Below are 57,671 nucleotides of genomic sequence, written 5' to 3' on the forward strand. Positions count from 1 at the left end.
TCGCCGCCAGGCACCGGCCTCAGAGCCAGAGCGATCCCGAAATAGATCGCTCCCGTGGCGATGGTCGCGACGATCGGCTGGAGGCGGCCATAGATGACGATGAGGCCGTTCACGATTCCACACAGCAGTCCGGCTATGAGAACGGCGGCGACCCCGGATGCCGTTGCGGCGGGCGAACCCACGACCAGAGTCGATGCCAGGCAATTGGTGAGCACGAACACCATGCCCACGGACAGATCGATCCCGGACGTCAGTACGACGACGGTCTGCGCCATGGCGACGAGAGCGAGGAGGACGCCCTTGTTGGCGGCCGTCGTCACCACGTTCGCCGTAAATCCGGCCGGGTGGTTGCTGGCGTAAATCGCGAACATGAGGACGAAGACCAGGAACGCCAGCAGCGTTCCTCTCTGCTCGCGAATGCGATATCCCCAGTCCCTCACGCGTCGACAGCCGGCATGGCGCCAACCTCCCCGGTTTCCGCCGTGATGTTGAGCGCGCTCCCGACCAGGGCACGCTCCGTGATCTCGGACCCGGCGAGTTCCCTTTTTACGGCACCGTCATAGAGGACCAGAACGCGGTCGCAGCACCCGATCAACTCGGCATAATCCGTCGAATAGAAGATGATGGCGGCGCCCTCGTCAGCGAGCCTGCGCAGGAGATGATAGAATTCCTGCTTGGTGCCGACATCGATGCCCCGCGTCGGATCGTTGAGAAGGATGATCCGTGGCGACACCATCAGCCATTTGGCGATCAGCACCTTCTGCTGGTTGCCTCCCGAAAGGGCGCCGACGGGGACCGCAGTGCCGTCCGTGCGGATCATCAGGAGGCCGATCATGCGGTCGATGGCGGCGCTCTCCGCCGCCTGGTCGATGACGCCGAGGTGGGACAGGCGGTCGAGAGCCGCGAAGGAGAGATTGTCCTTGACGGACATCGGCAGCATCAGCCCTTCCGTCTTGCGATCCTCCGGGATGAGAGCCATTCCCACGGCCGCGCTCTTGGCACGGCTCGGACTCATGGCCGGAGCGGGCCTTCCGTCGATCAGCACCTGACCGGAGACGCCGCGCAGCACTCCGAACAGGGCCAGCAGCAGCTCGCGCTGACCCTGCCCGTCAAGTCCGCCGAGCCCCACGATCTCGCCGGGCCGCACATCGATCGATACGTTCTTGAGCCGGTGCGTCCAGGACAGGTTCCGTGCTTCAAGAAGTGGTGGCCGGCTCTCGCCTGGCCCATTTGGGGGCTTGGGCGGGAACACATGGGTGTATTCGCGCCCGATCATCAGTTCGACGACTTCGCTGTCGGATTTCGTACCGGCCGCATACGTGGCGACGTTCCGCCCGTTGCGGAAGACGGTGCACTCGTCCGCGAGTTCGGCGATCTCCTGCATCCGGTGCGAGATGTAGAGGAGCGCGAGCCCCTCCGAACGCAGGCGCTTCAGGACCCTGTAGATCGTGACGACGTCTGCCGCCGTCAGGGCCGATGTCGCCTCGTCAAGGATGAGGATGCGCGGATTTCGCGACAAGGCCTTCGCGATCTCGACGATCTGGCGTCGCGACAGCGGCAGCTCCTTCACCGGTGTCAGCGGGTGGATATCCTCTCCCCCGGCGCGGGCGAGCGCCTCCTCGGCAAGCCTGCGCTGGGCACGCCGGTCGATCATGCCGAAGCGCTTGGGGGGATGACGGATCGCGATGTTGTCCGCCACCGTCAGGTCCGGCATCAGCGACAATTCCTGGAAGATGCAGACGATGCCGGCGTCGTTGGCGGCGGAGGGCGAGGCAAAGCGCACCTCGCGGCCATCCATCATCATCCGTCCTTCATCGGGCTGGATCACCCCAGCCATAATCTTGATCAGGGTCGACTTGCCGGCGCCGTTCTCGCCGAGGATCGCATGGATTTGGCCGGACTCGACTCGAAGATCAGCGCCTCGGAGCGCGTGAACGCCACCGAAGCGCTTGGAAACACCCTCAATCTGGAAGAAGGCCATCTCAGTCCTGTTTCGTCCCGGGTCATGAGAAGTGCCGCGCCATCCGCGGCACTGGCTCCTTCCGCCAACCTACTGGTTGGCTTCCGACTGCCCCATGATCTCCTGGGCGGTGAAATTGATCCCGCAGGTCGGGAAGGCATTGCCGACGAAGAAATTGTCGGACTGCTCGGGATAGTAATCCTTGCCCTCCTTGAAATTCGGGTCCTCCACCTGCGCCAGCGGAAGCTTGATCGATTGCGGCACGACCTTTCCCTCGAGCGCCGCGAGCGCGGTCTTGATGGCAACGGCCACCTGCGCCGGCCCGGTGCCGCCGGAGGCGCATTTCAATCCTTCGCCCGCATATTTGGCGCAGAACTTGCGAAAGCCGTTTTCAGTCTCGCCGCCGAATGGCACGAAGGGATGCTTGGCATCGATCATCGCCTGGACCACGCCGGTATCACCACCCTGGGCCGTGAAGCCATCGAAGTGCTTGTGCACGGCAATGGCGTCGGCAGCGACCTTCTGAGCCGTCGGATCGTCCCATTTGCCGAACACTTCGACGGTGTCCCACTTCTTGCCGGATGTCTTGAAGGCCTCCTGGATGCCCTCGTGCCGGTCGCGATCCACCGACGTGCCCGAGACGCCGCGCACTTCGAGAATCTTGCCGCCGTTGGGAATGTTCTTGATGAGCCAGTCGGCCCAGTACTTTCCGAGGCCCTTCTGATCGACATTGACGTTGATGGCGTCCTCGGAATCCAGCGTATTGTCGAAGGCAACGAGAACGACGCCGGCATCGTTGGCGCGCTTGATCACAGGCCTGAAGGCGGTCGGGTTCTGCGCGTTCACCACGATGGCGTCATAGCCGGAATCGATGAAGTTGTTGACCGCCGCGATCTGGGCGGCGACGTCTTCGCCAGTCGAGACGACCTTGAACTCTTTGAGCTTGGCCGCGACGTCGGGCTGGGAGGCATAGGCCTTGGCCGTCTTGATCATCTGGATGCGCCATGTATTGGCAACGAATCCATTCGCGAGGGCGATCCGGTACGGTCCCTTCTTCTGCGGGTACTGGAACATCTTCACTTTTTCGGACCACGGAACGAAGCATTCCGGATCCGAACTCGCCGCAGTCACGATCTTGGGCCCGGCGGCCTGAGCATCCAAAGTGAAGCCACTGGAAAGAAGCAAGGCACCGCCGACACCTACGATGCAACGCATATAGGAACGCGATTTCATGTCAGTTCCTCCCTTGGAACTTCTCATTATTTCCGACTTATCGCCACCGAGCCGAGTTGCCGGACGCTTGCTGATGCCTTGATTTATTTGTGCGTTGTTTTGACCTGCAAGAAACCTGCCACCGTCGGCCGAGCTATCGTAAGCTCAGGCAGGATCAGCGTCAATTATTCGGCCTTTCGAAGCTTGGCCTTACTCCAGAATAGTCGCCGAATATTACAAGTACTTGCGAAGCCGCGATGATCGCGAAGGAAAAGGTGGCCGGGCAAGTCGGCTCGGATGCTCGGCGATGTCTGACATGAGCGGTCCACTCCCACTTATGCTCGAACGGGGGCGCTGAGCCCGACATGCGGCGACGCGTTCAGCGACAGTGCATCCGCACCATCGTTTCCGCCCCTCGCTCCATGACAGGCGCGTAATGTTCCCTGTTCGTTCTTGACGCCGCGCTCAAGCTAGGCTATATCATGACCTGTCCCGCCGCAGCGAGGGGCGCGCGCGCGAGGCGTCGCTGGTGTGGCGGTGGGAACGGTCCCGCAGGCAAGGTCACGCCGCCTTTGCCGGGCGGGGGGCCCAGGCTGTGCCCGGGGCTGCCGGTTGGTCCGCCGCCGCCCGCTGTCGCGAACAGCGGTGTCCGCGCCGGGCAGCAGGCCCGCCCTGCGCCGCCTGTCCGCCGCAACAAACCGTGCGCGATGACGCTTCGGCTCTTCGCTTCACTCCCATCCCACCCGAGCCGGAGCCGACACCGCGCCCCCCTCGAGCCTGCCTCCCCTCCGGGCCCACAGCCCGGAGGCGGAAGCGGCGTGCCTGTTCTTTGTCAAGGCGCAGATCAATTCGGGCTTTGGCCATCGACACGGTCTGCCGGTAAGTGCCGTCGCAGAAGAAGTGGTAAGCAATCGTGCTTCTCGGGCCGTGCCCGAAGGTTCGCGGCGCGGCAACGATGGCGCCGCGCCATGCACGTCATCAAACGTGCCGGTTGCCACGAGGCAACCGAGCGGCCTCAGGCCGCGCGGGCCGTCTGCTCCCGTCGCAGCAGGCTGTCGAGATGGCGGGCAATGCTCCGCATGCCGAACAGCCCGGCGCGGGCTTCCGCATCAGGGTTGTAGTTCGTGTTGGTGTTGACATCGTAGGTGAAGCTTCTTCCGTCCTTGTCGACGATCACCTCGATCCCCGCGATGCCGATCCCATTGGCCGCCAGGAACCGCTCGTAAGTCGGGATCAGCGGGTTGCGATAGTCCTCGATGATCCGGAACTTTTCCGATGGCGCCACGGCCGGGCAGGCCGCCGCGCCGATGGCGGCGGCATCGACCTGGCAGACATCCGCCGGGCACAATTCGAATCCCTGGCTGGTATCGACGCGAACTGCGTAGAGAAAACGCCCTCCGACGAACTCAAGCCGCGTCACGAATGGCTCGGGCGCCTGGATGTAGCGCTGCACAAGAGTAACGCCGTCGACCGGATCCTCGAACTCGGGAGAGGCGAGATGCTCCTCCAGTGCGGCACGGCTCAGGAACAGGCGGACACCCAGCCCCTTTCCTCCCCTGTTGTGCTTGAGGATGAGAGGGAAGCCCAGCTTTTCCGCAGCCGAGAGAATATGGTCCCGTCCGACGACGGCCAGGGTCTCCGGCGTCGGAATACCGAAAGCGGCAAGGGCCTCGTACTGGGCCACCTTGCTGATTTCGAGTCGAAGCGCGCGGCTGTCGTTGACCACCATACGCCCGTGCCGTTCCAGCCACGCGAGGACTGCGCCCGTATATTCCGCCGCATAGCGATGGTCGCGGGTGTGCGACGAGGCACTCATGCGGTTGTAGAACACGCCCTCCGGAGGCGGCGAACGCAGGTCGAGGACGCCCTGGTCCAGGAACCACTCCTCGAACGGGGTCCCCAAGTCCCCAAAGGCCGCGCGGAGCGGTTCGACCCAGACGCTGTTTTCATGAATGACGTAGACGCTCGACATGGAGTCGCTCTCCCGATGACAATTTCCGGGAATGTAATGCATTTCAAATAATTTTACATACTGCTCAGAATCTTTATTTAAATCACATTCTATTTTTGTAAATTGATATTGCCTGTTTGCCTTGCGCAGCGTCGTTTGGCACCATCCTGCCATCAGGAGACCGGCCATGGACATGCAGCATTTCCGACTGAGCCATCTGTCCCATGGAGGCGGCTGCGGCTGCAAACTGGCGCCGGGCGTCCTGCAGCAACTCCTCTCCGAACAGCCGGCGGTGGGACCGTTTCGAGAGCTCCTTGTCGGCACCGAGACGGCAGACGATGCCGCCGTCTGGCAACTGAACGATGACACCTGCATCATCGCGACCACGGATTTCTTCATGCCGATGGTCGACGATCCGGTCGATTTCGGCCGCATTGCAGCGACAAATGCGATCTCCGACGTCTATGCCATGGGCGGGCAGCCGATCATGGCGCTGGCCATCCTCGGGATGCCGCTCGGCAAGATCGCGGTAGAGACGGTCCGGGCGATCCTGAAGGGCGGGGCCTCGATCTGTGCAGAGGCAGGAATCCCTGTGGCAGGCGGACATTCCATCGACTGCCCGGAGCCGGTTTATGGGCTTGCCGTCATCGGCACGGCGAAGCCCAGCGACATTCGCCGCAATGGCGGCGCGAAGGCCGGGGACGTACTGCTCCTGACGAAGGCGCTCGGCGTCGGCATCTATTCGGCCGCCTTCAAGAAGGATGCTCTCTCCCCCGAGGCTTACGCGGAAATGATCGCCTCGGTCACACGGCTGAACAAGATCGGAGCCGTGCTCGCGCAGGATCCAGACATCCATGCCATGACGGACGTCACCGGTTTCGGGATTCTCGGCCATGGTCTTGAAATGGCGCGCGGCTCCGACCTTGCGCTGACGATCGACTATGCCCGCCTGCCTCTCTTCGAGGATGCGAAGGTCCTGGCCCAGAAGGGCTACGTCACGGGCGCATCGAACCGGAACTGGGACAGCTATGGAGACCATATCGTTCTGCCCAATGCGCTCGAACTCTGGCAAAGGCAGCTTCTGACCGACCCGCAGACCTCCGGCGGCCTCCTTGTCGCCTGTGCACCGGAGCGGGCCGACGACTTTCTCGGGGTCATTGTCGGGGCAGGCTACGCGTCGGCCCGCATCATCGGTCATGCGGAAGCTGGACCCGCGCAGATCAAGGTCATTTGACGGCGTTCAGGAACCCGCAGAGCCTCACAACGTTGCTCAGGCACCTTTGCCAGAAGGACGAGACACGATGCGCCCATCCCTGATCCTCGCCGTCGCCTTCGGGCTCTCGACGCCCTGCTGGGCGCAGCCGGCGACGCAGGGCTGCGACAACGAGCCCTCGACCACGGCGGCAACACCTCCGGATCCTGGCCACCAGGCCTCCGGAACCTCGCCGGGAACGGCGGGATCCACGGGCTGGACGGGCGGAACGGGCGGCTCCTACATCGGCACGGCCCCCAAGGGTCCGACGCCGAACTCGCAATCGGACCATCCGGCCACGGCGAGCGGGCTCGATCCCATGCAATCCGGCCATGCCGGGAAGAAATGCGACTAGAATTCGCGCCGTCCCGCGCCCGGCGTGGGACGTGGCGGAAGAGAGTGGGAGTCGAACCCACCTAGGACCGGCTCGCAGCCCCACCCGGATTTGAAGTCCGGACGCTCCACCGGGAGCGCTTCTCCTCCTTGACCCTCTCCCAGCGTCTCCATCCTCTGAAAAAGGTCGAGACGGTGGGGATTGATGCGACGAAGATCGCCGCGCCGCAAGGTGACGCCATGGTGATCGAAGAACTCAAGAATTTGAATCGCCACCTTGCGTCCGTTCAACACGCAATCCCGGAATTGCGCAGCCGTGAATCGCCCCTCGGGCGAAACCGTTGCCAGGCCTCGGACAATGTCCACCATCTCGGCGACCGTATTGCGCAGAAAGAAATGATCATGCGCAATCTCGTCGAGTTGACCAAGCCGGGACAGAAGCTTGCAGAGGTCACGAATGGTCTCCTCCGGCGCGCCGAGCATGTCTGCCACGTCGCGAACGCGTGGCGGACGAAAGCGCTCCTCGCCGGAAAGGAGCGGCCCGATGGCGTGCCACAGACGCTCTTCCTCGGCGTCGAGATGGACCTCATGGTCGGGCAGGCGGATCCATGAGCCCTCGACCCTGATCCGTCCTGCTGAGACAAGGGCCTGAAGCGCAGCCCGGAATCCTGCTGCAGGGAGGCGTGGCTCGCTCTGGAGGCGCAGCCTCTCGAAACCCATTCCTTGCAGATCCGGATGTTCGCAGTGGAACTTGCCGAGGGTGTCGACGATCCCATCCTCGAATTTCCTCCAGGCATCGCCATCGAGGGCAAGAATGGCCGGACCGGCGACCAGACGGATCAGGCCTAGCCTCTCGGCGATATCCGCTGCTGCAACGGAGGATAGCGCCCGATCCCGGGCGAAAGCGGAGAGATCGAAGAAGAAAGGACGTGTGGAGGTCAAGGCCATCATCGCGGCCGCCGGATCGGCGTGTTCCAAGGCATGGAGTTGCGCAAGACGTTCGCGCCCCCGCCGATGGCGGGCGGGCGCACGCAGATCGAGGAAAACCCCGCCTCCGATCGTCCGCTGCGCGGACGTATCGCGCAGAATGAACGCGTCGTGAGCGGCGGCGGCAATGGGCCGGTCGAGGACGAGCTGGACGACGGACTCGGCACCTGGCGGGAGTTGCTCATCGCTCAGAAGAACCACCCGGGCGCCCACGTCCGCAGCCGCATGATGGAGCCTGACGGGATGCCATTGTCCGATAGACCTTTTCTCGTTCGGAAGAAGACGGAGCCGGGCATCGATCCGGTCGGTCGGCGCATGAAGTGCAGGCGCGACGACGACATCGCCGCGGGTGATCGCATCCTTTGCGACGCCTTCTCCCGCGAGGTTCAGCGCGCAACGCTGGCCCGCCCTGCCCTGCTCGGACGGACGGTTCTGCGCGTGAATCGAGCGCACCCGCGCAAGTCGCCCTGATGGACTGATGGCGACCTGGTCACCAACCGACACCGCGCCGGACAGGACGGTCCCGGTGACGATGGTGCCCGCTCCAGAAAGGCTGAAACTGCGATCCACGGACAGCCGAAAAAGGCCATCCGACCGCCGCTGTGCCAGGAGCCGTGCAGCCTCCTGCAAATGCTCTTTCAGAGCCTCGATCCCCTCCCCGGTCACCGCAGACACGGGGACGATCGGGCAATCCGCAAGAGACGTTCCCGCCAGGATCGAACGAATCTGCGCCGATGCCACAGTGCGGCGCTCATGGTCCGCCAGATCGGCCTTGCTGAGGGCAACGATGCCCCGGTCGATGCCAAGAAGGTCGATGATGGCCAGATGTTCGGCAGTCTGCGGCATGACGGCATCGTCCGCGGCCACGACGAGCAGAACGAAGTCGATGCCGCCCGCGCCGGCGATCATCGTATGCACGAAACGCTCGTGACCCGGCACATCGACGAAGCCGATCACATCGCCATTGGCCTGAGGCCAATAGGCAAAGCCGAGATCGATGGTGATACCCCGCGCCTTTTCCTCCTTGAGACGATCCGCATCGGTGCCCGTCAGGGCTTTGACGAGCGCGGTTTTGCCGTGGTCGATATGCCCGGCCGTCCCGACGATCATGGCAATGCACCGCTCCTCAGTGATGAGAGGTTTTCGCGAAACAGGGGCTCGTCCTCGAGACATCTGAGGTCGAAGACGAGGGCACCTTCCGTCACCCGGCCTATGACGGGCCGGGGTAGATGCCTGAATGCGGCTGCCAGATGCTCCAGCGCCTTTCCCCCACCCTTCGGCTTCAAGGCGAGCCCTGCGCTCGGAAGGGTCTCCAGGGGCAAGGCTCCGGACCCGATCTGGCTGCGGCACGGTATGGGATCGACCGTGACCTCATCCAGCATATCGGCGAGACAAGGCGCAAGTCGGGTTGCCTGCTGGACGATGTCCTCCACTGGGCGCGCCAGGAGGCGGAACGTGGGCAGACGGTCGGCAAGTCGCTCCGGGTTGCGATAGAGCCTCAGGGTCGCCTCGCACGCCGCAAGCCTGACCTTGTCGACCCGCAAGGCACGTTTCATCGGGTTGCGGTTGATCGCGGCGATGAGGTCCTTTCGTCCGACGATGAAACCCGCTTGCGGACCGCCCAGGAGCTTGTCGCCAGAAAAAGTGACGACATCCGCCCCCTCCAGCACAGCCTCGCGGACGGTCGGTTCTTTTGAAAGGCCGTACCGGGAGAGATCGATCAGGGTGCCCGAACCGAGATCGTTCACGAGGGGCACGTTATGTTCCCGTGCGATCCTGGCAAGGACAGGCGCCGCGACCTCGGCGGTGAAGCCCTCGATCCGGTAATTCGAGGTGTGGACCTTCAGGACGAGCCCCGTTTCCGACCCCATCGCATCGATATAATCGCGCGCATAAGTCCGGTTCGTCGTCCCGACCTCATGGAGCTGGGCGCCGGCGCGCGCCATGATCTCGGGCATGCGGAATGCACCCCCGATTTCGATGAGCTCGCCGCGGGACACGATCGCCTCCCTCCCCTGCGCAAACGTGTTGAGCACCAGAAGGACAGCCGCCGCGTTGTTGTTGACGAGTGTCGCATCCTCCGCCCCCGTGAGCTCGCAGATGAGAGCACGCACGTGATCATCGCGCTCGCCGCGCTTGCCGGTATCGAGGTCGAATTCAAGGGATACGGCGTGTCGCATCGCGGCTGTCGCCGCATCAATGGCCTCATCCGCGATGATCGCGCGACCCAAATTGGTATGAAGCACTGTTCCGGTGAGATTGAAGAGAGGCTTCAGCCGCGTCCGTGCCCTGATGCCGAGACGGGACAGGATGGACGCGACGACGGCGGCTTCCTCGATGTCTTGGCCAAGCTGCAGCTCGGTACGCAAATCCGCCAGCGTGTCCCGGATCGCCTTCGTGGTTTCCGGACGACCGTAATGCTCGGCCGCGGCGGCCAGGTCGGCATGGCGCAGCAATCGATCCACCGAGGGGAGGACACGATGAGGAGAAAGCGCCGCTTCGGCCATGCCTAGATTCCCAGCAGAAATGGATTGAAGCCGCCGCGACGGTACTTCCCTTCCCGGAGAAGCAGATCGAGCCCGAGGCTTGCGATGTCATCCGCTACCGGATCGAGATCGACCTCCTTCTGCTGATAGAGGATCTTCACATAGCCGCGACAATTGTCGCAGCACTCCGCCTTGACGGTTCCGGACCCGCCCTCGATTTCCTGGTAGCCGATGCCGCCTGTGGAACTGCACAGCACGCATTTGATCCGCACGACGTTCCACAAGGTCCCGCAAAGGGAACAACAGCAGTAGCGGGCGCCCTCGGCGCCCATCCATCCAACCACAAGGGAGGCTACGGGAGGCCCGCCGCAGCAGGGACATGCGCCATCGCCGATCCGCCCAAGCCTGCCGGCCTCGAGCTTGGTCGCGAGGCGTGCGAAATGGACCTGCAACCCCGCCGCCACATAGGCATGCTCGGCGATGGCATCCGCCGGAATCGCATCCTCGAGGACGCCTCGCACGAGTCCGCAGAGGTGCTCCGGCGAGGCGGTCCTGATCCGATCGAGCGCCACCTGCGCTTCGGCTGGTTTGGCAAGAGGCATGATCGCGTCGAAAAGACGGTCGAGGGTTTCGCCCAACACGCCGTCCAGGGTTTCCCGATCGCGATCGACCGGCGGCATGCTGAACTCGTAAGCGCGTTCAAGGACATCCGAGGGCGGAAGATCGGCCTCCGGCAACTCTGCCTGGATGGCAGTTTGCGCCGCAGCGAGACCAGCCACGAACCGGAGGTAGGGGGCAAGGTCGCTCACCTGCGCCAGGACCTCAAGGCGGTGCCGGCGGGCCTCGAACAATCGCCGCGGGTCGGGCAGGCGAACAAACGGCGGCGCCGGAACACGGCCGATGGCAGCAGGATTGGGTCCGACGGAACCTGGATTTGTCATGCCACCTCACGAACCACACGGGCCACGTGCCATGGGACGCCCTACTCGGCGGGCGCTGCCGGCTTCTTGATTCTATGTCGCTCCGCCAGTTCCTTCAACCAGCGCCGATGATGCCGCCAGGCCCAGCCTCCCGTCACCGATCCCCGCGTCATGGCACGGATCGTGCCCCTGACCCAGATTGCCGCGTAGACGTGGACGAACCAGATGCAGATCATCGCCACTGCGGCAAGGGAATGGATCAGAACGGCGATGCGCTTCTGCGGAATGGTGGTCCATTGAGCGAAATACTGATCCCAGATCACGAGTCCCGTCAGGATCAGGATGACGATCAATGTCGTCATGCTCCAGAAATTGAACTTCTGGGCCGCGTTGTATTTTCCGACCTCCGGCATCTTCTCTTCATGTCCGGCTAGCAGGTCGTTGGCATGGGCAATCCACTCCGCATCGGTCCGGTTAGGCAGATTGGCGCGGCAGAGGCGCACGAACAGGCCCGCGAAGCTGAAGAACAGAAGAACGCCGATCCAGGGATGAATGGCGCGGGTGTTCTGCCCTCCCCCGAAGAGCCCCGTGAGGAAGAACAGGGAAGGATGGAAGAGAGCAAGTCCCGACAGGGCGAGCAGAACGAGGCAGGTGGCAGTGATCCAATGATTGATCCGCGTCGGCACATTGTACCGATCGACGACGACCGGCTTGCCGGGATGGATCGCATCGCCCTTCTCGATGTCATCCTGCGCCATCAGAGCGTCTCCTTGACGAGATCCTCGGCCTTCTCCTCATCATCACGCGTGACGCGGTTGGGGCCGACGAGGCTGGAATGGAGAATGCCGGCGGCGGCTGCAATTCCCATGACCGCGAAGCCGACATACTTCGCCAGGCCCTTCCAGGCAGTGACCACGGGACTGATCCTCGGATCTCTCGGCAGATTGGAATAGATCTCCGGCTGATCGTTGTGGTGGAGGACGTACATGACATGGGTGCCGCCGACTCCGGGCGGATCGTAGAGGCCGGCGTTCTTGTAGCCACGGGACTTGAGATCCTCGATTCTGCTGTCCGCCAGCTTCTTCATGTCCTCCTTGGTACCGAACGAAATGGAATGGGTTGGACAGGCCTTTGCACAGGCGGGCCCCTGTCCCACGGCGACACGGTCGGAGCAGAGCGTGCATTTATAGGCCGTGTGATCGACCTTCGAGATGCGCGGGATATTGAAAGGGCAGCCTTTGATGCAATAACCGCAGCCGATACAGTTCTCGTGGACGAAGTCGACGATGCCGTTGGAATATTGGACGATGGCGCCCGGGGCAGGACAAGCCTTCAGGCATCCGGGATCAGCGCAATGCATGCAGCCGTCCTTGCGGATCAGCCATTCGAGATTGCCGGTCTGAGGATTGTCCCACTCCGTGAACCGCATCAGGGTGAACATGTCAGGCGTCAGGTCATGCGGATTTTCATAGACGCCGACGTTGGTTTCGACAGCCGGGTGCGTATCATTCCATTCGATGCAGGCTGACTGGCAGGCCTTGCAGCCGATGCATTTCGACACGTCGATCAGTTTCGCCACCGGCTCCAGCTGTCTGGCCGGTGGCGGAATGGTGGAGGCCGAGCGGCGAACGAGATCCCGCTCGGTCAGGTTCGAGGGTGTGGCAGTGACCGGAGGATTGCTCTGGGCGGTATGGGGACTCGGTTCCATTTCAACCCTCCTCACACCGCCGCCGGAGCCGTCGTCGGCTCGATATTGACCAGGAACGCCTTGTATTCGGGTGTTTCGATATTGGCGTCGCCCACGAACGGGGTCAGGGAGTTCGGTCCCCAGCCCTTGTGCGCCTGACCGATGAAGCCCCAATGCAAGGGAATTCCGACCACATGCACCTGCTTGCCATCGCATACGAGCGGCTTGATGCGCTTCGTCACGACAGCCTTGGCTTTTACCTCGCCACGCTTGGACCACACCCGCACCCATGAGCCGGGCGCGATACCCTTCTCTGCCGCGAGCTGTTCCGAGATTTCCACGAAGAACTCCGGCTGAAGCACTGCGTTCACCCGGTTATGCTTCGTCCAGTAGTGGAAATGTTCGGTAAGCCGATAGGACGTCGCCGCGTAGGGAAACTCCTCGGACGTTGCGAACTGGGCCACATCGTCCTGGAAGATCCGCGCTACGGGATTGCCCCGGATCCTCGGCGCGATAACGTTGGCGATCGGTGCCTCGAAGGGCTCGTAATGGACCGGGAAGGGTCCGTCACGCATCAGACCGCGAGCGAAGAGGCGCGCGGTCCCCTCCTGGTTCATGATGAAGGGTCCGATCTCCCCGGGCTTCGCCGTTGGAGCGATATCGGGCACATCGTAGCCGGACCATTTCGTGCCTTCCCATGCGATCAGCTTGCGGGTCGGATCCCAGGGATTACCCTGGAGGTCCGCCGACGCACGGTTGTAGAGAATGCGCCGGTTCAACGGCCAGGCGAAGGTCCAGTTGAGATAGGCGCCCGTATCGTCGGGATCCGAGTTGTCCCGGCGCGCCATGTTGTTACCGGCCTCGTTGTAGCACCCGGAATAGATCCAGCAGCCACAGGCTGTGGTGCCATCGTCGCGAAGCACGGAGAAATTGACGACCTGCTTTCCTTTTTCCAGAACCACCTTCGTGGGGTCCGCGGGATCGGTAAGGGTGTCGACGGCGTAACCATTGATCTCCTTTGCCAGTTCCTCGGCCGTCGGCTCGTTCGGATCCTGGTAGTTCCAGGTGAGATTGAGGATCGGGTCCGGGAAGGGCCCGCCTTCCTTCTCGTACAGGGACTTCAGGCGGAGGAAGATCTGCGCCATGATCCAGGTATCGTGCTTGGCCTCGCCGGGAGGCGTGCCGCCCGCCCAATGCCATTGCAGCCAGCGTCCGGAGTTCGTGAGCGAGCCGTCGTCTTCGGCGAAGCAGGTCGACGGAAGCTGAAAGACCTCTGTCTGGATCGAAGCCGTATTCACGTCGTTGTACTCGCCGTGGTTCTCCCAGAACCGTGCTGTTTCCGTCTCAAGCGGGTCTATCGTCACGAGCCATTTCAGCTTCGACAACGCCTCGGTGATCTTCTTGCGGTTCGGGAATGCGAGAAGCGAGTTAAACCCCTGGCAGACATAGCCGTTCACCCGGCCCTGATGCATCATTTCGAAGATGCGCAGCACATCATAGGCCGGCACATCGAGCTTGGGCAGGTAATGATAGGCAAAGTCGTTCTGCGCTGTCGCCGCGTCGCCCCACATGGCCTTCTGGAAACTGACGAAGAACTTCTTGTAGTTCTGCCAGTAGCTCGTCTGGTTAGGGCGTAGCGGCTTGAAAGCACGGCTCGACATGTAGGTTGTGAAATCGACTTCCTTTTCCACCGGGATGTTGAGATAGCCCGGGAGAAGGTTGGACATCAGGCCTACATCGGTAAGCCCCTGGATATTCGAGTGCCCGCGCAGGGCATTCATTCCGCCTCCACGCACGCCGATGTTACCGAGGATGAGCTGCAGCATCGCCATGGTGCGGATGTTCTGCGACCCTTTGGAATGCTGCGTCCAGCCCAACGCATACATCGACGTCATGGTCTTTGTCGGCGTCGAACACTCGGAGATCATCTCCGCCACCTTCAGGAACTTGTCCTTGGGCGTACCGCAGATCCGCTCGACCAGCTCTGGCGTATAGGACGCCACATGGGCCTTGAGCATGTTCCAGACGCATCGCGGATTCTGCAGGCTCTCGTCGACAACCGCAAACCCGTCTGGCCCGATCTCGTATTCCCAGGTCGAGCGGTCGTAGTCGCGCTTGCTTTCGTCATATCCGGTGAACAGGCCATCCTTATAGGCAAAGCCGTCCTTCACCACATAGCTGGCGTTGGTAAAGGCCTTCACATAGGGCCACTGCACCTTGTCATTCTGAATGCAGTAATTGATCACTCCGAGCAGGAACGCGATATCCGTCCCCTGCCGGATGGGCGCATAGAAATCGGAAACGGATGCCGAGCGGGTGAAGCGCGGATCGACGACGATCAGCTTGGCACCGCGGTTGGCCTTTGCCTCCGTCACCCACTTGAAGCCGCAGGGATGGGCCTCAGCGGCATTGCCGCCCATGATGATGACGAGATCCGTATTCCGGATATCGGTCCAAGAGTTGGTCATCGCGCCACGACCGAAAGTTGGGCCCAGACTGGACACCGTGGGGCCGTGTCAAACGCGCGCCTGATTATCGAATGCGACGATTCCCGTGCTGCGGACGACCTTATAGGTCAGATAGGCGGTCTCGTTGGTCGTGGCCGAGGCCGCGAGGAAACCCACGGTCGTCCAGCGATTGACCGGCACCCCGGCGTTGTTCGCGGTGACGAAGTTCGCATCGCGATCGTCCTTCATCAGCCGCGCGATGCGATCCAGCGCCTGGTCCCAGGAGACCCGTTCGAACTTGTCTGCGCCGGGCTTGCGGACCATCGGATATTTCAGCCGGGTCTCGGCCTTCACGAAATCCTTGAGGGCCGCTCCCTTAGGGCACAGAGTCCCCCGGTTGGTCGGATGGTCGGCGTCGCCCTCGATATGAATGATGTCGGCCGTCTCGCCCTTTCGAAGGTCACCCTTCGAATACATGATGATGCCGCAGGCGACCGAGCAATAGGGGCAAGTATTGCGCGTTTCCATCGTGCTGGTGAGCTTGAAGGGCCGAATGGCCGCGGCCTGTGCCGCTTCAAGTTCTCCGAACCCGAAGGCTCCCAAGGTGGTCCCTGCAACACCCACGCCCGCAGCCTTGAGGAAGCCGCGCCGTGAGAGTTCCACGTTCATGGCAACCCTCCCTGCTTTTCACAATGCAGCAACTCTAAGTCTCAGAGATAGAGTAGTTTTGACGAATTCCAGTGTCAAACTGCAGCAGGCTCCAAGGGAACATTATCCTCTCGGGAGAATTTCGTTCTCCGCCCAGGGCACTTGCTTTGGACCTCCGTTCACGATGCGGATCCGCAAATGCGATCGGGTGCTGGAAAACGCCCTTCAAGGGGCTTGGAGCCGAGCCCAAATTCGAGGATGCTACACTGGAACCTGGCGTTCACCCGTGCTTGGGATGTCAGGCAAAACTCGCAGGGAAAGTTGATGACCCGTTCATCCGGAGGCTCACGCCGTCCGACAGATCCTTTCAAGACCGCCGAAGCCGCCTTCAAGAAGGCGACAACCAAGCCAATCGAGGGACCGCCGAAATCGCCCTCGGTCCCTGGCCTGAAGGAGAGCGTTACGTTGCGCATCGACCGCGATGTGCTGGACTACTTTCAGGAGGATGGGCCTGGCTGGCAGGACCGGATCAACGAGGCCCTCAGGAAGGCTGCCGGCAAGTGACCGCCCGCGCCAACATGGCGCTCCCATCGATCGGCGACGGTCGATGCTGGCAGCCGTCATGAAGCCAGAATGAGCTCCCGGAGCACAACCGCGTCATTGTGCGCCTCGTCGTGAGCCGAGTACACTAATGTGATGGGACCGCGCCTGGCGAGCGAGCGCAACTGACCGAGTAATTCCGGCCTGCCACGCACCTCCTCGGCGTAGCGCCTGCGGAACTCCTCCCAGCGGGAAGGGTCATGGCCGAACCATTTTCGCAGATCGGTGCTCGGTGCGATATCCTTCATCCACTCATCGAGAGCCGCAGCGTCCTTGGAGACGCCACGGGGCCACAAGCGATCGACCAGGATTCGTTTTCCATCCTGGCCCGACGGAGGTTCATAAGCTCGCTTCAGCCTGACGTTGTGCGCCGGAACATGTGTGCTCATGGCGAAGACCCCGTAGGTCGCGGAACGTATCCACCGCACACTCTACGTGGCAATCGACCGAGGAGGCAATCATTCGACCGTTTTCGCGCCCTGCATGACGTTTCAGGCCGGATGCCGCCCATCACGCCTATGGACTAACCCGGGCCCGCCCCTAGGCTTCGGGCCGGATAGCGCAGGGTCCGGTCGAACGGATTGAGGCGCTGGCTGAGCCCTTCGGCCTCCTTCTGAAGCAGTTTCACGACCACCGGCAGGCGATCTTCCTTCAGCCGCTCGGCCAACGTGCCGATACTCAGGGCAGCCACACCCCGGCCCTCCGCGTCGAGGATGGGGACACCGACTCCGGCCATGCCGGGGATGAGTCCGGTATTGATGCTGGCCCAGCCAGTCCTGCGGACGGCTTCGATCTGCATTCGCAGCCCGACCTCGTCGAGGAAGCCCCGGTCCAAAAGCCGGGGGACATTGAAACGGATGACGGCCTCGCGCTCGTCCTCCGGCAGGTAGGCGAGCATGGCGAGGCTCCCCTGCCCGAGCCCGAGAGGGACCTTGCCGCCGATGTCGCCCGTGAAGGACCGGATCGGAAACGGCCCCTCCACGCGGTCGAGACACACTGCATCGAAACCGTTGCGGACGAGCAGGAATACGGTATCGCCGAGAGTTGCGGAGAGCCGCAGCAACGCCGGCCTTGCCTGATTGCGAAGGCCGTCCGCATGACCCGCGCGCGCCGCCAGGACAAAGAAGTCGAGAGCGAGGCGATATCGCCGGCTGGAGCCCACCTGCTCGACGAAACCTTCGGCCATGAGAGCCTTCATGGCCCGATGCGCGCTCGGCTGGTTCAATCCGCTCGCTGCAGCGATGTCGGTGAGACGCATGCCCTGAGGGTCCCCGGCGCCGAGAAGCCTGAGAAGTCCAAGGGTTCGCCTGACGCCGGAGGCACTATCTTCCGCCATTTAAAATTTTCCACATGCAACTGCCATTTCTATTCCATTGAGAGAAAGAAAAGTCAAAATTATTTCATATTCTGAAATAGTTGCGTTGACTTGAGCCTCTGTCTTGATCGTGATGCACGCCCGGGACGGTGCTCATCCGGGCTGCGTCCCCTGGCTCGCAAAGCATCGGAGGATCGCGTGGGATTCCTGACACTCGAACGGGTTTCCAAGGAATTCGGAACGTTCACCGCCGTGGACGATGTCACCCTCGAGATCGAGAAGGGCGAATTCGTTTCGCTTCTCGGGCCATCCGGCTGTGGGAAGACGACGACCCTGCAGATCATCGCCGGACTCGTCGAGCCAACCCGGGGCCGGGTTTCCCTTGATGGACGCGACATCACGCGAGAGAAGCCCAACAGGCGCGGCCTCGGGGTTGTCTTCCAGAGCTACGCGCTCTTTCCTCATATGACCGTCGCCGAGAACGTCGCTTTCGGCCTCGAGATGCGCCGCGTCCCGCGCGCCGAACGGGCTCAACGGGTCCAGGAAGCGCTCTCTCTTGTGCAGCTCTCGGCGTTTGCCGACCGTTACCCCCGGCAGCTCTCCGGTGGCCAGAGGCAGCGCGTCGCCATTTCCCGGGCCCTGGTCATCGCCCCGCCCGTCCTCCTGCTCGACGAACCCCTGTCCAATCTCGATGCGAAGCTGCGCGAAGAGATGCAGTTCGAACTGCGCCGCATCCAGCGCAAGGTCGGGACGACGACGATCATGGTCACTCACGATCAGGCCGAAGCGCTTTCCATCAGTGACCGGGTGGTTGTCATGGAGGCGGGACGGATGACCCAGGTCGATGCCCCCTACCGCCTGTACAAGCGGCCCTCGAACGCCTTCATCTCCTCGTTCGTCGGCAAGACCAACCTTCTCGACGGCGTGTTCCGTCGCAACGGCGCGGCAACTGCCGTGGAGATCGATGGCTTCCGCCTCGAGGTCCCTGCGCAGGAATTCGCAGATGGCGCAGCTGTTACCCTGTCGATCCGCCCGGAGAAGATCCTGTTGCGTGAGGCCGGTGCGGGCCGGATGGACGGGCGCGTCGTCAACCGCTTCTTCCTCGGCAGCCAATGGCTCTTCAGCATCGAGACGCCGGTCGGAGCGATGATCGTCTCGTCGCCGAACCAAGGCGACGAGCCGCCGGCGGAAGGCGCCGTGGTCGGCCTCGACTGGGCACTCGCCAGTCTGCGCGTTATCGCGGGTGCCGCGAAGGCGGCCTGAGGAAACGAGATGACCCCGCGCCCCTCATTCTCCATTGCCCCATGGTTCCTCGCCGGTCCCGGAGCTCTGTTTTTCTTCGGGCTGGTGCTCCTGCCGCTGGCGCTGACCGTCATCCTGTCGTTTCACGCCTACGACTACAATACCGGCATCCAGAACACCTTCACGCTGTCCCACTACGCCACCGTCGTCACCGACGAGTACTACCTCAGCATCTTTTTGCGGACTTTGCGGATCGCAGCCCTGACCACGCTCATCTGCGCCGTCATCGGGGTTCCGGAAGCCTATATCCTCTCGCGCATGCGTGACCCGTGGCGGTCGGTCTTCCTTCTCGTCATCATCGGCCCATTGCTGGTCTCAGTCGTTGTCCGCGCCTTCGGGTGGAGCATGCTGCTCGGCTCGCAAGGCCTCGTGAACCAGGCGCTCACGCTCCTCGGCCTCGCGCCCGCCAAAATTCTCTATACCGAGACGGCGATCGTCATCGCCCTCGTCCATGTGATGCTGCCATTCATGGTCATCCCGGTCTGGACCGCGCTGCAGAAGCTCGATCCGATGGTCGAGGCCGCAGCCTGGACCCTCGGGGCCTCGCGCTTCACGGCACTGCGCCGGGTGGTGATGCCTCAGGTCACGCTCGGCATGCTCTCCGGCAGCCTCATCGTCTTCGGCCTCTCCGCCAGTGCCTTCGCCGTGCCGGCCCTCCTCGGCGGCCGCCGCCTCAAGATGGCGGCAACCCTGGTCTACGACGAGTACCTGCAGGAACTGAACTGGCCGCTCGGCGCGACCATCGCCATCATCGTGCTCCTCGCGAACCTGTGCATCATGCTCGCCTATAATCGCATGGTCGAGGCGCGGGCCCGCCGGACCCTCGGGTGATCGTCATGCAGAAGAACGGCCCCGTCGCTCTTGTCTTCCACGCTCTCGTGGTCGCCTTCGTCCTGGCGCCACTCGTCATCATCTGCCTCGTCGCATTCACGCCCGAGAATACATTGAGCCTGCCCACAAGCGGCCTGTCCCTGCGCTGGTTCAAGGCCGTCTTCGTGCATCCGGACTTCGTGACCTCTTTCTGGAACAGCCTGTGGCTGGCCACCCTCGCCGCAACGCTCTCCATCGTGCTCGCCGTGCCCGCAGGGCTCGCCATCAGCCGCTATACGTTCCCTGGACGCGACTTTCTCAACGCGCTCTTTCTGTCACCGCTGATCGTTCCGCATCTGGTGCTCGGCGTCGCCTTCCTGCGCCTTTTCGCGCTCATCGGCGCCACGGGAAGTTTCGCCTGGCTTGTCGCGACCCACATCGTCATCGTGACGCCCTATGTCCTGCGCCTGGTTCTTGCCGCCCTCTCGGGCCTCGACCGGAGCGCCGAACAGGCTGCGCGTACGCTCGGCGCAGGGGAATGGACCACGTTCCGCCGCATCACGGCGCCGATGATCCTGCCCGGCATTACGGGCGGCTGGCTGCTCGCCTTCATCAACAGTTTCGACGAACTGACCATGTCGATCTTCGTCACATCGCCTGCCACCGTCACGCTGCCGGTTCGCATGTACATGTACGCGACGGAGTCCATCGACCCGATGATGGCTGCCGTCTCGGCCCTTATGATCGCACTCACGGCGGCCGCAATGCTGGTGCTCGACCGCGCATTCGGCCTCGATCGCATTCTCGTCGGACAACGCTGAGAGACCTGATATGGCACTTCTCAAACGCCTCGCCCGCCGTGACCTTCCTCCCATCGCCTTCGTCCTGGACGGCACCCCCTGTGTCGGTCGCGCAGGCGACACCGTGATGACCGCGATCCTCACGCAGACGGACCGGCTTCGTCTCAGCGACTTTTCCGGGGGACCGCGCGCCGGCTTCTGCCAGATGGGAGCCTGTCAGGATTGCTGGGTTCTGACGGCGGAAGGCAAGCGCATCCGCGCCTGCGGCACGATGCTGGAACCGGGAATGAACCTTCGGACCGCCATGGAGCCGCAATCGTGAGCGACGCGCTTCGACCGCTGATCGTGGGTGCCGGACCAGCCGGCATCCGTGCCGCGGAGGTTATGGTCGGGGCGGGGCTCAGGCCCGCCATCGTCGACGAGGGCGCACTCGCCGGCGGGCAGATCTATCGCCAGCGACTCGTTCCCGACGAGCGCTCCCCGGCCGATCTCTACGGCTCCGAGGCGAGGAAGGCGGCGAGGCTTCACGATACCTTCGCACGCCTGAAGGATCGGGTCGATTATTTCCCGGAGACACTCGTGTGGAACGTCCGGGACAAGACGGCCGATCTTGCGGCGAACGGCCGGACGCGTCGCCTCGGATTCAGTCACCTCGTCCTCGCCACCGGGGCGACCGACCGCATCCTGCCCTTCCAGGGTTGGACCATGCCAGGCGTCTTCACGCTCGGCGGCGCGCAGATCGCCCTGAAGTCGCAGGGCTGCGCCATCGGCGAGCGGGTGGTCTTTCTTGGCTCCGGACCCTTGCTGTATCTCGTCGCCTGGCAATACGTGAAGGCAGGTGCCGAAGTCGCAGCGGTACTCGATACGGCACCATTTTCGGCGAAATTCCATCTCGCGAGAGGATTGCTGGCGCAACCCGGCGTGGTCCTGCGCGGCATGCGCTACGTCGCTGAACTCAAGGCACGGGGCATTCCCGTCCGCTTCGGTGTCGAGCCGGTCCGAGTTGACGGCGCCACCCGTGTCGCCGGCATCGCCTGGCGCGAACATGGGCGGGAACATCGCCTGGACTGCGATGCGGTGGGCTATGGCCTCGCTCTGCGCTCCGAAACACAGCTGGCGGATCTCGCCGGATGCCGTTTCGTCTTCGACAAGCGCGATCGGGCGTGGCGGCCGGAACGCGACGCCGCGGGACGCACGAGCGTACCGGGCATCTATATCGCCGGCGACGGCGCTGGAATCGCGGGAGCGGATGCCGCCGAGCTGGCCGGGGAGAGGGCTGGCCTTGCGCTTCTCGAGGACTCCGGCCTTGCAGTCGACCGCTCGCGGGTGATCACCCTGGAACGCAGGCTTGCCGGGATCCTGCGATTCCGCGACGTTCTCGAGGCGGCCTTTCCGTACCCCGAGGCCTGGGCGAGAAGCATCGGCAACGATGTCCTGCTGTGCCGGTGCGAGGAAATTTCCATTGGTCAGGTCCGGGCGGCAGCCGCCGCGCAGGGAATTACGGAACTCAATCGTCTGAAGGCCCTGACACGGGTCGGCATGGGGCGGTGCCAGGGACGGATATGCGCAAGCGCCGCCGCGGAAATCCTGGCAAACACGAGCGGCCAGAGCCTCGAGGCCGTCGGCCGCCTGCGCTCGCAGCCGCCGATCAAGCCACTGCCGCTCGAGACTGTCGTCGAAGGAGAGGCGGCATGAGCTCCGTCCTCGTGAAGGATGTGGCTATCATCGGCGGCGGCCTCGTCGGCAGTTCCGCCGCGCTCGCCCTCAGGCGTATGGGCTTTTCGGTCGTTCTTCTCGACAAGGGCTTCTGCGGTGCGCAGGCAAGCGGCGTAAATTACGGCGGTGTTCGGCGCCAAGGTCGTCCACCGGAGCAGATCGCCCTCTCCCAGAGAGCCCATACCATCTGGCCGCGCCTCAAGGACATCATCGGCATCGATGGTGAATTCGTTCGGTCCGGCCATCTCAAGCTCGCCCGGACCGAAGCCGAGATGGCGTCTCTCGAAACCTATGCTGCACGTGTGGCGGACCTCGGACTCGATCTCGAGCTCATGGGACACAATCAGCTCCGGGAACGCTTTCCCTGGATTGCGGGCGACATCGCCGGGGCGTCGCTCTGCCCGGGTGACGGCCACGCCAACCCTCGCCTCGTCTCCGCCGCGTTCGCCCGCGCGGCCGAGCGGGCCGGTGCGCAGGTCCTCGAGCAGACTCCCGTCTCCCATGTCGAGAAGGTGCCGGAGGGATTTCGTCTGGCAACGGCAATCGGAGCTGAAATCCGGGCTCGCTTCGTCATCAACAGCGCCGGGGCCTGGGCCGGAGCCTTTGCGGAATCTTTCGGGGAGCCTGTGCCCCTCAGCAGAATCTATCCGAGCATGATCGTCACGGAGCCGCTCACTGCCTTCATGAGCGTGAATATCGGCGCCGAGGGCGGCGGCATCTATGCGCGCCAGGTAGAACGCGGCAATTGCATCGTCGGCGGCATGCGAGGCCTTCCGAACGCAGATCCCGACTTCTCCCGGCCTACCGATTCCGGCGCCGTCACCATCATGAACCGTGCAGCGGCACTGTTTCCGGCGTTGCGCCACGCCTACGCCATCCGCTTCTGGAGCGGCACGGAGGGTGAAATGGCAGATCGCAACCCGGTCATCGGCTTCAGCCGCACGACGCCAAACCTCATTCACGCCTTCGGCTTTTCGGGGGCTGGATTTCAAATCGCGCCAGGAGTGGGCGAAGTCCTGGCCGAACTCGTCCGCGACGGCGAAAGCACGACGCCCATTCAAGCCTTCGCCATCGATCGATTTGCCCGCACTGACCAGGGCTCGGGTGCGGGTCTCGTTACTGAGCCAACAAAGAGGGAGAGATCCATATGATCAAGACCAGACTTCTGCGCGCCACGGCCTTCGCCGCGCTTTCCATCGCCGCTGCCGGCACGGCTCATGCCCAGACGAAGACGCTCTATGTCGGCATGAATGGCGGCAACTTCGAGAAAACCTTTACGGAGCACGTCTTCCCGGAATTCGAGAAGGCCAACAATGTGAAGGTCGTCGTCGTTCCGGGCACGTCCTCGGACATCCTGGCGAAGGCCACGGCGGCCAAGAGCAATCCCCAGATGCACGTGATGTTTCTGGACGACGGCGTGATGGTTCGCGCGATCGGCGCCGGTCTCTGTGAAAAGATGAAGGAAACGCCCGTCCTGGCTGATCTCGCTCCGGGAGCACGGCTGAAGAACGACATGGCCGTCGGCGTCGATCTCGGCATGACCGGGCTTGCCTACAACAAGAAGATGTTCGACGAGAAGGGCTGGGCGGCCCCGACCTCCTGGATGGATCTCGCGGATCCGAAGTTCAAGGACAAGGTTGTTTTCCAGTCGGCATCGGCGTCCTCCTTCGGCCTTCACGCGTTCCTTATGTTCAACCGCATTCAGGGCGGCTCCGAGCAGAACGTCGAGCCCGGCTTCTCCAAGTTCAAGACGACGATCGGCCCGAACGTCCTCGAATTCATTCCGAGTTCCGCAAAAATCTCCGAGATGGTGCAGACCGGGGAAGCAGCGATTTTCCCGCTGACGCCGACGGCCGTGGCGGCCCTTCAGGAAAAGAAAATTCCGGTTGAATATGCACAACCGAAGGAAGGATCCGTTGTGCTGATGGTGGCGGAATGCGTCATCGCGAACAACAGCGAACCCGACCTGGCCCAGAAGCTCGCCGCCTACCTTCTCTCACCGGAAGCGCAGAGCAAGGCGCTCCAATACGGCAATGTCGTTCCCTCGAACGTGAAGGCCAAGGCGACGACGCCGGAAGCGGAAGCCAAGCTTGAGAAGTTCCATTCCTACATGAAGACCGCCGTGACGCTGGATTGGGATGCGATCAACGAAAAGCGGCCCGAGTGGAACAACCGCTGGAACAAGATGATCGAACGCTGATTGGCGTTTTTCGCGGAAACAGGACGGGCGCTGCGGCGCCCGTCTTCGTTTCCATCCTGCGTGATTGTATTGCTGCGCCTCTGGATGCCCCGGAGCCGGATTTGATTCGATGCGGACCGGGATATCGATACAGAATATCGAGTCGTGAACCCCGTTCGCCTCCTCGCCGTTTCCAGCGGGTTCGCGGCAGCGTGAATTTGTCGAAATGGCCTGGATCCCGATCTCGGATGCGACAGGACGCCGGGATCCGAAGAGCTTGACCCGTCCAGTCCGGTCGGCTTTAGCTCGGCAATGACGGCATTCTCCGGCCATTGCCGGGGTTCCCTCGACAAGGAGGAGCAGCGACGGTGGCTGACGGTACCCGAATTCTCGATCCGACGATGCGTGGCAGGATCATGCCGACGGACGATGCGGCGGCTCTCATTCCATCGGGCGCCAATATCGGAATGAGCGGGTTCACGGGCGCCGGCTATCCCAAGGAAGTTCCGCTCGCTCTCGCACGACGTATCGTAGCCGCCCACGAGAACGGCGACGCGTTCAAGGTCGGAGTCTGGACGGGCGCCTCGACGGCACCGGAACTCGACGGCGCACTTGCCAGGGTCGACGGCATCGAAATGCGCCTTCCCTACCAATCGGACCCGACCTGCCGCGAACGCATCAATGCTGGCCGCATGGATTATATCGACATCCATTTGTCGCATGTCGCACAATTCGTCTGGTCCGGATTCTTCGGCCATCTGGACGTCGCCGTCGTCGAAGTCGCAGCTGTTCTCGAAGGCGGACGCCTTTTGCCATCCTCGTCGGTCGGCAACAACAAGACATGGCTCGATCAAGCCGACAAGGTCATTCTCGAAGTAAACCGGCGGCAGAGCCTCGACCTGGAGGGCATGCACGATGTCTATTATGGAACGAGGCTGCCTCCGCACCGGCAGCCGATTCCACTGACCCACCCGAGCGATCGCATCGGAAGCCCTTATCTTCTCTGCGATCCGGCGAAGATCGTTGCCATCGTCGAGACCGACGAACCGGACCGGAACACGCGCTTTTCGGCGCCGGACCAGGCATCCGAGCTGATCGCTGGCCATGTTATCGAGTTCCTGCAGCACGAAGTGAAGAAAGGACGCCTGCCGCCCTCTCTTCTGCCGCTTCAATCGGGTGTCGGAAATGTCGCCAATGCCGTCTTCGCGGGGCTCAAGGACAGCCCCTTCGAGGGCCTGACCGCCTACACGGAGGTCCTGCAGGACGGCATGCTCGATCTGATCGCTGCCGGGAAGCTGACATTCGCATCTGCGACGGCCCTGTCCCTGAGCCATGAAGCCAACGCCAGCTTCAATGGGAACATCGATGATTTCCGACGAAAGATCGTTCTGCGGCCACAGGAAATCAGCAATCACCCGGAAATCATCCGCAGGCTTGGGGTGATAGCCATGAACGGCATGATCGAGGCCGATATCTACGGCAACGTCAACTCGACCCATGTCATGGGTTCGAGCATCATGAACGGTATCGGCGGTTCAGGCGATTTCGCGAGAAATGCCTTCATCTCGTTCTTCATGACCCCCTCGCAGGCCAAGGGCGGAACCATTTCGTGCATCGTTCCGATGGTTTCGCACGTCGATCACACCGAACATGATGTGCAGGTCATCGTGACCGAACAGGGGCTCGCCGATCTTCGTGGCCTGTCGCCCCGTCACCGCGCGCCCCTCATCATCGAGAAATGCGCCCACCCGCATTATCGCCCGGCGCTGCAGGACTACTACGAGCGCGCATTGCGCAACGCTCCGGGACAGCACACACCGCACCTTCTCGACGAGGCACTCAGCTGGCACAGCCGCTATCTGCGCCAGGGGGCGATGTAGCGCCCGAAAGCACCGGTCGCCGCAGGATGACTTGGAGAGACAACGACGGCCCGAGCGCTTCGTTAGGTCTCTGCCGGAACGCGGCCGTCCTTGCGTGTCCGCCGCTATCCCAGCACGTTGCGGAGTGTGCGCATGAACACTCTGGCGCCGATGGGAATGAGATCGTCGGGAAAGTCGTAGTCGGGATTGTGCAGGCTCGGATGGTTCTCCCCAGCGCCGAGAAAGAACATCGCTGCCGGAGCATTGTCTCCGAAGCGCCCGAAATCCTCCGATGGCCGCATCGGGAGGTCACCCCGGTCAAAGGGAATGCCTTCGGGCTCCAACGCGCGGCGAAGATGGGCAACGGCCGCGGGCGCGTTCTCGCAATGCCGGAAGATATCCTGATAGCTGATCTCGATGCCCAGGCCGCTTTCCCGTGCAAGGCGCGATGCCAGGTCCTCGGCGCGCCTGCGCAGATCGTCCATGGCTCTGTCGGTGAGCGTCCGCAGGGTCGCCCAGATCTCCGCATGCCCCGGCGCGACGCCGAAGGTGGGCTCACCCACCGTCGCATGCGTGACCGTCACCATTTTGAATGTCTCGTCCAGCGGACCATTGCCGCCCAGCGCCGTCAACGCAGGCATGAGCCCTGCAACCGCGTTCACCGGGGAGATCCCGAACTCGGGCATGGAAGCATGGGCCGTCTTGCCGGTCAGGACGATGCGCATGCCTCGGGATGCGCAACTGACCGGGCCCTCGGCGAGCGCGACCTGGCCCAGGGGCATGCCAGGGAGGTTGTGCAACGCGAAGGCAAGGTCCGGCGCGACTTCATGAAATCTCGGGTCGGCGACCACGGCGGCAGCCCCTGACCCATCCTCCTCGGCCGGCTGGAACATCAGAATCGCGCGTCCCCGCTGCGGACGCTGGCGTCCCAGGCCCCTTGCCAGGGCCGCGAGGATCGCCATGTGCCCGTCATGTCCGCACAGATGTGCCTTGCCGGGCGTGGCTGAGCGATGCGGAGAGTTCGATATCTCCTCGATGGGAAGGGCGTCGAGCTCAGCGCGAACCATCACCGTCGGCCCCGGGTCCTTCCCGTTGAAAACGGCAGCGACGCCGTGCCCACCGAGACCGGTAACGATCCGGTCTGCACCCGCCAATTCCAGGAGTGAATGCACCTCGCGGGCGGTCTGCGCCTCATCTCCCGACAGATCCGGCATGCGGTGGAGCTTGCGCCGCCATTCGGTCAGCTCGACCACGTCTTGATTCGTCAGGAACATGAATGCCTTCCCCCGAAACCTGAGGCCACCGGGCCAGAAATGGCCTCGATCCGGCTCCGCACGAGCCGTTCACGGTCAAAGGTTATGGCTCGGGAGGGATGCCCGATCAACCTGCCTCGTCGCATGCCTGCCGGCAGCAGCATCCCACGACGATCTGCATTGCAATTTCGTCTCTTGACGCACGCCCCTCCATCGGTCCCGATGGCGCCGCGAACCATCGGAGTTTCGGATGCCTGATCTTTCAGCTTTTCCCATCACTGCGCGCTGGCCGGCCCAGCACCCGGACCGCCTGCAGCTCTATTCCCTCCCGACGCCGAATGGCGTGAAGGTCTCGATCGCGCTCGAGGAACTGGGGATCCCCTACGAACCGCATCTCATCGACATCGGCAAGAACGAGACCTGGACGCCGGAATTCCTGTCGCTCAACCCCAACGGAAAGATCCCCGCGATCATCGACCCCGACGGGCCTGGCGGCAAGCCGTTCGGCCTGTTCGAGTCCGGCGCGATCCTGCTCTATCTCGCCGAGAAGACCGGGAAGCTCCTACCTGCGGATCCCGCGGGCCGCTACGAGACGATCCAATGGGTCTTCTTCCAGATGGCATCCGTCGGACCGATGTTCGGTCAGCTCGGCTACTTCCACAAGTTCGCGGGCCGGGAGATCGAGGACAAGCGGCCGCTGGAGCGTTACCGGACCGAATCGAAACGTCTGCTCGGCGTCCTGGAGAAGCGCCTCGAGGGTCGGACGTGGATCATGGGCGAGCAATACACCATCGCCGACATCTCGATGCTCGGCTGGGTCAGAAATCTCGTCGGGTTTTACGGCGCGGGCGACCTGGTGGAGTTCGACACGCTCAAACAGGTTCCGGCCTGGCTCGAGCGTGGTCTGGCCCGCCCGGCGGTCCAACGCGGCCTCGACAGTCCGAAGAGGGGATGAACCGAAGCGGGCAGAAGGCGGCGGGGACCAGCCCCCGCCTCCATTCGAGGGGCACGGCATTGCCGTTCGCGCAGGATGGCGCAGCGCACCACCCTCAGGAAGCTGCGGGCGAGAACCGGCCGACGAGGTGATGCCTGTCGCCCGGATAGGTGATGCGTGCCTCGGTGACGAATGCACCCGCCTGCCATGTGCGACGTTCCAGAACGAGGCACGCCGCGCCGGACTGGCTATGCAGGCGCTTGGCAAGAACACTGTCGGCATTGACGGCGCGGACGATGTGCTCCGCATCGGTCCAGGGAACGCGCCGAAGAAGCCATGTCCCCGGCGGATCGCTGGCAAATGGCTCGTCCGCGGCCTCGGGAACCGTCGCAAGATGTATCAGTCGCTGCTCGTAAGCGCTCGGTACCTCATCCATCAAGTGCAGCGTCGTGAGGCTCAGCATGGGTGTCCCGACGGGCAGGCCGATGCGCTGCGCGGCGCCAGCATCGATCGGCTCGACCGCTCGGCGTAGAACCTTGAAACGGTAGACCGTCCCGGCGCGTGCCGCTTCGAGGGCGAAATCCTGGATCTCCAGGACGGCGCGCTCGGTACTCGGCTCCGCGACGACGGAGCCCGCGCGCCGCCGTCGGGTGATGAGACCGTTGGCAGCGAGAGTCGAGAGCACCTTGTTCACGGTCATGCGCGAACAGCCGTACGCCGCCATCAGCTCATGTTCGAAGGGCACGCGATGGCCGGGAGGCCATTCGCCGGACATGATGCGCGCCTCGATGTCATCGCGGATACGCTGATAAAGGTGTTTCGCCCCGGATGGACCAGGCGTCGCGCCCACAGCCGTGCTCATGCCCGAATCCTCTTCATGGCGCGGGAATACCGCGCGCGGATGGCATCGCGGTGCCGATGCCGCCCCTTGTCGACAACCGTTGTCCCGCCGACGATCACCGCATCGATGGCGGCACTCCCGGCCGCGAACACATACGCATCGATCCAGCGGTCACCCGACAGACCGGCAAAGTCCGGATGCGCGCCATCGAGCACGACCAGGTCCGCCCGGTTCCCGACTGCGATGGCTCCGATGTGGCGGCCGAGAGCGCGTGCGCCGCCAGCCGTGGCACGGTCGTAGAGGCTTCGCCCCGTCGACTGTCCCTCACGCTCGGCCAGCAGATTCCGGCCACGATTGAGCAGGCGCTGACTGTATTCAAGTTGTCTGAGTTCGCCGGACGCGGTGATCTCGATATTCGAATCCGAACCGACACCGAAGGAGCCTCCGGCCGAAAGGAAATCGACACCGCCAAATATCCCGTCGCCCAGATTGGCTTCGGTGATGGGACATAAACCAGCAACCGCGCCGGAGGCGGCGATTCCCTTCGTCTCGCCCGGGTCGAGATGTGTGGCGTGAACCAGGCACCAGGCCTCATCGACGGGCGCATGATCGAGCAGCCAGGCGACGGGTCTCTGGCCCGACCAGGCGACGCAATCCTCGACCTCCTTTGTCTGTTCCGCGATGTGGATGTGAACAGGGCCGCCCCGCGCCATCGCCAGGACAGCATCGAGACTTTCCGGCGTTACGGCGCGCAGGCTATGAGGGGCAATTCCAACCACCGCATTGTCCAGATGTGACACGGCCTTGCGGCTTCGATCGAGCAGCCGCGCGTATGTCTCGACATCGCACACGAAACGCCTTTGTCCTTCGTTAGGCTGGGCGCCGCCAAAGCCGCCCTGGGCATAGAAGACGGGCAGGAGCGTGAGTCCCATGCCTGTCTCGCCCGCGGCCGCGACGATACGGCCGGCGAGTTCGGCGACGTCCGCATAAGGGCGCCCGTCCCGGTCATGGTGCAGGTAATGGAACTCGGCGAGGGACGTAAATCCGCCTTCGAGCATCTCCATCATGGCATAGGCCGCCACGGCCTCGACATCATCAGGGGTGAGATGCGCGAGGAAACGATACATGACCTGCCGCCACGTCCAGAAGGAATCGCCGCTTGGGCCGCGTGTTTCCGCGAGCCCCGCCATGCCGCGCTGGAAAGTGTGGCTGTGCAAATTGGGAAGTCCGGGCAGCGCGATACCGGCGATCTGCTCATATCCATCCGGTGAGGACTCCGGAATGACGGCACGGATCGTCCCCCGTGCGATATCCACGGCGACATTCCGTGCCCAGCCGCTGGGCAAAAGGGCCTGTTCGAGAAAGAGCCTGCGCGTCACCGATGCCGCCATGTTCCCATGCCTCCCCTTGACCCGGATCGCTCCCTGCAAATTCATCGGGACCGCGGGAATAAGTCTAGACAATAAATTTCTTTCGAGCTTATGTATAGACATTAACCAAAGGTGAGCGGAGCAGAACCATGCGCTTCGACCGGATATGGCACCACGCGCGCCTGGCGACTTTGTCCGACGGCCGAGAAGGCCTCGGAATCGTCGAGCATGGCTCCATCGCTGCAAAGGATGGGCGCATTGCGTTCGTCGGACCGACGGAAGATCTGCCGAGCGGCTGGGACGCCGAGGAGAGAATCGACTGCGAAGGCCGCTGGATCACGCCCGGTCTTATCGACTGCCATACCCATCTCGTCTTCGGCGGCGACCGGGCCCATGAGTTCGAACTGCGTCTCAAGGGGGCAAGCTACGAGGAAATCGCCCGCGCGGGCGGCGGCATCCTCTCGACGGTGAAAGCGACCCGCGCCGCGACCGAAGACGCCCTCGTCCAGAGCGCCCTGCCCCGGCTCGACCACCTCATCGCCGAGGGATGCACGACGGTGGAAATCAAGTCGGGCTACGGCCTCGACCTTGAAACCGAGACGCGCATGCTCCACGCGGCCCGCCATCTCGGTGAAGCACGCCCGGTCGCTGTGACCACAACCTTTCTCGGCGCGCATGCGCTCCCGCCGGAAGCCGGTGGCGACAAGGACGCGTATATCGACCTCGTTTGCAACTCCATGCTGCCGTCCCTTGCCGGCAAGGGACTTGTCGATGCCGTCGATGCCTTCTGCGAGGGGATTGCCTTTTCGCCAGAGCAGACGGCCCGGGTGTTTCGGGCCGCAAAGGGCTTGGGGCTGAACGTCAAGCTCCATGCCGACCAGCTCTCCAACCTTCATGGTGCGAAGCTCGCCGCCGAATTCGGCGCGCTGTCGGCCGATCATCTCGAACACACGGACGACGACGGCGCGGCTGCCATGGCGAAGGCAGGCACCGTTGCTGTCCTGCTGCCCGGAGCGTTCTACATGCTCCGTGAAACGAAGGTTCCGCCGGTCGAGACGTTCCGGCGGCATGGGACGCACATGGCCCTGGCGACCGACTGCAACCCCGGCACGTCGCCGCTCACCTCGCTCCTTCTCACCATGAACATGGGCGCGACCCTTTTCCGCCTGACCGTGGAGGAGTGCCTTGCCGGCACCACCCGCGAAGCCGCGCGCGCACTCGGACGCCCCGGCGAGATCGGTACGCTCGACGCCGGCAAATGGTGCGATCTCGCGATCTGGAACATCGAGCGCCCGGCCGAGCTGGTTTACCGTATCGGCTTCAATCCACTACATGCCCGCGTCTGGAGGGGACATTGACCGGAACCGTCATGCTCAAGCCCGGTGCCGTCACGCTCGCTGAGTGGCGAGACGTCTATCGCGGCGCTGCCGTTGCGCTGGATACACGGTGCCGCCCGAAGGTCGAGGCTGCCGCGCGCGCCATCGAGGCCATCGTCGCGAAGGGCGATCCGGTCTACGGCATCAATACCGGCTTCGGCAAGCTCGCCAGCGTCCGTATCGGATCCGCCGATCTGGCGACGCTCCAGCGCAACATCGTGCTTTCCCATGCGGCCGGCGTAGGCGAGGCTCTGCCCGCGCCGGTGGTCCGGCTCGTCATGGCCCTGAAACTCGCGAGCCTCGCGCAGGGAGCGTCGGGTGTAAGCTGGTCCACGATCGAGCATCTTAAGGCCTGTCTCGATGCGGGTCTCGTTCCGGTCATTCCCGGGCAGGGTTCTGTTGGCGCGTCTGGCGATCTGGCCCCCCTCGCCCACATGACAGCGGCCCTGATGGGCTTCGGCGAATTCTTCGTGAAAGGCGGACGAATCCGCGCTGCTGACGCATTGCAGGACGCGAAGATCGCACCACTGTCGCTGGGGCCGAAGGAAGGCCTCGCCCTTCTCAATGGAACGCAGGTCTCCACGGCCCTGGCCCTGGCCGGACTCTTTGAGGGCGAGCGGGTCTTCCAGGCCGCCCTGGTGACCGGCGCGCTTTCCACGGATGCGGCGAAAGGCTCCGATGGTCCCTTCGATCCGCGCATCCAGGAATTGCGGCGCCATCGCGGCCAGGCGGAAGTGGCCACGGCCCTGCGAGCCCTGATGAGAAACAGTGCCATTCGCGCCTCCCATCTCACCAACGACGATCGCGTGCAGGACCCCTATTGCCTGCGTTGCCAGCCGCAGGTGATGGGCGCTGTGCTCGACCTGCTGCGGCAGGCCGGCGAGACGCTCGGAACGGAAGCGAATGGCGTGTCCGACAACCCCCTCGTTTTTGCGGAGACCGGAGACGTCATCTCGGGCGGCAACTTTCATGCGGAGCCAGTGGCTTTCGCCGCCGATATGATCGCGATGGCGCTCTGCGAGATCGGATCTCTTGCCGAGCGCCGCATCGCCATGCTGGTCGACCCTGCCCTTTCCGGCCTTCCGGCCTTTCTCACGCCGAAGCCCGGGCTCAATTCGGGTTTCATGATCCCCCAGGTGACGGCGGCCGCGCTCGTTTCCGAGAACAAGCAGCGCGCCTATCCCGCAAGCGTCGATTCCATTCCGACCTCGGCCAATCAGGAAGACCATGTCTCCATGGCGACCCATGGCGCGCGGCGGCTCGTGCCCATGGCGCAGAACGCCGCGAATGTGATCGGCATCGAATTGCTTGCCGCCGTGCAGGGTTGCGACTTCCATGCGCCGATGCGGTCAAGCGAGCCACTGGAACGCGCCCGCTCGCTCCTGCGTGCCAGGGTGCCTCATCTCGGCGACGACCGGCATCTGGCGCCGGAGATGGAACAGGCGACGGCGCTCGTCGCCTCCGGAGCGCTCGCCGATGCGGCCGGCGACTCCCTGCTGCCCTCGATCACGAGGCTGTCATGACGCCGGAATCACCCTTGCCATGGCTGACTGTGACCCAGGGCGAAGCGCCTCTGATCGTGAGCATTCCACATACGGGGACGGAGATCCCGTCGGAATACGAGGCTGGCCTGGTTTCGACGTGGCTGTCCCGCAAGGACGCGGATTGGTGGATCGATCGGCTCTACGACTTCGCCGCCGGGCTCGGGGCGACGGTGGTCCGCACGGCGACGTCCCGGACTGTGATCGATGTGAACCGCGATCCCAGCGGCGTTTCGCTTTATCCGGGACAGGCCACCACCGAGCTCTGCCCGACGACCACCTTCGACGGCGAACCGCTTTACCGCGCCGGAATGGAGCCGTCCGACCACGCGATTGCGGAAAGACGAGAAAGATTCTTCGACCCCTATCATGCGACCCTGCGGGAGGAGGTGCGGCGACTGCGCGCCCGGCACGCAGCCATCGTCGTCTATGACTGCCACTCCATCCGGTCCGTGATCCCGCGTCTTTTCGAGGGCACCCTGCCGCATTTCAACATCGGTACGAACGGCGGCGCGAGCTGCGCTCCCGCGCTGACCCGCGCGGTCGAAGGCCCCTGTGCGGAGAGCGGCCTCACCCATGTGGTGAACGGGCGTTTCAAAGGCGGTTACATCACCCGCAGTCTCGGCAGGCCGGATGCCGGCGTCCACGCGATCCAGATGGAGCTGGCCTGCCGCGGATACATGAAGGAGCCGCTCGGACCCGTGACGGAGAACCTGTGGCCCAGCCCTTATGACGAGAGCGAAGCAGCACCGATGCGTGCCGTTCTCGCGCGGATTCTGGATGCTTGCCTGACTTTCGCTCGCAACAACGCCTGATCGAGGAACCTCCATGCACCGCATTGACAACGCTCGCGTGATCCGAGCCGCCCACGGGACGGACCTGTCGGCCAAGAGCTGGCTGACGGAGGCGCCCCTGCGCATGCTGATGAACAACCTCGACCCGGAGGTGGCCGAAAAGCCCGGTGAACTCGTCGTCTATGGCGGCATCGGACGCGCCGCGCGCGACTGGGAGAGCTTCGACCGCATCACCGCGGCCCTGAAGAACCTCGAGGCGGACGAGACACTGCTCGTGCAATCCGGAAAGCCGGTCGGAGTCTTCCGGACCCATGCCGACGCGCCGCGCGTGCTGATCGCCAATTCGAACCTGGTTCCGCACTGGGCGACCTGGGACAAGTTCCACGAACTCGACCGCAAGGGCCTCATGATGTACGGCCAGATGACGGCCGGATCCTGGATCTATATCGGCAGCCAGGGCATCGTGCAGGGAACTTACGAGACCTTCGTGGAGGTCGGTCGCCAACACTATGGCGGCGATCTATCCGGCCGGTGGATTCTCACCGCGGGCCTCGGCGGGATGGGCGGCGCGCAGCCGCTGGCGGCCACGATGGCGGGGGCCTCGTGCCTCGCCGTGGAATGCCAGCCGAGCCGAATCGAGATGCGGCTCAAAACAGGCTATCTCGACCGGCGCGCCGACACGCTGGACGAGGCACTGAGCATCATTGAGCAATCTTGCCGCGATAAAAAGCCGATCTCGGTCGGGCTCCTCGGCAATGCCGCCGACATTTTCCCGGAAATCTACCGCCGGGGCGTTCGTCCTGACGCGGTGACCGACCAGACCTCCGCGCACGATCCAATCAATGGCTACCTTCCGAAGGGCTGGACTCTGGCGGAATGGGAGGCCAAGCGCGAAACCGATCCCAAGGCCGTCGAACACGCCGCCAAACGCTCGATGGCCGCGCACGTACGCGCCATGCTCGATTTTCACAAAGCGGGCGTGCCGACACTCGATTATGGCAACAATATTCGCCAGATGGCGAAGGAGGAAGGTGTCGACGACGCTTTTGCCTTCCCCGGCTTCGTCCCAGCCTATATCCGACCGCTGTTCTGTCGCGGCATCGGCCCGTTTCGATGGGCGGCACTCTCGGGCGATCCGGAGGATATCTACAGGACCGACGCCAAGGTCAAAGAACTGTTGCCCGACAACAGGCACCTCCACAACTGGCTCGACATGGCTCGGGAACGCATCAAGTTTCAGGGCCTTCCGGCAAGAATCTGCTGGGTTGGGCTGGGTGATCGGCATCGCCTCGGCCTCGCCTTCAACGAGATGGTGGCGAAGGGCGAATTGAAGGCGCCCATCGTGATCGGCAGGGATCATCTCGATTCAGGATCGGTCGCGAGTCCGAACCGGGAAACGGAATCGATGAAGGACGGCTCGGACGCAGTGTCGGACTGGCCGCTGCTGAACGCGCTCCTCAACTGCGCCTCGGGCGCGACCTGGGTCTCGCTTCACCATGGCGGGGGCGTCGGCATGGGGTTCTCCCAGCATTCGGGCATGGTCATCGTCTGCGATGGAACGCCGGAGGCAGCCAAGCGGATCGAGCGCGTCCTGTGGAACGATCCCGCGACCGGCGTCATGCGCCACGCCGACGCGGGCTACGACATCGCCATCGACTGTGCCCGCGAGCATGGCCTCAACCTCCCGAGCCTCGGCTGAGACGATGCCAAGTCGTGTCATCCGTTCCGACGAACTGGTCCGGGTTCCGTGGAAGAACGGCGGCGGAACGACCGCGGAAATCGCCACCTTTCCGCCCGGCGCCGGTTTCGCCAGCTTCGGCTGGCGGATCAGCGTCGCGGACGTTGCCACGGACGGCCCCTTCTCGGACTTTCCCGGAATCGAGAGGACATTGATCGTGGTCGAAGGGAACGGCATTGAACTTGCCGTGGGCGGGGTGCCCTATCGCCTCGACGGGCCGACGTCGAAACTGTCATTCTCGGGAGACGATCCGACGGCCGCGCGCCTCATCGCGGGACCCATCCGCGATCTCAACGTCATGACGCGGCGCGGATGGTTCCGACATCGCACACGGATTCTCAAGGCCGGAACCGCCCTCCTGTCGGACGAGACCGAGGTCGCCCTCCTCGTCGTGCTGGACGGACGTATGGACGTGACTATGGAGGGGGAGATCCACTCCCTTGGCCCGCTCGACACATTGTTGCTCGATCCGCTGCCGGATCTGATTCCCCTCGCGGGCGCGGGCCGCGCCATCCTGATCGAGATTGCGCCCGACGAAGCAGCAGCCGGGAGCGAAGTTCGGTCATGATGCGGAAAGTTCCGGCACCTCATCATGTCTATACATTTGACATCGGAGCGCGAGCGTGATGCCATCCGCCGGCGCGCTTGCAACAACCCGCGACAACAAGAGACGGGAACCGAACAGAGGGTCTCGAAGGGTCCGATCCGGCAAGGCGATTGGGTGATGTGGAGGTCATAATGAAGGCGATCATAGGTGGTTTGGCGCTGCTGGCCCTGGGGGCGAGCGCGGCCTCAGCACAGGACACGAAGGTAGCAGTCGGAATTTCGGGATGGACGGGTTTCGCGCCCCTCACGCTCGCCCAGGAAGCCGGCATCTTCAAGAAGAACGGTCTCGACGTCACGCTCAAGAAGGTTCCACAGGCGAGCCGCCATCTCGCCATCCAGTCCGGGGACATCCAATGCGCCGCGACGACGGTGGAAACATGGATCGTCTGGAACGCGAACGGCGTCCCGACCAAGCAGATCTTCCAGTTGGACAAGAGCTACGGCGCCGATGGCATGGTCGTGCGCAATGTGATCGCCTCGATCAAGGATATCAAGGGCAAGACGGTGGCAGCCTCGGCACCCGGCACCTCGCCCTATTTCGCGCTGGCCTGGATGCTCAAGAAGAACGGGCTCTCGGTGAAGGACGTGACCGTGGTCAACATGGAGCCTGGACCGGCAGCCCAGGCGTTCATCGCCGGCCAGAACGATGCCGCCATGACCTATGAGCCCTATCTGTCTTCCGTGCGCGCGGCGCCGCAAGCCGGCAAGATCATCGCCACAACTCTCGACTATCCGATGGTCATGGACACTTTCGGCTGCACCCCGAAATTCCTGAGCGACAATCCGAAGGCCGCCAAGGCTCTCGCCAACAGCTATTTCGAGGCGCTCGACATGATCGCCAAGGAACCGGCGAAAGCGTACGAGATCATGGGCGCCGACGTGAAGCAGACCGGGGAAGCATTCGGCGCCTCGGCCAAGTTCCTGCGCTGGCAGGATCGCGAGGCGAACAAGAAGTTCTTCGACAACGAGTTCAAGACCTTCTCGGCCGAAGCGGCGGATCTTCTTTTAGAGACCGGCATCATCAAGCAGAAGCCGGACATGAACGCGCTTGCCGATACGAGCTACATTCAGTAGCACCGCCGTTCCGTGGCGGCCCGCCATCCGGGCCGCCACGCCATTCTCCATCCTCCGATGCCGACCCGCCGGAATCGCCTCCGGCACGGGAGGCGGGACAAATCTCTTCATGAACCGACCGCTCGAACCCGTCAGCCAGGGCACCCGCGTCGTCCTTGGAATTTCATTCTTCGTGCTCTTCGTCGCAGCATGGTCCTTTGCCACGCTCGGGGGATATGTATCGCGCACCTTTCTGGCCGACCCGATCACCATGCTCAACGACGGCTGGCTGCTGCTGACCAAGTTCGGCTTCCTGAGCGATATCGGCGTGACCGTTTGGCGGGTGGTCGGCGGCTTCATCCTCGCCGCCGCCGTCGCCGTGCCGGTCGGCATTCTGATGGGCGCGTACAAGCCCTTCGAAGCCTTTCTCGAGCCGTTCGTCTCGTTCGCCCGCTACCTTCCGGCCTCCGCCTTCGTGCCTCTCCTCATTCTCTGGGCAGGCATCGGCGAGATGCAGAAACTTCTCGTCATCTTCATCGGGTCTGTCTTCCAGATCATCCTCATGGTGGCCGTCGCCGTAGGAAACACCCGCCGCGACCTGGTCGAGGCTGCCTACACCCTGGGTTCCAACGACCCGGGCGTCGTGAAACGGGTGCTGATTCCGGCCAATGCCCCGGAAATCGCGGAGATCCTGCGGCTCGTGCTCGGCTGGGCCTGGACCTATGTGATCGTCGCGGAGTTGATCGGCTCATCCTCCGGCATCGGACATATGATCATCGACAGCCAGGCGCTCCTGGCGACCGGGCAGATGATCTTCGGCATCATCATCATCGGGATCATCGGCCTGATTTCCGATTTTCTGTTCAAGGGCCTGAACCGCACGCTCTTCCCCTGGCGGCTCGCATGACAAACACGATCCTCACTATCGATGGCGTTTCCCGGGTCTTCCCCGGCGTGCGCGGCGGCGGACCCGTGCGCGCGCTCGAGCCCACACACCTCACGGTCGCGGAGAACGACTTCATTACGATCCTCGGTCCCTCGGGCTGCGGGAAATCAACGCTCCTGCGCATCATCGCGGGTCTCGACCGCCCCTCCGCCGGGAAGGTGTTCCTGAAGGGCAAGGAGATCAAGGGACCTGGAGCCGACCGTGGCATGGTGTTCCAGTCCTACACCCTGTTTCCCTGGCTGACCGTCGCGGACAACATCGCTTACGGCCTGCGCGAGAAGGGCATTCCCCGGTCCGAGCGGCAGGATATCGTCGCGTCCTATATCGAGAAGGTAGGCCTGCGCGGCTTCGACCAGCACTATCCCAAGCAGCTTTCCGGCGGAATGCAGCAGCGCACCGCCATTGCGCGCGCGCTGGCGAACGATCCTGCCATCCTGCTCCTCGACGAGCCTTTCGGCGCGCTCGATAACCAGACCCGGTCCCTCATGCAGGAACTGCTGCTGGGTATCTGGGAGCGCGAACGCAAGACCGTGCTCTTCGTGACCCACGATATCGAAGAGGCCATCTTCCTGGCTTCCCGCGTGATCGTCATGACGGCGCGCCCCGGACGGATCAAAGCCGACATTGCCGTCGATCTCCCCCACCCGCGGCACTACACGATGAAGACGAGCGTGGCATTCTCGAACCTCAAGGCGCAGCTGACGGAAGAGATCCGCGTCGAGGCGATGCGGGCCAGCGAAGTTCCCGCCGAGTCCCATTGAGGGGAACGCAACACAGCCGCCATGTGCGTCTCGGCACGGACATCTGATGAAAATTTGAGCAGCTTGAGGGTGAGCCGCGCTCGGCCGTAACAATGAACGCCTTGTTCGGAAAGGCGAAGGCAGCGTAACATGCCGGCGGACAGCCACCACGCTCCCTGCCGTGACAGTTTCGCGGGAGCCGTGCCTTGGCGTTTCGCGTCGCACACGTACTGCGTAGCAAGTCTATTTCTCGTGATTGGCCGGGGCGCCCCGCGCTGCCGCCACACCGGACGGAGGAGACCATGACGTGTCTCAGGACCGCTGCCGTTGCCACTGTGTTGTTGCTGCTTTCGCCTTCCGCCTCCTTCTCCCAGGCGCCCCCGCCGCTGGTGACCGTCGCCAAGCCCGTCGTGAAGGAGATCGTGGAGCAGGATGACTTTATCGGCCGGTTCGAGGCGATCGACGAGGTCGATATCCGCGCCCGGGTTTCCGGCTATCTCGCCGAGATCCACTTTACCGACGGCGCTCTCGTGAAGGCGGGTGATCCGCTGTTCACGATCGATCAACGCCCCTATCAGGCCGCGCTCGAGCAGGCCGAGGCGACTGTCTCCTCGGCGCAGGTGCGCGTCGAATTTGCATCGAACGACCTCGACCGGGCCGAGCAACTCCGCAAATCGGGCAATATCGCCGAGCAGCTTCTCGACCAGCGCAGGTCGAACTACCTGACGGCGCGGGCGGAGCTCGACAGAGCGCAGGGCGCGCTTCGCAACGCCCGGCTGGACCTGGAGTTCACCGAGATCAAGGCACCGCTTGCGGGCCGGATCTCGCGCAAGCTCGTCTCGGTCGGAAACCTCGTCAATGCCAACAGCACGGTGCTGACCAACATCGTCTCGCTCGACCCGATCCACTTCTATTTCGACGTGGATGAACGCTCCTACCTCGCCTATTCGCGCCAGGCGAACGGAGGCGGCCGTACTCCGACCGGGGATTCCGTCAACAAGGTCTTGCTTACCATGACCGATGAACAGGCGGCCAAGAGGACGGGAAAGCTCGATTTTGTCGACAACCGGCTCGATTCCGCCAGCGGTACGATCCGGATGCGGGCCATCTTCGAGAACAAGGACCTCTTCCTCACTCCTGGATTGTTCGGCCGCATCAGCATTCAGGGTTCCGACCCATACAAGGGCGTCCTCGTTCCCGACGAGGCGGTCGGCAGCGATCAGGACCGCCGGATCGTCTATGTGGTGGACCAGGACAACAATGTCAGCACAAGGGCCGTGCGCCCCGGACCGAGGATTGACGGATACCGGGTGATCCGAACCGGCCTGAACGGCGACGAGACGATCGTTGTCAACGGCATGGCGCGCGTTCGCCCCGGCATCAAAGTGAACCCGCAGGTCTCTACCCTGCCGCCGATCCGTGAGGCGGCGAACCGTAGTCCGAACGAGTAGCGGAGCTTCCTATGCGGTTCGCCCATTTCTTCGTCGACCGGCCCATCTTCGCAACTGTGCTGTCGATCATCATTCTGCTCGTTGGCGGCATCGCCTACACGACGCTGCCGGTCGCGCAATATCCGGAGATTGCCCCGCCCACCATCGTCGTTCGTGCAAGTTATCCGGGTGCGGATGCCCAGACGGTTGCGGCCACCGTCGCGACGCCCCTCGAACAGCAGGTCAACGGGGTCGAGGACATGCTCTACATGTCCTCCTATTCCACCGCAGACGGCAGCATGGTGCTGACCGTCACGTTCAAGCTGGGCACGAACCTCGATACGGCACAGGTGCTCGTCCAGAACAGGGTCGCAATTGCAGTGCCCCGCCTGCCGCCTGAGGTTCGGGCGCTGGGAGTGACGACGGCCAAGAGCTCGCCCGACCTGATGATGGTCGTTCACATGCTCTCACCGGACAATACTTACGACCAACTCTATGTCTCGAACTATGCACGCAACAACGTTCGCGATGTCCTGCTGCGGCTCGAGGGTGTCGGAGACCTGACACTGTTCGGGGAGCGGCAATACAGCTTGCGTGTCTGGCTCGATCCGGAAAAGCTCGCCGTCTTCGGAATGACCTCCGGCGATGTCGTGAAGGCCGTGCAGGAACAGAACGTGCAGGTCTCGGGCGGCGCGCTCGGCGCAGAGCCGGCCCCGTCGGACACCGCATTCCAGCTCGTGGTGAAGACACAGGGGCGGTTCGACGATCCACGGGAGTTTCGCCAGATCATCGTCCGCGCCACAACTGATGGGCGGCTGGTCCGGTTGCAGGATGTCGCCCGCGTTGAGCTCGGAGCGCAGGACTACGTCACCAATTCCTATCTGAACGGAAAGCCTGCGGTCGCTCTGGGCATTTTCCAGCGACCGGGCACGAACGCCCTCGCCTCGGCGGAGGCGATTCAGGCGACGATGACCGAGCTTGCGAAGAACTTTCCGCCCGGCCTGGAATACAGGATTGTCTACAATCCCACCGAGTTCATCGCCCAGAGCGTGAACGAGGTTTACAAGACTTTGTTCGAGGCAGCCCTGCTGGTTGTTCTTGTCGTCATCGTGTTCCTGCAATCCTGGCGCACGGCCATGATCCCGATCATTGCGATCCCCGTCTCCCTGATCGGAACATTCGGGGTCATGTCGCTCCTGGGATTCTCCATCAACACGCTCACCCTCTTCGGCATGGTACTCGCGATCGGCATCGTCGTGGACGATGCCATCGTCGTTGTCGAAAACGTCGAACGCAATATCGCGCTTGGCCTGTCGCCGCGCGATGCGGCCCACAAGACCATGGACGAGGTCGGGACTGCACTGATCGCCATTGCGCTCGTTCTCAGCGCCGTTTTCATTCCAACGGCGTTCATTCCGGGAATATCGGGGCAGTTCTACCGGCAGTTCGCCCTGACGATTGCCGTATCCACCCTCATCTCGGCCTTCAATTCGCTGACCCTGTCGCCCGCGCTCGCCGCCTTCCTCCTCAAGCCTCACTCCGAGGAGCGCCCACGCAATCCGCTTGTCCGTGCCGGAAGCTGGGCGGCCAGCAAATTCAATCGCGGCTTCGACATGACCGCGAACGCCTACGCCAGGTCCGTGGGCGGCGTGGTTCGGCACAAGCTCATCATGCTCGCCATCTATGGGGGCCTGCTGGGCGGAACGGTCTGGATCGCGAACGCCGTTCCGAGAGGCTTCATCCCGAGTCTCGACCAGGGTTATGCCATCGTAGTCGTCCAGCTTCCTGAGGGAGCCTCCCTGTCTCGTACGGACGAGGTGGTCCGGCGCGCTTCGACGATCATCCAGGAGACGCCGGGCGTACAAAACGCAGTAGCCTTTGCCGGCTTTTCCGGCGCGACCTTTACCAACGCGTCGAATGCGGCCGCCATCTTCGCGGCGTTCCGTCCCTTCGAGGAGCGCGTTCCCGCTGGCCAATCGGGGGGTGCCATCATCGGTCAGCTGTTCGGGCGCCTCCAGGCGATCGAAGAGGCCTTCATCATCGCCATTCCTCCTCCGCCGGTCCGTGGGCTTGGCAATTCCGGAGGTTTCAGGATCCAGCTTCAGGAGCGAACCGGCGACGAGGTCGATCGGGTGCTCGCCGCCGCCTTCGAGATCATGGGCCGCGCCCGCCAGAACCCCAGTCTGGCCGGCGTATTTACGACCTTCTCCGCCAATTCCCCACAGGTCTATCTCGATATCGATCGCGCCAAGGCTCGCATCCTCAACGTTCCGATCGCCAATATCTTCGAGGCGCTGCAGGTCAATCTCGGCGCTGCCTACGTGAATGATTTCAATTTTCTCGGCCGCGTCTGGCAGGTGCGCGCCCAGGCGGACCAGCGCTTCCGCGTCGAGCCATCCGACATCAACCGGCTGCGGGTCCGCTCCTCCACAGGTGCGCTCGTTCCCCTCGGCACCCTCGTCGAAATGCGGGAGGTGTCTGGCCCCAATCTCATCCAACGATACAACATGTATACCTCGGTCCCCGTCCAGGGCCAGGCCGCGCCCGGCGTGTCCTCCGGTACGGCCCTCGACGCGATGGAACAACTCGCGAAAGAAACGCTTCCTCGCGGGACGAGCTTCGAGTGGACGGAGCTTGCCTTCCAGGAGAAGCAGACCGGCAATACCGCTATCCTCATCTTTGCCCTGTCGGTCCTCTTCGTCTTCCTGGTCCTGGCTGCCCAATATGAAAGCTGGTCGCTTCCCCTCGCGATCATTCTCGTCGTGCCCATGGCCGTGCTCTCTGCTCTCGTCGGCGTCATGGTCCGCGGCATGGACAACAATATCCTGACGCAGATCGGCCTCGTGGTCCTCGTGGGGCTCGCGGCGAAAAACGCCATTCTCATCGTCGAATTCGCAAGGCAGGCGGAGGAAGAGCAGGGCCTCGATCCCGTTGCCGCCGTCATCGAGGCCTGCAGGCTCCGTCTCCGCCCCATCCTGATGACCGCCTTTGCTTTCATCCTCGGCGTCCTGCCCCTCGCCATCGCGACGGGACCCGGCGCGGAGATGCGCCAGGCGCTCGGCACTGCCGTATTCGCCGGCATGCTCGGTGTGACCGTGTTCGGACTCTTCCTGACGCCGGTCTTCTACGTGGCGGTACGAAGGCTCGCGGACCTCATCCGCTTCAGCCGCCGGCGCGGCGAGGTCGGCGCAGCCGCGCCCACCCCATCCGGAGCCGACAAGCTTGCGCATTGAAGCCGGATTACGTCAACATCCGGAAAGCGGTACAGTATCGCCGGCCGCCTGACGTTGATGAAGGCAGCAAAAACTGGGCATCCGGCGAGCTTTTCGTCGCTGATGTAAGTTCCTCGTAACGGTATCTCTCTATACCTCTTCATCGTCCGACCAGGAGGAATCACGGGCGCCTCAGCATCGTGCCGGCAAGAACGCACCAGGCGCGCGGGAACGGTTTGCTCCTTGGTCGGCAACAGAGACGAGTGGGGCAAATGTCGTTAGCAAAATTGTGGAATATCAGTGGGCGTTTCTATGCAGGCACGGCAACGAGCATCATCGTGCTTATCGTCGTCGCCATCTTCGGATCGACGACGATCTCGAAAATTCTGACCACCCAGAAGCAGAATGAGTTGAAAAGCCTGACAGAGGTCGCCATCAGCGTCATGGCGGATTTCGAGGCCAGGGCGGCCCGGGGTGAAATGACGACGGATGAGGCCAAGAAGAAGGCCTTGGCCTCCGTGGAGGCACTTCGCTACAGCGGTACCGAGTATTTCTTCAGTCACGGCTTTGACTACGTCACCGTGATGCATCCGTTCAGCAAGCAGCTGATCGGAAAGGATCAATCCGGTCTCAAGGATTCCAGCGGCCAGGCATTTGTCGTGAAGATGGTGGATGCTGCCAAGGCCGGAGGCGGTTTCGTGGAATATCAATGGCCGAAGCCGAACCAGACCGCGCCGAGCCCCAAGCTGACCTATGTCGCACCCTTCCCGAAATGGCAGCTCATGATCGGTACGGGTGTGTACATCGACGACCTTGCAGCAGTTGCCGCCTATTACAGGAACCTGTTCTTGGGATTGATCGCCGTGGCCGCGGCCCTTCAGATCGGTATCGCTTTCGGCCTCGGACGCAGCATCTCGCGTCCCATCCAGAAACTCGTCGCGAATATGAGATCGCTGGCTGCGGGCGATCTCAACGTGCGGATCGAGGGAACCTCGCGCCATGACGAGATTGGAGTTATGGCCGGCGCGGTCCAGGTGTTCAAGGATGCGATGATCGCCAAGGACGCCGCCGATGCGGCCGCAGCCGAGGAAGCAGATGCCAAGTCCCGTCGGGCCGAGGCCCTCGACAGACTGACGAGACAGTTCGAAGGCAATGTTCTCGCCCTCACGGACGGGTTGTCCTCCGCCTCGTCGGAAATGCAGGCGACGGCCCAATCCATGGCCCATGTGGCGGATCGGACGACGCATCAGGCGGTGAGCGTCGCCTCTGCCGCACAACAGACGTCCGCCAATGTGCAGACGGTCGCGGCGGCAACAGAGGAGTTGTCCATTTCGATCCGGGAGATCGCCTCGCAGGTCAATCAGTCCTCGCGGGTCGCGGAGCGGGCGGTCTCGGACGCACACCGCACCAATGGCATCGTCCAGGAGCTGGCAACGACTGCCGACAAGATCGGCACCGTGATCCAGCTCATCAACGATATCGCCGGCCAGACGAACCTTCTCGCGCTCAATGCAACGATCGAGGCCGCGCGCGCAGGCGAAGCCGGCAAAGGCTTCGCGGTGGTCGCTTCGGAGGTCAAGGAACTGGCGAACCAGACGGCCAAGGCGACAGGCGAGATATCGAGCCAGATCGGATCCGTGCAGCAGGCGACGACGGAGGCGGTCAACGCTATCCATTCCATCGCGCAGACGATCACGGAGATGTCGCAAATCTCCGTCTCCATCGCTGCCGCCATGGAGCAGCAGGGCGCGGCAACCGCCGAGATCTCGCGCAATGTGCAGGAGGCGGCACGGGGCACCGAAATGGTGACGGGCAGCATCGACGATGTCCGTCACGGCGCCGGCGATACTGGTGCCGCAGCCTCACAGGTCCTGGGCGCGGCGCAGGGGCTGGCTCAGCATTCGATCAGCCTTAGCGAGGAGGTCGCGAACTTCCTGAACGACGTGAAGGCGGCTTGACGGTCACTTGAGCGACGTGTTGGGTGAATGAGCGTCAGGCCGGACCCTTGAGAGGTCCGGCCTGATCGCATCGAGGCAAAGGACGAGGCGATGACCGATACTGTTCAATGGGCGTTCCAGGTTCAGGCAGCCTGGGCCGCGCCGGACCAGCCACAGGCAGTCCTCCAAGCGGCCGGCGAGGCCTTTTCCCAATCCGTCGGCTACCGGCTCTACACCGTAACACGCATGCTTGCCGGCGGGCGGGAAGTCGAGCGCATCCATTCGACCATGCCCGAAATCTATGCCGTCGGCGGCCGCAAGGCGGTTCTGCCGAACGCCTATACCCAGCGTGTGCGCCAGGAGATGAAGCCATTTCTGGCCAGGACTCCGGCCGGCTTTGCGCCGCTGTTTCCCGATCACGAGACCATCACGGGCCTCGGCCTCGGTTGCGTCATGAACCTGCCGGTCGTCTTCGGCGGAGAGGTCCTCGGCACCGTCAACCTTCTCGACCGCGAAGGCGTCTATGACGAATGCCACGTTGAGCCGGCGATGCTCATCGCGAGGCAAATCCTGCCGGCGCTTCTCGAGAAGGGGGTCTAGAACCTCCTTCCACTTGCGTGGAAACGCTGTCCTCCTTGCTGTGCCGAATTCCTTGACGGCGAGCCGGAACACCGCTCCGAGTGCGGACGGATGCGCCGGGCGATGTCATTGCGCGTCACTTTCAGGGCCTATGGTCCCTGTTCGCCCAATCCCTCGGCGAGGGCGCGGATGTGCCCCGCACCGGTCCCGCAGCAGCCACCGAGGATCCTGAGGCCGTATCTGTGGCGAAGACCGAGAATACTGCGTGCAAAGACGGCAGGCTCGTCGGCTTCCACATGATCGATGCGGTCCAGTTGATCCGGAGGCAGGGGCGATGCATTTGCCTTCAGGCCGACGAGGCGGCCGGGCATCAGGGACACGAGCGTGCCCTGCGAGTCTTCCGCTGCTCCGCGGAGCGTTGACGAATGAACGCATCCGGTGAGGTAATAGAGCGGCGGCGGTCGAACGGCATCGTCGATCTGCCGAATGGTGCCGGAAAGCGCAGACCCGTCGGGCAGAAGGCCATGGTCGTCGATGACGGGAGCCAGGGCATAAGGGATGCCGGTCTCGGCCGCGGCAAGCGCGACACCCATCAGTACTCCCTGGCTGGCAAAGGTCGGGGCATAAAGGACATCGACTCCGTGCCGTGCGAGGACCCGGGCCTGGGGACGGTGATAGGCGTGCGCCTCCTCCCTCCGTGGTGCGCCGTCGGCGCGATAGCCATCGCCACGGGGACCGATCACGCCGGCAAGGAAGACGCGGTCCTCAACGCCGAGTTCACGCCGCAACGCGCGAAGGAAGGCCACCGCCTCCGCATTGACGCGGTCGAGGTCGTCAGCCCCGGTAAACCCAACACGCTTGATACAATCGGGATGCGCCCGCCAAGTCGGCGTACCAACGAGCATCGTGATGCGGGACTGGGCGGCAATCGCCAAGTAGCTTCGGTAGATCTCCTCGAGAGCCTTTCGGCCGCGCCCGTCGAAAAGGGCAAGAAAGGATGCGAAGTCCGGCAGGTCCAGTCCGAACTCGTGGATCAGGCGGGTCTCGATCCCGCCATCGGTGACGAAGACCGTACCGGACTGGAAGATCTCGGCAAATGTCGGTCTCATCCCACACCTCGTTCAGCCTTCCCCATGACACCGGTTGAAGCTTGCGCCGGGCTGACGCCGCTGCATCCGCCTGCCCTAGCCATCGGCAATCCGGGTATGGCACTATTCCTATAGGCGCGGGAACAGCGCATCTGGAACGACACTTTGGCCGGCGGGGCACGAGCGATGCAGAGATTTTGGGTTGTCCTGATGGGACTGGTGCTGGCGTCGCTCGTCGGCCCCGACGCTGCCGGAGCGGCGGAAACGCAACCGGCCCCTCCCCCTGATCAGATCGACTATGCGATGTTTCCTCTCGCGGATGTGAGGGATTCGCCGCAGTGCCGTCTTCGGATCACAGGCGAAACATTTTCCTTCGACCCGGCCATCTCCAACCCGTCCATGAGTTGTCCCGACGCTTTCGCCTGGACGCTTTTCGTGCGCACGGTCCGCGACAGTTTCTGGGAAGACTGGACGACGGATCGTCAGTTGTGGCCCAGCGATCCCCTGCCCCGGTGCCGCCCCGGGTCGACTGAGCGATGCTGCCCCGCAGTCGAGATTTCCAACAAGGGCGCGCCCGACCATTGCCCCGTCTATCCTGGCCCGACGCCCGGCGTTCCGAGCCATCAGGTGCGCACTCCCGTGACCGCCCACCAGATGAGCATGGAGCAGGCACTGGGTGTGCTCGGGAGAAATTCCGGGCGCTGGGACGATGTCCCAGCAATCCTGAAATCGCCCGTGATCGGCGCACTTCAGGAAGAACTGATCTTCCGCAATAAGCCGATGGTCGACTACGTCTTCGACAACGAGCTCTATCACACCGAGGGCCTGATCCGCGTCTTCGACAACTTCGTCTCCCTGCTCGGCAGCAAGGCACCGAGATGGGCTGCGCCGCCCGACCCGTCCTCGGAACATGCTGCGCCGCCGTATTTGACGCGGATCGACTTTCCTATCGCATCGATCATGGTGAAGGCGAACTGGCTCGCTGCCGATCGTGCCGCGCAGGTCGGGATTGATCCGAATGACGAGGCGCATCCCTACATCGTCATGAATCTGGTGCCGAAGTCGGCGCCCGGAGAACCTGCTCCTGCGCCGAAGCCCTATCTCCTGCTGTCCATGCACATCTCCAGCAAGGATGTGCCGAACTGGACATGGGCGACCTTCGAGCACGTCAACAATCAGGGCCGGTGCGACTGGACAGGCTGCAACGACAGCTTCGGCTATCCCATCGCGTCAACGAGCGAAAGCGCCTCCGCTCCGCTGGCGACGAACTATGTCGGGCCGAACAAGAAGAACAATGTCGACGGTTCCGGCGTCGACGCCTTCGATCTCGCACGCGTGTATCCCGACGGCGGCGAGATCAGCCCCGTCCTTCAATCGCTGTTTGCGCAGGCGGATATCGGCACCGGTTCAGGTCTCAACCGTTCCGGCCGCCCGACCCGCCAGGATGCAGCATGGCGCTCCTATCGCCTGAAGGGCACCCAGGTGGACTTCGTCACGGCCACGGGGGTTCCGACGCGGCTCGGCAATTCCGTCACCGAAGCCGGTTTCGTGAACAGCGCCTCCTGCATTACCTGCCATAGCCGCGCAACCGTCACGCGCGACGGCGTCCCCGCATTCGCGATCTTCACCGACCGCATGAGCGATGCTGGTCTGGCAGAGAGCGTCAATGGCGCGCCAAACCCGGCCTGGTTCTCCGTCAACGCCTTCTTCGGTGTCGGCGCCCAGCGGGAAGCGCCGCGGGTTCTCGCGGTGCAGACGGACTTCGTGTGGGGCTTCCGGTTCGCCTGCCCCATGGAACCCCGCCCTCTGGGTCCAGCCTGGTGCAAAAACCTGACCACGAAAGGCTATTCGACACCGGTGCCGACCCGGGTGACACCCTGAACCCCGGCTGCGCCATGACAGTCCAACGCATTGTCGCCAATATCGCTACAGATGATCCCGGGGCAGCCAAACACTTTTATCAGGATGTGCTTGGCCTCGAGGTCCTCATGGATCACGGCTGGATCGTCACCTATGGCCAACACAAGGCCATGGACATCCAGATCAGCATTGCCTCTGAAGGCGGGTCCGGAACGCCGGTACTCGACCTGTCGATCGAGGTCGATGATATCGCGACGGTCCTGGAGCGCGTGAGACGGGCGGGTCTTCGGATCGAGTACGGACCTGTCGTCGAGCCCTGGGGGATACAGCGGTTCTATGTTCGCGACCCGTTCGGCAGGCTCGTCAATATCCTGTGCCACATTTAAGGAAGGTCAGGATCGATTCTGAGAGATCTCTTCCGGGCGGCGCGTTGTCTCATGGTCACAGCGCGGGAAAAAGTTCCCTTCCGCTGCGGAAGATGCTGGCCCGCCGGGCAGCTCCCGCTAGAGTATTGCACCTAATGGAATGCATGGCCGTGATGTCCCGCGGCCAGGGGGACCTTCATGAGCCTTTCCAAGCGATCCCTTCACCGGGCCCTCGTGGGCAGAACCCTTCCTGCCGGTGACACGACGGCGAGAAGGGTACTCGCCGCGCTGCTGCCGGCGTCGGTCTGGCTCATGTCATCGCAATGCGCTCAGGCCCAGACCTGGACCGGGGCGAGCGACAGCCGCTATGCGAACGCCTTGAACTGGGCGCCATCGACGATCCCGAACGCTGCCGGGGCCATGGCCATCTTTGTGGATGGAGTCCCGACCCTCTCGGTCAACCTCGACCAGACCATCGGCATTTCCACCCTCTCCTTCAGCGCGGCGACATCCGCCTATACGATCAACCTCCTTGGACCGACAGGCTTCCTGACCGTCGGCGGCACAGGGATCATCAACAGCGACCCGGACGTGATTCAGACCGTCAGGATCGGATCGGGTGCGAACTTGCTCCTCAACAGGAGTGCCATGATCCAGGACACGACCATCCAGGTCGACCCGCTCGGTACTTTCACGCTCAGCGGCGCGGCATCCGGCGGCAATGCACGGATGATCGTAAACGGCACCACGGCGGTTTCGCCGGGCATGGGCGATGTCGAGTTCGGCTCTCTGGAAGGTTCCGGATCGGTCAACATCGGAAGCGGCTCGAACTTCGTGACCGACACCGACAGGAACACCACGTTCTCAGGGTCGTTCTCGGGCGGCGGGTCGCTGGAGGTGGATGGCTCCGGCACCCTCACCGTCACCGGCAACAGTTCTCTGGGCGGGGACATCACCACCTGCTGCGCCAACCTCGTCATCAAAGGCAACTTCAACATTCTCGGCGACGCGATCGTGCAGGGTGGAAGCCTCACCGTCTCGACCGGGGGGCATCTCAACGCTGCCGGTGCGGCCGGCATCATGTTCGGTGACCTGAGGGTGGAAGGCGGAGGCACGCTCGACGCCAGTGCATTCGGATCGGTCACCGGCGGCAACTTCACCGTGACCGGTCCCAGGTCCCGAGCCACGTCCGGCGTCGCATCCTTCCTCGCTGTCCTGGATCCGGGAACCGTCACCGTGTCCGACGGAGGACGCCTTGAAACCGTCGGCGATGCGGAGATCGGCGTCAACGTCACGGCAAAAGTCGATGGCGCCACCTCGCTATGGACCGTCGGGCAGAAGCTGTTCGTGGGCGATGACAGTGCTGGTCCCGGCACCATGGTCCTCACCAATGGCGGGCGTGTTTCCGCCGGCTCGGTCTCGGTCGGCGAGGACAGTGTTCTCCAGATCGGCGCCGGCGGGCGTGCCGGGACGCTTTCCACGTCTTCGGTGGCGAATGCCGGGTCCATCATCTTCAACCATTCGGACGACGTGACCTTCGGGGCGTCGGTTTCCGGCCCGGGAACGCTGACCAAGCAAGGCGCTGGCGGGCTCACGCTGGCGGGTAACAGCACCTATGCCGGCCAGACGTTGGTCCAGGCGGGACGGCTCAATGTCACAGGGTCGCTGACGTCGCCCGTGACCATCGCATCCGGCGCATCGCTCACCGGGACCGGCGCCATCGGCGGTCTGGTCGCGCAGGCAGGTGCGACCGTCGCACCTGGCAATGTGACCGATCCCCTCAATGTCCACGGCAACCTGCTCTTCTATGCCGGGTCCACCTTCACAATCGCTGCGACTCCCGCCGGCCAGGCGGACCGTATCGACGCGGACGGCATGGCAAACCTGCAGGGCGGAACGCTCCAGGTCGTTTCGGGACAAGGGATCTATCGTCCTTCGACGGTCTATACGATCATTACCGCCAAGGGCGGGGTTACCGGCCGCTTCTCCAGCACGACGGACACCCTGGCCTTCCTAACGCCGTCGCTCTCCTACGGCTCCAACAGCGTTACGCTCTCCCTGACCCGGGCGGTCATTCCGCCCACTCCGATCGACCCGGTCGCACCGATTGCATTCAATACGGTGGCGGTTACGAGAAACCAGTACAGCGCCGCCAATGGGATTGAAGCCCTCGGCGAGGGGAACCTGCTGTTCGACACGGTACTGAGCCAGACCGCCGTCGGAGCCCGCGAAGCGTTCGATGCCCTGTCCGGCGAGACGCACGCATCAGCGGTCACGTCCGCCTATGGCGATGCACGTTTGGTGCAGGACGCCATTCTAGGCCACCTGAGCCGCATGTCCCCATCCGGTCTCAGCATCGGGCACCAATCGATAACGGCCAATTATGCGGCCGACCGGCCCGGCGCCGCGCCACAACCCATGCCGGCTCCAGTCTTCGATACGGCCCGCTTCTCCCTGTGGGGGGAGGGATTGGGCGCATGGGGTAGAACCCGCTCTAATGGCAACGCGGCGAGCCTGGACACATCCGCCGGCGGGTTCATCCTGGGTGCGGAAACGAAGCTCGATCCAACCTATCGGCTCGGCATCGCGGGAGGAAACATCCGCACGTCATCGGACATCCACGCAAGGCTCTCGGAGGCAACGAACGACAGCATCTTCGGCACCGTCTACGGCACGGCGGAGTGGAGCGCGCTCGCGCTTCGCATCGGTGCCTCCTATGCCCGGCACGACGTCGATACGCGCAGGAACGTGGTCTTTCCCCTCTTCTCCGGCACCACCACGGCCTCTTACGACGGGTCGACCGTGCAGGCCTTCGGCGAGATCGGCTATCGCGTCGAGTGGAACCGCGGGCGCATCGAACCGTTCCTCGGCGCATCCGTCCTGCGGCTTCACACGAACGGCTTCCAGGAGAACGGAGGTGCGGCCGCACTCACCGGGTTTGAGGACGAGCATGACCTTGGCACGACAACGCTCGGCCTGAGAGCCGAGACCCACCTGGGCACAGACGCCGCGGTGTCCTTGAAGGGCATGCTCGGCTGGCGCCGCGCCTTCGGAGATACGGACCCGAAGGCATTGCTGGCCTTCGCGGGAGGCGCCTCGGCTTTCACGGTTTCCGGCATTCCCGTCGATCGAAACGCGCTGGTGGCGGAAGCCGGTCTCGATTGGCAGGTGACACGAACCTTGAGCCTGGGTGCGGCCTATTCGGGCCAGATCGGCTCCCGTTCTCAGGAGCACGCAGTGAAGGGCAATTTCATCCTTCGGTTCTAACCCGTCATCTCAGGTCCCCTAGGGTGCAAGCCGTTTCATGGTCATGCACGAGTAGCTCAGGCTCGTCAGCCATGGGCGCATGTAGCGCGTGGCGAAGCGCACCATGCGTGGCTGCGTCAATGGCACCGTGAAGACGAAGTTCTCCAGCCCGGGAAGCGACCTCTGACGACATGCCACATCGAGCCAAAGAGGCAGGATGCGCGCGCTGCCTTGAAGCGCAGGGTCGACGAATGAGCAGCTCCAGCGGAGGGTGGATGCATCGATGCGATGGGTCAGCACCCAGCCCGCGACCCTGGCCTTGTCTCCCTCCCCTGCGATGAGCGCAACGCTCGTGATTTCATCGATTCCGCCTTCGAAACCGAAGGGATCGAGGTCCTCCGGGACCCATGTCCCGACACCTGCGGCGACCGCCTCGCGCTGGACATCCGTCAGGGTTGCCCAGGGCACGATCCTATGATGGTCGGGACATTTCGCCCGGACCAGCCAGGGTGTGTCGAATGCGTTCGCCAGCGTGCTGCGGCAGATCAGTTTCACGATGGACGGCCTGCTCCAGCCCTGCTGCATGAGGAACCGGACTGGCGCCTGATCCTGCGGATCGACTGTCAGAAAATGCACGCCGGTGTGGTGGCCGTGAGCGCCGAGTTCATGCTCGATGCAGGACAAAAGCAATGCGCCTATCCCCTGCCTTCGGAAGAGATGCACCACGAAGAGGGAAAGAATTTCGAATTGCGGCTGTGGTCCTCGCACGCCGATGGCGAGGCCTACCGCGTCTTCCCCGCTATAGGCCGCGAAAGCGACCGCCTCTGAGGGAAACCGTTCCCGGATCACATCATAGACTGCCGGGAACGTGAGGGAACGGAGCGCAGAGAGATCCTGCAGCGGGACTCGCGCGATCCGCATCGTCGAGGGCCGGATCGTCAGACGGCCAGGGAGGTCACGTCCGCATCGACGGGGGCGGGCGCGCCGTCGCCGGAGTCCGGCTCCTCCACGAGCCCACATTGGAAGAGCTTTTCGAGAAGATCCGCGACCACGAGCACGCTCACGCCGCTTTTCACAAGCTGCTCGATCACGTCCGAGACCAGGAGATTGCCGCGGGCCATGAGAGCTCCCGCCGCCTCTCCGCAGATTGCATTCTGAATCGTGTGCTCGGTCGAGCGGGAATGCAGCTTGAACCCTCCGGCCATAGGCTCATAGCGCAGATCCGGCCTGAAACGGGCCGGCCAGTCGCTCGGGAGCCTCTCGGTCATGTGCTCGTCGATAAGGCTTTCGATGGCATCCCGGAATTCGGCGCCGGTCGAGAACTGGCGCTCACCGAAGACCCGGTAGCCAAGGGGCCAGCGCGCGCTGCCCGGAACGGGCGTGACGAGTTGAACCGTCTTCTTCATCATGTTGACGAGGAAGCCTGAAACGCAGGCGATGGTCGTATGGTCGCGCGACAGCTCCGCGATCTTGTCGGGCTTGCCTGCTTCCCGCAGTTTCGCCTGACGCTCGCGCGCCCGCCCTGCGTCGGCCTTGGCGGTCAGAGACTCGCGGTTCTGCATCACCAGCTCCACGCCCATCAGCTCTTCCGGTGTGAAGGCGGCGTGAATCTTCTCGAGATGCTTCACGGTGAGCACGGAGAAGCGATTGGTCACGGTGCGGTATTTTTCGAACAACGCAAGGATGCGACGGGTCAGGGCCGGATCCTTCAGCGGTGCGGCCGTCGTGGTCTGCGGAAGCGCGCCTGTGATGTGGTAGTAGTCGGCGATAAAGCGATCGTAATCCGGGTTGTCGCACGGGTCGGTCGCCCAGTAACAGAAACCGGTGCGGGCCGCTGTTCCGAACATGGCATCGATCGTCGACACGATCTGCCGCCAGAGGTCGGCATTCTCGTCGGAATAGGGGAAGTATCCCTTGAAGCGGTCCGCGGAGAGACCGCAGAACCAGCAGCCGACGGTGCAGCCCTCGCTGAGTTCAAAAGCAACGATGGGATGCGTGATGGATGGGCCGGAGCCTCCAAGTTCGCTCATGGAGCGACGGATCTGCCGCTCCCGCCAGGCGTGGAAGCGCGGGTGAATTCCTTCCATGCTTCCTTCTTCGCGCAGCAGATCGCGATGCCGGAACATGTCCTTCATATATTCGTCCCAGGCCAGCGCGAGGGGCCAGCGAGCCTCCTCCTCCGTGAAACGGAAACGAAGATATTGCCGATGATAGAGGGGCAGCATCTGTTGCGGATCGATATCGATCCCGTAACGTTCGGCGACGCCCTTGGGATCGTCCACATTGTCTGCGAGGGCCTGACGAAAGCCTGGATCGGCCACGAGACGCTCCATGAAGCGCTTGATATGCGCCAGGGTCCGCAACTCTTCCGGCGTCCGCTTCTCGAAGATGCCCCGATAATGCTGGGTCGCTTCCGTCGTATTCATCGCGCGTCTCGATTCACGGTCGCGGCGCCGTCGCGCCGGATTGGGCCAGGGATGGGCGACTCCAGAAGACCGCCGTCGTAAAGGTCGATCAAAAGTCGGTGTACGTCAAAGAAATTGGCACCGGACATCACGAGAGTCTCGGTGATATCGCCCGCGCAGCGCGGAGCGCGTACGAGCAGTTCGGCAAGTCGCGGCAGAAACGGGAAACCACCGACCTTGTGGACCGTCACATCGTTCTCGAGGCGGAGATGGTCTGCTTCCACGGTCACGGAGAGGTCGGTCCGGAAGCCAAGCAGTGTATCGGACGGCAAATCCTCCGGCATATGTTGCGCGATCAGTCCATCGAGAACGTCTGCGAAATCGTCGCCGCCGGAAAACCTCTCGTCCGCGAAAGTCCTGTATCCCTCTGGCCGGTCGGCATCGGCACGGCATGGGGTGATCAGCCGAACGCGCCGCTCCCTGAGATTGATCAGGAAACCTGACACGCAGGCGATGGTCGTGGCGACGCCGCTGAGGCCCAGGTCCCGATCGGGCTGCGCGGTTTCGCGCTCGAGCGCCCTCCCGGCGCGGGCCTTGGGCATCAGGGACCCGCGCATCTGCGGGACGAGTTCGACGAGCAGCAGTTCAAGCGGTGTGAACGCGGCAAAAATCTGGTGAAGCTGGCGCGTGGTGAGAACCGAGAACCGGTTCAGAACCGGCCCATTCCGGTCGGAGAGTGCGAGGATCCGGCGAATGAGGCTCACATCGCGCAACGGGGCGGCCGTGGTGGTCTGCGGCACCCAGCCTGTGATGCGCCGGTGATCTTCAAGAAAGCGGTCATAGTCCGGCGTATCGGCAGGATCGGTGCCCCAATAGCAGAAACCGGTCCGAGCAGCGGGACCGAGCCGATCCGACATGACGGAGAGGACGGCCCGCCACAGGCTGCTGTACTCGTCATAGGAGGCGGACCCGCTGAAGGCGCTCGCCGAGATGCCGCAGAACCAGCATCCCACCGAGCAGCCGCTGGCCAGTTCATAGGCGACGACAGGATGGGTGATCGCCGCGTGCATAGGGCCAAGTTCGCTGGCCGCCCGCGCCGCCTGACGCCGACGCCAGGCCGTGAATGCGGCATGTGTCCCGCAACGGGATGGATAGGCCGTCATCAGATCGCGATAGCGCACGAGATCCTGGTGCCAGGCCTGCCACAGGCTGACCTCGGGCCAAGCCGCCAGATCACCGGAATTCCAAACCTTGTGACCGGTCCCGGTGTCCCAGAGTGGACGGTACCGCTCGTAATCGTGTGCCAGATGCGAGCCCTCCGCACGGAGCGCCACACGAAACGCCTCGTCGCCGATCAGGCGCTCGCGGAAGCGCTTGGTCTCGGCGATAATCGACAGTTCGCGCGGGGTGCGCCGGCGCAGCGCCCGCGCGAGATACGCGCGGGGATCGTTCAGGTCCGCCAGGGCGTCATTGTTGCTTCGCGCCTCGGGGAGGCAATCGAGCATCTCGGCCAAGGAGGCGAATCAGGTGAGAACGGCGGCGACGACTGCGACGACCTCGGCGGCCGCTGCTACGTCGGCTGCAGCCTCCGCGACCTGCACCGCGGATGTGGCAACCTCGGCCGCCTCGACCGCACTGCTCGCCACATAGGCGGTTTGGGCGACCTTCGTGCTGGTCGCCACGCTGGAATGGTGGTGCTTGCCGCCCGCGATGGCGTCGAGCTGCTGATCGTTGAGCTCATAGGGGCTGCGCGACTGGATGTACTTCTTGGCTTCGTCGACGGTGAAGTCGTAGCCATGCTGCTTTGCCAGAGCCACAACCGACGCGAGGCCAGTGGCATGCTGTTTGACTTGGGCGAGCAGTTCTGAGTTACCGACCAGGTTGTTCGCAAAA

General features: G+C 63.4%; 46 protein-coding genes, 1 tRNA gene and 1 pseudogene (2 of these 48 cut by a window edge). 27 read left to right on the top strand and 21 right to left on the bottom strand.

Translation table 11 applies throughout. The annotated features are described in order from the left end of the window. The 4 genes from AC522E_RS11110 to AC522E_RS11125 all read right to left on the bottom strand — a co-directional run. Window positions 1-440: the 5' portion of an ABC transporter permease gene (locus AC522E_RS11110; protein ID WP_500750517.1), read on the bottom strand. Its footprint begins 541 nt before the window's first position; the window shows 440 of its 981 coding nt (coding positions 1-440); it begins with the start codon at window positions 438-440; its stop codon lies beyond the left edge, outside the window. Then, the gene (locus tag AC522E_RS11115) at window positions 437-1,981 is read right to left on the bottom strand and encodes a sugar ABC transporter ATP-binding protein (protein ID WP_500750518.1); all 1,545 of its coding nucleotides are present in this window, start codon (window positions 1,979-1,981) and stop codon (window positions 437-439) included. The genes AC522E_RS11110 and AC522E_RS11115 overlap by 4 nt, the downstream gene beginning before the upstream one ends. A 69-nt stretch (window positions 1,982-2,050) precedes the next feature. Then, on the bottom strand, window positions 2,051-3,193 hold the full coding sequence (locus AC522E_RS11120; RefSeq protein WP_500750519.1) for a sugar ABC transporter substrate-binding protein: 1,143 nt from the start codon (window positions 3,191-3,193) through the stop codon (window positions 2,051-2,053). Between the two features lie 994 nt (window positions 3,194-4,187). Then, window positions 4,188-5,144 (bottom strand): ATP-grasp domain-containing protein, encoded by a 957-nt coding sequence (locus AC522E_RS11125; RefSeq protein WP_500750520.1) that lies wholly within the window; start codon window positions 5,142-5,144, stop codon window positions 4,188-4,190. A 166-nt stretch (window positions 5,145-5,310) separates the two neighbouring features. Here AC522E_RS11125 and selD point away from each other — a divergent pair, with 166 nt between their 5' ends. Both selD and AC522E_RS11135 read left to right on the top strand, forming a co-directional pair. Continuing rightward, on the top strand, window positions 5,311-6,357 hold the full coding sequence (gene selD, locus AC522E_RS11130; protein WP_500750521.1) for a selenide, water dikinase SelD: 1,047 nt from the start codon (window positions 5,311-5,313) through the stop codon (window positions 6,355-6,357). A 67-nt stretch (window positions 6,358-6,424) separates the two neighbouring features. Then, window positions 6,425-6,730, top strand: a complete 306-nt coding sequence (locus AC522E_RS11135) for a hypothetical protein (protein ID WP_500750522.1) — start codon at window positions 6,425-6,427, stop codon at window positions 6,728-6,730. A gap of 32 nt (window positions 6,731-6,762) precedes the next feature. Here the strand turns inward: AC522E_RS11135 and AC522E_RS11140 are convergent. The 7 genes and pseudogenes from AC522E_RS11140 to fdnG all read right to left on the bottom strand — a co-directional run bounded on the left by AC522E_RS11140 (window position 6,763) and on the right by fdnG (window position 15,904). After that, window positions 6,763-6,858, bottom strand: a tRNA-Sec gene (locus AC522E_RS11140). A 114-nt stretch (window positions 6,859-6,972) separates the two neighbouring features. Next, a pseudogene (gene selB / locus AC522E_RS11145) lies at window positions 6,973-8,868 on the bottom strand (selenocysteine-specific translation elongation factor); the annotation flags it as partial. After that, on the bottom strand, window positions 8,802-10,202 hold the full coding sequence (selA, locus tag AC522E_RS11150) for an L-seryl-tRNA(Sec) selenium transferase (RefSeq protein WP_500750523.1): 1,401 nt from the start codon (window positions 10,200-10,202) through the stop codon (window positions 8,802-8,804). The pseudogene selB and the gene selA, both read right to left, overlap by 67 nt. A 2-nt stretch (window positions 10,203-10,204) precedes the next feature. Continuing rightward, complete coding sequence (gene fdhE / locus AC522E_RS11155) at window positions 10,205-11,122, bottom strand: formate dehydrogenase accessory protein FdhE (protein WP_500750524.1); 918 nt, start codon at window positions 11,120-11,122, stop codon at window positions 10,205-10,207. Window positions 11,123-11,163: 41 nt separating this feature from the next. Beyond that, complete coding sequence (locus AC522E_RS11160) at window positions 11,164-11,859, bottom strand: formate dehydrogenase subunit gamma (RefSeq protein ID WP_500750525.1); 696 nt, start codon at window positions 11,857-11,859, stop codon at window positions 11,164-11,166. Then, the gene (gene fdxH / locus AC522E_RS11165) at window positions 11,859-12,809 is read right to left on the bottom strand and encodes a formate dehydrogenase subunit beta (RefSeq protein WP_500750526.1); all 951 of its coding nucleotides are present in this window, start codon (window positions 12,807-12,809) and stop codon (window positions 11,859-11,861) included. The genes AC522E_RS11160 and fdxH overlap by 1 nt, the downstream gene beginning before the upstream one ends. An 11-nt stretch (window positions 12,810-12,820) precedes the next feature. Beyond that, a complete protein-coding gene (fdnG, locus tag AC522E_RS11170) occupies window positions 12,821-15,904 on the bottom strand; it encodes a formate dehydrogenase-N subunit alpha (protein WP_500750527.1) in 3,084 nt (1,027 codons plus the stop codon). Between the two features lie 303 nt (window positions 15,905-16,207). Between fdnG and AC522E_RS11175 the strand changes: the two genes are divergently transcribed. Next, on the top strand, window positions 16,208-16,447 hold the full coding sequence (locus AC522E_RS11175; protein ID WP_500750528.1) for a BrnA antitoxin family protein: 240 nt from the start codon (window positions 16,208-16,210) through the stop codon (window positions 16,445-16,447). A 56-nt stretch (window positions 16,448-16,503) separates the two neighbouring features. Here AC522E_RS11175 and AC522E_RS11180 read toward each other — a convergent pair whose 3' ends face one another. Both AC522E_RS11180 and AC522E_RS11185 read right to left on the bottom strand, forming a co-directional pair. Then, complete coding sequence (locus tag AC522E_RS11180; protein ID WP_500750529.1) at window positions 16,504-16,872, bottom strand: DUF488 domain-containing protein; 369 nt, start codon at window positions 16,870-16,872, stop codon at window positions 16,504-16,506. A gap of 134 nt (window positions 16,873-17,006) precedes the next feature. Continuing rightward, window positions 17,007-17,819 carry an IclR family transcriptional regulator gene (locus AC522E_RS11185; protein ID WP_500750531.1) on the bottom strand — a complete coding sequence of 271 codons (813 nt, stop codon included), beginning with the start codon at window positions 17,817-17,819 and terminating at the stop codon, window positions 17,007-17,009. Between the two features lie 177 nt (window positions 17,820-17,996). On the opposite strand from AC522E_RS11185, the gene AC522E_RS11190 reads away from it, so the two are divergent. The 8 genes from AC522E_RS11190 to scpC all read left to right on the top strand — a co-directional run bounded on the left by AC522E_RS11190 (window position 17,997) and on the right by scpC (window position 26,485). Beyond that, window positions 17,997-19,061, top strand: a complete 1,065-nt coding sequence (locus tag AC522E_RS11190) for an ABC transporter ATP-binding protein (RefSeq protein ID WP_500750532.1) — start codon at window positions 17,997-17,999, stop codon at window positions 19,059-19,061. A 9-nt stretch (window positions 19,062-19,070) separates the two neighbouring features. Next, on the top strand, window positions 19,071-19,931 hold the full coding sequence (locus AC522E_RS11195; protein ID WP_500750533.1) for an ABC transporter permease: 861 nt from the start codon (window positions 19,071-19,073) through the stop codon (window positions 19,929-19,931). 5 nt (window positions 19,932-19,936) lie between these two features. Next, a complete protein-coding gene (locus tag AC522E_RS11200) occupies window positions 19,937-20,731 on the top strand; it encodes an ABC transporter permease (RefSeq protein ID WP_500750534.1) in 795 nt (264 codons plus the stop codon). A 10-nt stretch (window positions 20,732-20,741) separates the two neighbouring features. Then, the gene (locus AC522E_RS11205) at window positions 20,742-21,032 is read left to right on the top strand and encodes a (2Fe-2S)-binding protein (protein ID WP_500750535.1); all 291 of its coding nucleotides are present in this window, start codon (window positions 20,742-20,744) and stop codon (window positions 21,030-21,032) included. Next, on the top strand, window positions 21,029-22,405 hold the full coding sequence (locus AC522E_RS11210; RefSeq protein ID WP_500750536.1) for an FAD/NAD(P)-dependent oxidoreductase: 1,377 nt from the start codon (window positions 21,029-21,031) through the stop codon (window positions 22,403-22,405). Before AC522E_RS11205 ends, AC522E_RS11210 begins: the two co-directional genes overlap by 4 nt. After that, window positions 22,402-23,577 (top strand): NAD(P)/FAD-dependent oxidoreductase, encoded by a 1,176-nt coding sequence (locus AC522E_RS11215; protein ID WP_500750537.1) that lies wholly within the window; start codon window positions 22,402-22,404, stop codon window positions 23,575-23,577. The genes AC522E_RS11210 and AC522E_RS11215 overlap by 4 nt, the downstream gene beginning before the upstream one ends. Beyond that, on the top strand, window positions 23,574-24,626 hold the full coding sequence (locus AC522E_RS11220; protein ID WP_500750538.1) for an ABC transporter substrate-binding protein: 1,053 nt from the start codon (window positions 23,574-23,576) through the stop codon (window positions 24,624-24,626). The genes AC522E_RS11215 and AC522E_RS11220 overlap by 4 nt, the downstream gene beginning before the upstream one ends. Window positions 24,627-24,973: 347 nt before the next feature. After that, window positions 24,974-26,485 (top strand): succinyl-CoA:acetate CoA-transferase ScpC, encoded by a 1,512-nt coding sequence (gene scpC, locus AC522E_RS11225; protein WP_500750539.1) that lies wholly within the window; start codon window positions 24,974-24,976, stop codon window positions 26,483-26,485. A 104-nt stretch (window positions 26,486-26,589) separates the two neighbouring features. On the opposite strand, the gene AC522E_RS11230 is transcribed toward scpC, so the two are convergent. Next, window positions 26,590-27,738, bottom strand: coding sequence for an amidohydrolase (locus AC522E_RS11230; protein WP_500746350.1), 1,149 nt, complete (start codon window positions 27,736-27,738; stop codon window positions 26,590-26,592). A gap of 229 nt (window positions 27,739-27,967) precedes the next feature. Here AC522E_RS11230 and AC522E_RS11235 point away from each other — a divergent pair, with 229 nt between their 5' ends. Continuing rightward, entirely contained in the window at window positions 27,968-28,672 is a 705-nt protein-coding gene (locus AC522E_RS11235) for a glutathione S-transferase N-terminal domain-containing protein (protein WP_500746351.1), read from the top strand. Window positions 28,673-28,766: 94 nt separating this feature from the next. Here the strand turns inward: AC522E_RS11235 and hutC are convergent, their stop codons facing one another. Together hutC and AC522E_RS11245 are read right to left on the bottom strand one after the other, a co-directional pair. Next, window positions 28,767-29,513, bottom strand: coding sequence for a histidine utilization transcriptional repressor HutC (hutC, locus tag AC522E_RS11240; RefSeq protein WP_500746352.1), 747 nt, complete (start codon window positions 29,511-29,513; stop codon window positions 28,767-28,769). Then, window positions 29,510-30,883, bottom strand: a complete 1,374-nt coding sequence (locus AC522E_RS11245) for a formimidoylglutamate deiminase (protein ID WP_500746353.1) — start codon at window positions 30,881-30,883, stop codon at window positions 29,510-29,512. Before AC522E_RS11245 ends, hutC begins: the two co-directional genes overlap by 4 nt. A gap of 128 nt (window positions 30,884-31,011) precedes the next feature. On the opposite strand from AC522E_RS11245, the gene hutI reads away from it, so the two are divergent. The 12 genes from hutI to AC522E_RS11305 all read left to right on the top strand — a co-directional run bounded on the left by hutI (window position 31,012) and on the right by AC522E_RS11305 (window position 46,835). After that, window positions 31,012-32,220: an imidazolonepropionase gene (gene hutI / locus AC522E_RS11250; RefSeq protein ID WP_500746354.1), complete on the top strand. Its 1,209-nt coding sequence runs from the start codon at window positions 31,012-31,014 to the stop codon at window positions 32,218-32,220. Window positions 32,221-32,231: 11 nt separating this feature from the next. Continuing rightward, window positions 32,232-33,761 carry a histidine ammonia-lyase gene (gene hutH / locus AC522E_RS11255; RefSeq protein WP_500750654.1) on the top strand — a complete coding sequence of 510 codons (1,530 nt, stop codon included), beginning with the start codon at window positions 32,232-32,234 and terminating at the stop codon, window positions 33,759-33,761. After that, window positions 33,758-34,594 (top strand): N-formylglutamate deformylase, encoded by an 837-nt coding sequence (gene hutG / locus AC522E_RS11260; protein ID WP_500746355.1) that lies wholly within the window; start codon window positions 33,758-33,760, stop codon window positions 34,592-34,594. The genes hutH and hutG overlap by 4 nt, the downstream gene beginning before the upstream one ends. Window positions 34,595-34,607: 13 nt before the next feature. After that, window positions 34,608-36,272, top strand: coding sequence for a urocanate hydratase (gene hutU, locus AC522E_RS11265; protein ID WP_500746356.1), 1,665 nt, complete (start codon window positions 34,608-34,610; stop codon window positions 36,270-36,272). Window positions 36,273-36,276: 4 nt separating this feature from the next. After that, a complete protein-coding gene (locus AC522E_RS11270) occupies window positions 36,277-36,879 on the top strand; it encodes a HutD/Ves family protein (protein WP_500746357.1) in 603 nt (200 codons plus the stop codon). Between the two features lie 170 nt (window positions 36,880-37,049). Next, window positions 37,050-37,991: an ABC transporter substrate-binding protein gene (locus AC522E_RS11275; RefSeq protein ID WP_500746358.1), complete on the top strand. Its 942-nt coding sequence runs from the start codon at window positions 37,050-37,052 to the stop codon at window positions 37,989-37,991. 109 nt (window positions 37,992-38,100) lie between these two features. Further along, window positions 38,101-38,877: an ABC transporter permease gene (locus AC522E_RS11280; RefSeq protein WP_500746359.1), complete on the top strand. Its 777-nt coding sequence runs from the start codon at window positions 38,101-38,103 to the stop codon at window positions 38,875-38,877. Further along, window positions 38,874-39,677 carry an ABC transporter ATP-binding protein gene (locus AC522E_RS11285; RefSeq protein WP_500746360.1) on the top strand — a complete coding sequence of 268 codons (804 nt, stop codon included), beginning with the start codon at window positions 38,874-38,876 and terminating at the stop codon, window positions 39,675-39,677. The genes AC522E_RS11280 and AC522E_RS11285 overlap by 4 nt, the downstream gene beginning before the upstream one ends. 281 nt (window positions 39,678-39,958) lie before the next feature. Continuing rightward, window positions 39,959-41,107: an efflux RND transporter periplasmic adaptor subunit gene (locus AC522E_RS11290; protein ID WP_500746361.1), complete on the top strand. Its 1,149-nt coding sequence runs from the start codon at window positions 39,959-39,961 to the stop codon at window positions 41,105-41,107. 11 nt (window positions 41,108-41,118) lie between these two features. Then, complete coding sequence (locus AC522E_RS11295; RefSeq protein ID WP_500746362.1) at window positions 41,119-44,319, top strand: efflux RND transporter permease subunit; 3,201 nt, start codon at window positions 41,119-41,121, stop codon at window positions 44,317-44,319. Window positions 44,320-44,570: 251 nt separating this feature from the next. Continuing rightward, window positions 44,571-46,256, top strand: coding sequence for a methyl-accepting chemotaxis protein (locus AC522E_RS11300; protein ID WP_500746363.1), 1,686 nt, complete (start codon window positions 44,571-44,573; stop codon window positions 46,254-46,256). Window positions 46,257-46,346: 90 nt separating this feature from the next. Continuing rightward, window positions 46,347-46,835, top strand: a complete 489-nt coding sequence (locus AC522E_RS11305) for a GAF domain-containing protein (RefSeq protein ID WP_500746364.1) — start codon at window positions 46,347-46,349, stop codon at window positions 46,833-46,835. A 128-nt stretch (window positions 46,836-46,963) separates the two neighbouring features. Here the strand turns inward: AC522E_RS11305 and AC522E_RS11310 are convergent, their stop codons facing one another. After that, complete coding sequence (locus tag AC522E_RS11310; protein WP_500746365.1) at window positions 46,964-47,923, bottom strand: homocysteine S-methyltransferase family protein; 960 nt, start codon at window positions 47,921-47,923, stop codon at window positions 46,964-46,966. 165 nt (window positions 47,924-48,088) lie between these two features. On the opposite strand from AC522E_RS11310, the gene AC522E_RS11315 reads away from it, so the two are divergent. From AC522E_RS11315 to AC522E_RS11325, 3 genes are all read left to right on the top strand, one after another. Continuing rightward, window positions 48,089-49,783, top strand: coding sequence for a hypothetical protein (locus AC522E_RS11315; protein ID WP_500746366.1), 1,695 nt, complete (start codon window positions 48,089-48,091; stop codon window positions 49,781-49,783). A 14-nt stretch (window positions 49,784-49,797) separates the two neighbouring features. Further along, window positions 49,798-50,148: a VOC family protein gene (locus AC522E_RS11320; RefSeq protein ID WP_500746367.1), complete on the top strand. Its 351-nt coding sequence runs from the start codon at window positions 49,798-49,800 to the stop codon at window positions 50,146-50,148. Window positions 50,149-50,325: 177 nt separating this feature from the next. Continuing rightward, complete coding sequence (locus AC522E_RS11325; protein ID WP_500746368.1) at window positions 50,326-53,394, top strand: autotransporter outer membrane beta-barrel domain-containing protein; 3,069 nt, start codon at window positions 50,326-50,328, stop codon at window positions 53,392-53,394. Window positions 53,395-53,412: 18 nt separating this feature from the next. Here the strand turns inward: AC522E_RS11325 and AC522E_RS11330 are convergent, their stop codons facing one another. The 4 genes in view from AC522E_RS11330 to AC522E_RS11345 are tightly spaced (at most 18 nt apart) and all read right to left on the bottom strand, a layout consistent with a single transcriptional unit that may run on beyond the window. Continuing rightward, entirely contained in the window at window positions 53,413-54,294 is an 882-nt protein-coding gene (locus tag AC522E_RS11330; RefSeq protein ID WP_500746369.1) for a GNAT family N-acetyltransferase, read from the bottom strand. Between the two features lie 17 nt (window positions 54,295-54,311). Beyond that, window positions 54,312-55,799 (bottom strand): radical SAM family RiPP maturation amino acid epimerase, encoded by a 1,488-nt coding sequence (locus tag AC522E_RS11335; protein ID WP_500746370.1) that lies wholly within the window; start codon window positions 55,797-55,799, stop codon window positions 54,312-54,314. Beyond that, window positions 55,796-57,283, bottom strand: a complete 1,488-nt coding sequence (locus tag AC522E_RS11340) for a radical SAM family RiPP maturation amino acid epimerase (protein ID WP_500750656.1) — start codon at window positions 57,281-57,283, stop codon at window positions 55,796-55,798. Before AC522E_RS11340 ends, AC522E_RS11335 begins: the two co-directional genes overlap by 4 nt. Window positions 57,284-57,301: 18 nt before the next feature. Then, on the bottom strand, window positions 57,302-57,671 hold the 3' portion of the coding sequence (locus AC522E_RS11345) for a Nif11-like leader peptide family natural product precursor (protein ID WP_500746371.1). Its footprint extends 23 nt past the window's final position; only the last 370 of its 393 coding nucleotides appear in the window; its start codon lies off the right edge, out of view; the stop codon is at window positions 57,302-57,304.

The organism is Microvirga sp. BF8 (genome assembly GCF_059888585.1).

What these genes read in the sequence shown, in the direction of transcription:
- AC522E_RS11115 (WP_500750518.1), bottom strand. Translation starts at nt 1,981, where the DNA reads ATGGCCTTCTTCCAGATTGAGGGTGTTTCCAAGCGCTTCGGTGGCGTT.
- AC522E_RS11120 (WP_500750519.1), bottom strand. Translation starts at nt 3,193, where the DNA reads ATGAAATCGCGTTCCTATATGCGTTGCATCGTAGGTGTCGGCGGTGCC.
- AC522E_RS11125 (WP_500750520.1), bottom strand. Translation starts at nt 5,144, where the DNA reads ATGTCGAGCGTCTACGTCATTCATGAAAACAGCGTCTGGGTCGAACCG.
- selD (WP_500750521.1), top strand. Translation starts at nt 5,311, where the DNA reads ATGGACATGCAGCATTTCCGACTGAGCCATCTGTCCCATGGAGGCGGC.
- AC522E_RS11135 (WP_500750522.1), top strand. Translation starts at nt 6,425, where the DNA reads ATGCGCCCATCCCTGATCCTCGCCGTCGCCTTCGGGCTCTCGACGCCC.
- selA (WP_500750523.1), bottom strand. Translation starts at nt 10,202, where the DNA reads ATGGCCGAAGCGGCGCTTTCTCCTCATCGTGTCCTCCCCTCGGTGGAT.
- fdhE (WP_500750524.1), bottom strand. Translation starts at nt 11,122, where the DNA reads ATGACAAATCCAGGTTCCGTCGGACCCAATCCTGCTGCCATCGGCCGT.
- AC522E_RS11160 (WP_500750525.1), bottom strand. Translation starts at nt 11,859, where the DNA reads ATGGCGCAGGATGACATCGAGAAGGGCGATGCGATCCATCCCGGCAAG.
- fdxH (WP_500750526.1), bottom strand. Translation starts at nt 12,809, where the DNA reads ATGGAACCGAGTCCCCATACCGCCCAGAGCAATCCTCCGGTCACTGCC.
- AC522E_RS11175 (WP_500750528.1), top strand. Translation starts at nt 16,208, where the DNA reads ATGACCCGTTCATCCGGAGGCTCACGCCGTCCGACAGATCCTTTCAAG.
- AC522E_RS11180 (WP_500750529.1), bottom strand. Translation starts at nt 16,872, where the DNA reads ATGAGCACACATGTTCCGGCGCACAACGTCAGGCTGAAGCGAGCTTAT.
- AC522E_RS11185 (WP_500750531.1), bottom strand. Translation starts at nt 17,819, where the DNA reads ATGGCGGAAGATAGTGCCTCCGGCGTCAGGCGAACCCTTGGACTTCTC.
- AC522E_RS11195 (WP_500750533.1), top strand. Translation starts at nt 19,071, where the DNA reads ATGACCCCGCGCCCCTCATTCTCCATTGCCCCATGGTTCCTCGCCGGT.
- AC522E_RS11200 (WP_500750534.1), top strand. Translation starts at nt 19,937, where the DNA reads ATGCAGAAGAACGGCCCCGTCGCTCTTGTCTTCCACGCTCTCGTGGTC.
- AC522E_RS11205 (WP_500750535.1), top strand. Translation starts at nt 20,742, where the DNA reads ATGGCACTTCTCAAACGCCTCGCCCGCCGTGACCTTCCTCCCATCGCC.
- AC522E_RS11215 (WP_500750537.1), top strand. Translation starts at nt 22,402, where the DNA reads ATGAGCTCCGTCCTCGTGAAGGATGTGGCTATCATCGGCGGCGGCCTC.
- AC522E_RS11220 (WP_500750538.1), top strand. Translation starts at nt 23,574, where the DNA reads ATGATCAAGACCAGACTTCTGCGCGCCACGGCCTTCGCCGCGCTTTCC.
- AC522E_RS11230 (WP_500746350.1), bottom strand. Translation starts at nt 27,738, where the DNA reads ATGTTCCTGACGAATCAAGACGTGGTCGAGCTGACCGAATGGCGGCGC.
- AC522E_RS11235 (WP_500746351.1), top strand. Translation starts at nt 27,968, where the DNA reads ATGCCTGATCTTTCAGCTTTTCCCATCACTGCGCGCTGGCCGGCCCAG.
- hutC (WP_500746352.1), bottom strand. Translation starts at nt 29,513, where the DNA reads ATGAGCACGGCTGTGGGCGCGACGCCTGGTCCATCCGGGGCGAAACAC.
- AC522E_RS11245 (WP_500746353.1), bottom strand. Translation starts at nt 30,883, where the DNA reads ATGGCGGCATCGGTGACGCGCAGGCTCTTTCTCGAACAGGCCCTTTTG.
- hutI (WP_500746354.1), top strand. Translation starts at nt 31,012, where the DNA reads ATGCGCTTCGACCGGATATGGCACCACGCGCGCCTGGCGACTTTGTCC.
- hutH (WP_500750654.1), top strand. Translation starts at nt 32,232, where the DNA reads ATGCTCAAGCCCGGTGCCGTCACGCTCGCTGAGTGGCGAGACGTCTAT.
- hutG (WP_500746355.1), top strand. Translation starts at nt 33,758, where the DNA reads ATGACGCCGGAATCACCCTTGCCATGGCTGACTGTGACCCAGGGCGAA.
- hutU (WP_500746356.1), top strand. Translation starts at nt 34,608, where the DNA reads ATGCACCGCATTGACAACGCTCGCGTGATCCGAGCCGCCCACGGGACG.
- AC522E_RS11270 (WP_500746357.1), top strand. Translation starts at nt 36,277, where the DNA reads ATGCCAAGTCGTGTCATCCGTTCCGACGAACTGGTCCGGGTTCCGTGG.
- AC522E_RS11275 (WP_500746358.1), top strand. Translation starts at nt 37,050, where the DNA reads ATGAAGGCGATCATAGGTGGTTTGGCGCTGCTGGCCCTGGGGGCGAGC.
- AC522E_RS11280 (WP_500746359.1), top strand. Translation starts at nt 38,101, where the DNA reads ATGAACCGACCGCTCGAACCCGTCAGCCAGGGCACCCGCGTCGTCCTT.
- AC522E_RS11285 (WP_500746360.1), top strand. Translation starts at nt 38,874, where the DNA reads ATGACAAACACGATCCTCACTATCGATGGCGTTTCCCGGGTCTTCCCC.
- AC522E_RS11290 (WP_500746361.1), top strand. Translation starts at nt 39,959, where the DNA reads ATGACGTGTCTCAGGACCGCTGCCGTTGCCACTGTGTTGTTGCTGCTT.
- AC522E_RS11295 (WP_500746362.1), top strand. Translation starts at nt 41,119, where the DNA reads ATGCGGTTCGCCCATTTCTTCGTCGACCGGCCCATCTTCGCAACTGTG.
- AC522E_RS11300 (WP_500746363.1), top strand. Translation starts at nt 44,571, where the DNA reads ATGTCGTTAGCAAAATTGTGGAATATCAGTGGGCGTTTCTATGCAGGC.
- AC522E_RS11305 (WP_500746364.1), top strand. Translation starts at nt 46,347, where the DNA reads ATGACCGATACTGTTCAATGGGCGTTCCAGGTTCAGGCAGCCTGGGCC.
- AC522E_RS11310 (WP_500746365.1), bottom strand. Translation starts at nt 47,923, where the DNA reads ATGAGACCGACATTTGCCGAGATCTTCCAGTCCGGTACGGTCTTCGTC.
- AC522E_RS11315 (WP_500746366.1), top strand. Translation starts at nt 48,089, where the DNA reads ATGCAGAGATTTTGGGTTGTCCTGATGGGACTGGTGCTGGCGTCGCTC.
- AC522E_RS11320 (WP_500746367.1), top strand. Translation starts at nt 49,798, where the DNA reads ATGACAGTCCAACGCATTGTCGCCAATATCGCTACAGATGATCCCGGG.
- AC522E_RS11325 (WP_500746368.1), top strand. Translation starts at nt 50,326, where the DNA reads ATGAGCCTTTCCAAGCGATCCCTTCACCGGGCCCTCGTGGGCAGAACC.
- AC522E_RS11330 (WP_500746369.1), bottom strand. Translation starts at nt 54,294, where the DNA reads ATGCGGATCGCGCGAGTCCCGCTGCAGGATCTCTCTGCGCTCCGTTCC.
- AC522E_RS11335 (WP_500746370.1), bottom strand. Translation starts at nt 55,799, where the DNA reads ATGAATACGACGGAAGCGACCCAGCATTATCGGGGCATCTTCGAGAAG.
- AC522E_RS11340 (WP_500750656.1), bottom strand. Translation starts at nt 57,283, where the DNA reads ATGCTCGATTGCCTCCCCGAGGCGCGAAGCAACAATGACGCCCTGGCG.